We start from the raw sequence: 55,521 nt of genomic DNA, 5'->3' as shown, positions 1-55,521 counted from the left end.
GTTCGACGTCGACCCCGCGATGGCCCGCCTGCTGTTGCCCACTGGCTGGACAGCGCCGCCGGCGGCCGAGCTGCCCAAGGCCGGCGAGGTGGTCGAGCGCGTGCTCAAGCCGTTTGCGGCCCTGCCGCAGGTGGCCGGCGCGTTGAAGCTGGGCGCACGCGTCGTGGCCGTCAGCCGCGAGGGTTTCGACAAGGTCAAGAGCGCCGGGCGCGACCAGGCTGCCTTCCTGATCCGCTACGAGCAAGGCGGCGAAGTGCACGAGCTGCGCGCCCGCGCCGTCATCGACGCAACCGGCACCTGGAACCAGCCCAATCCGGTCGGCGCCAACGGCCTGCACGCCATCGGCGAGACCGAGGCAGGGGCGCAGATCTTCTACGGCATTCCCGACGTGACGGGCGCGCAGAGGGCGCGCTACGAGGGGCGGCGCACCCTGGTCGTCGGCGCCGGCCACTCGGCCGCGAATGCGCTGCTGGCGCTGGCCGAACTGGCCAGGCAGTCGCCCGGCACGCGCCTGGCCTGGGCCGTGCGCACGCCGACGCTGCAGCGCGTCTTCGGCGGTGGCGACGCGGACGCCTTGCCTGCCCGCGGCGCGCTGGGCACGTCGCTGCGCCGGCTGCACGATGGCGGTGCACTGGAGTTCTTCGCTGGCCTGCGCATCACGCGGATCGAGCGCGTGGGCGGGCAGCTGCGCCTCAGCGGTTTGGACCCGAAACAGCAGCCCGTCGTCGTTGACGGTGTCGACGAAATCATCTGTGCGACCGGCCAGCGCCCCGACCTGTCGCTGGCCAGCGAGCTGCGCGTCAAGCTCGACCCGTGGCTGGAATCCACCGAAGCGCTGGGGCCGCTGATCGACCCGAACCTGCACAGCTGCGGCACGGTGCGCCCGCATGGCCACCGCGAGCTGGCCCACCCGGAGCCGGGCTTCTACACCGTGGGCGTGAAGAGCTATGGCCGCGCACCGACCTTCCTGATGGCGACGGGCTTCGAGCAGGCGCGCTCGGTCGTCGCCGCTATCGCGGGCGACCTGACGGCGGCGGACCGGGTCGAACTGGAGCTGCCGGAGACGGGTGTCTGCTCGGTCAACCTGGCGGTCGAAGGCGAAGCGTCCGGCTGCTGCGGCCCGGCAGCGGTGGTGGCCGTGGCCGCGCCCAAGTCGGGCTGCGGCCCGAGCAGCTGCGCCCCCAAGCCGGCGCCGGAGCGCGCCTCGCGCTGCTGCGGCTGAGCATGGCGGCCAGCCGCCTGCGCGTCGTCGGCTCGCTGGGCACGGCCCAGACGCTGGCCTGGGCCTCGACCTACTACCTGCCGGCCATGCTGGCGCGGCCGATGGCGGCGGAGCTGGGCGTATCGGAGCCTACGGTGTTCGCGGCCTTTTCCGCGGCCCTGGTCGTCTCGGCGATCGTCGGGCCGCACTCGGGCCGCCGCATCGACCATTGGGGCGGCCGGCCGGTGCTGATGGTGACCAGCCTGCTGTTCGCCGTCGGTCTGGCGCTGCTGGCCCTGGCCGATGGGCCGGTCGGGCTTTTCGCCGCCTGGCTGGTGTTGGGCGTGGCGATGGGCGGCGGGCTCTACGAGGCAGCCTTCGCGTCGCTGGTGAGGCTGTACGGCCATGACGCGCGCAGTGCCATCACCGGCATCACGCTGATCGCGGGCTTTGCCAGCACCGTCGGCTGGCCGTTGACGGCGGCGCTGGAGCACACCTTCGGCTGGCGCGGCGCCTGCTGGGCCTGGGCGGGGCTGCATCTCCTGGTGGGCCTGCCACTGAACGCCTGGCTGCCCAAGGCCGCGGCGCTGGCGGTGTCCACCCAGGCGCCAGCGGCTGCGAACGGCGAAGCGCCGCCGATGCGGACCGCCGCGCTGCTGGCCTGGGTGTTCGCGGTGACGTGGTTCATCAGCACGGCGATGGCTGCACATCTGCCACGGCTGCTGGACGCCGCGGGTGCCACGCCAGCGGCGGTCATCTTGATCAGCGCCCTGGTCGGCCCAGCCCAGGTCGCGGGGCGGCTGCTGGAGTTCGGTTTCCTGCGGCGCTTGCACCCCTTGCAGTCGGCGCGCGCCGCGGCGCTGATGCATCCGCTGGGCGCGGCCCTGCTGGCCGTCATCGGCGCGCCTGCCGCCATGGTGTTTGCGCTGCTGCATGGCGCGGGCAACGGCGTGCTGACCATCGCCAAGGGCACGCTGCCGCTGGCCTTGTTCGGGCCGCTGGGCTACGGGCAGCGCCAGGGCTTGCTGGTGCTGCCGGCGCGCCTGGCGCAGGCGCTGGCGCCATGGCTGTTCGGCCTGCTGCTGGCGGACTTCGGAACCGGCGTGCTGTGGTTGTCGACCGGTCTGGGCCTGAGCGCGCTGGCCGCCCTGCTTTTCATCCATGTGCCCGCGCGCACCACCCAGCCATTCATGGAGGACCCGCCTTGAAGATCCGCACCGCCACCCCCGAGGACGGCGCCGCCGTCGCAGCCATCTATGCGCCCATCGTGGCCCACACCAGCATCTCCTTTGAGACGGAGCCGCCGGACGCGCAGGAGATGCGCAGCCGCATCGAGAAGACGCTGGCCAGCCTGCCCTGGCTGGTGGCTGAGGATGCAGACGGCGCCATCTGCGGCTATGCCTATGCCAGCAAGCACCGCGAACGGGCGGCCTACCAGTGGTCGGTGGACACGACGGTCTATGTGCGCGAGGGCATGCGCGGCCAGGGCGTCGGCCGGGCGCTGTACGAGCGGCTGCTGCCGCTGCTGGCCGAGCTCGGCTACTTCCAGGCTTTTGCCGGCATCGCCTTGCCCAATGCGGGCAGCGTCGGCCTGCACGAGGCAGTGGGTTTCGAAGCCCTGGGCGTGTATCGCAACGTCGGCTTCAAGAACGGCGAGTGGCGCGACGTGGGCTGGTGGCAGAAGGCGCTCAGGCCCCTGGACACACCCTCGCCGCCCCAGGCCTTCAGCGCCCCGCGTTGATCTGCTGGATCAGCGCCCGGTGGCTGGGCAGATCGGCGATGGCGCGGTCGGCAAAACGCTGGATCTTGGCGAACAGCTTGTCGGCGTCCGCCATCTGCGGGAAATCGCTGCGGCCGGCGCTGAGGTCGGTGGCGAAGCCCATGCCGTAGAGGATGTACTGGTAGTTGAAGAAGGCGAAGGTTTCGGTGTCGAGCACGAAGTCGAAACGGCCCGGCGGGCGCAGCTGCCACTCCTCCAGCAAGCCGGCCAGTCGATCCGGGATGGTGGCCGGCGCGGCGTTGTCGCGCCAGAAGGGCTCCTGCCGCTGGCTCAGGCAGTAGTGCAGCTTCAGGAAGTTGATGATGTTCTCGAAGCGCGCCGTCATCAGCTCGTTGAAGCGCCGCGCCGGTGCGTGCATGGGGCCGCTGTGCGGCAGCATCTCGGCAATCATGCCGACGGCCGCCTCGATGAGGACGAGGCCGGTGGCCTCCAGCGGCTCCAGGAAGCCGGCCGACAGGCCGACGGCGACGCAGTTCTTCACCCACTGCTGCTCGCGGTAGCCGGGCGTGAAGGGGATGCTGCGCATTGCCAGGTCTTCGTTGCCCGCGCCGCAGTAGCCGCGCAGGATGTCGGCGGCACGGTCGTCGCTGAGATGGTCGCTGGAATAGACGCAGCCGATGCCGCGCGCGCCGTTCAGGCCGATCTCCCACAACCAGCCCGCCTCGTGGGCGGTAGCGATGGTGGAGCTTTCCATGACCGCATTGGCATCCAGCGGCACCTTGCAGGCCAGGGCGCGGTCGACGAAGAGCTGGTGGCGCACGGACTTGAAGTTCGAACCCATCGCCCGGCCGATGAGCTCGGCGCGAAAGCCCGTGCAGTCGATATAAAGCTCGGCCTCGAAACGGCCCAGCTGGGCGGTGTCGAGATGGGCGATGGCGCCCGTCGCATCGAGAACGACGTCAGTCACCGTGCCTTCGACGTGGCGCACGCCGAGCTCACGGGCGCGCGCGGCCAGCAGCTTGGCGAGCTTGAGCGCGTCGAAGTGGTAGGCGTAGTTCAGCGGCGCGGCATAAGGCGCTTCGCCGGCCCGCTTGGGCGCGCGGTGGGCTTCGGCGACGCGCACCTGCAGCGTCATGGCCTCGGCGAAGGGCATGCGCCCGGCCTCGTCCTGCAGCAGCCAGTAGGGCACCAGGTTGAGGTCCTCCGTGTAGAAGGGCGCTTCGAAGGGATGGAAGAACTGCTGATGCTGGCCCGCGGTGGGCGTGCGCGCCCAGTCGACGAAGCGGATGCCCTGCTTGAGCGTGGCCGAGGTCTCGCGGATGAAGCGCGCCTCGTCGATGCCGAGGAATTGGAGCGTGCTGCGGATGGTGGGGAAGGTGCCTTCGCCGACGCCGACGCTGCTGATGTCGGGCGACTCCAGCACGGTCACCTCCAGGTGGCTGCGCTCGGACAGCTTGAGGGCCTTGGCCAGGTAGGCGGCGGTCAGCCAGCCGGCCGTGCCGCCGCCGACGATGAGAATGCGTCGCTTGTTCATGCTCTCGTATAGAGGTTCTTCAGCCACTGCTGGCCGGTCTGGGCGCCATGGCTCCAGTCCTCGTCCTCGTCACTGGGCTGGGCGACGTAGCCGGAGGGGTTGAGCAGCTTCACGCGCCCGACGCGGAATGCCGAGACGCGGTGGGTGACGAAGGTGAGGCCATGTTCCAGCGCCGTCGCGGCGAGCAGGCCGTCGCGGGTATTGGCATAGGGCAGCTGGGCCCGGCGGCGCACGACGGCCGCGTCCACCGGCAGCACGCGGCCTTCGAAGGCGGGAATGACGCGGCTATCGATCCAGTCGCGCACGACGAGGCCGGCGGCGCGGTCCTTGCGGCCCAGGCGGGCGGCGGCGTTCTCGATCTCCAGCAGGTTCAGCGCCGAGATGAAGAGTTTTTGGCGCGGCAGGCCGGCGGCCCAGGCGGCCAGGCCGGCGTCGGACTGGCCGGCCTTGGCCTTGCGCAGTTCGAGAACGATGCTGGTGTCGAGCAGGAACATGGCGCCCTCAGGGGAGGTTTTCGCGGTGATCCCAGGCGCCATCGGCCGCGGCGTCGGCCGCATCGATCGTCACGACCTCGGGCATGGCCAGCAGCTCCAGGATGCTCTCGCCCTCGCCGGTCAGGCGGCGGTACTCGGCAATGCTCATCAGCACATGAGTGGGCTGGCCGCGGTCGGTGATGACGACCGGCTCGACCTGCGCCGCCCGCTTGGCGAGGCTGACGTCACGGTTGAAATCGCGGCTGGTGAGCAGTTTCATGGCCTCGCCAATGTACCTACCTACCTGCAATCGCGCAATTGGGATGTAGGTACATAGGCCCGGATCTGTTCGACCCAATGGACATTGAAAACCCGGCTGGCAAAGTGTTCCACGTGGTGAGAGCGCTTTCACCAAAAGAGGCAGACAACGTTGTACAAAACCGCGCGGCGGTGCGTGGCAACGGCAAAAAATCTACAGGAACAGCCATGGAATTCGACCTTCTTGCCATCATGGGCGACGTGTTCGCCAAGCATGGTCCCGCTGCGGCCGCGGCCGCCAAGACCTACGCGCCGGGCGATTTCAGCGTCCACTTCTTCCTGCAGCTCGGGCTGATCATGCTGGCGTGCCGCGTGGTTGGCTGGGCCGGCCGCAAATTCCTGGGCCAGCCCCAGGTGGTTGGAGAAATGATCGCGGGCGTCATCCTCGGCCCGTCGCTGCTGGGCCTGTTCTTCCCCGACGTGCAGTCCGCCATCTTCCCGAAGGAGATGCGCAGCGTGCTGTACTCCGGTGCCCAGCTGGGTGTGGGGCTGTACATGTTCCTGGTCGGCACGACGCTGCGACTGGACCACTTCGCGACCAAGGCGAAGAGCGCGATGGGCGTGTCCTTCGCCGGCATCGCGGCGCCCTTCTTCATCGCCTTCCTGATCACACCGCTGCTGCTCCAGGTTCCCGGGCTGTTTGCCGAAGGCATCTCCACGGCGAATGCGACCCTGTTCATGGGCGCCTGCATCGCGCTGACGGCCTTCCCGATGCTGGCCCGCATCATCAACGAGCAGGGCCTGGCCAACACCTCGCTGGGCACCCTGACGCTGACGGCCGGCGCCTTCGACGACGCCGCCTCCTGGTGCGTGCTGGCCCTGGTGCTGGCGGCCTTTGGTGCGGGCCCCGGCGTGGCCGTGCTGGCCATCGGCGGCGGCGTGCTGTGGGCGGCCTTCGTCATGCTGTTCGGCAAGAAGCTGCTGGCCCCGCTGGGCCGCATGGTCGAGCGTGATGGCCACATGAGCAACACGGTGCTGGGCATCACGCTGATTTGCTTCTGCACGTCGGCCTTCATCATGGACGCCGTCGGCATCCATGCCATCTTCGGCGGCTTCATCCTGGGCGCCGTCATGCCGCGCGGCCTGTTCGCTGCCGAGCTGAAGAAGAAGGTCGAGCCGCTCACGGTGATCCTGTTGCTGCCGATGTTCTTCACCTACTCAGGCCTGAACACGCGCCTGGACATGATCAATTCGGTGCAGCTGCTGCTGATCGCCGCCGGTGTGCTGGTCGCCTCGGTGCTGGCCAAGTTCGGCGCCTGCTACCTGGCGGCCCGCATGGCCGGTGAAGACAACCGCACCGCTTTGGGCATCGGCGCGCTGATGAACTCGCGCGGCCTGATGGAGCTCATCATCATCAACATCGGCCTGCAGAAGGGCATCATCGGCCCGGCCCTGTTCTCGATGCTGGTGCTGATGGCGGTGGTGACGACCATGATGGCCACGCCGCTGTTCGAGATCTTCTACGGCCGCAAGGCGCGTGCATCGGGCGAGCTGGAAGCCGTGCCCGGCACGCCGGCCAGCAACCCGGCCTGAGGCCTCGTTTCGCTCTCCTCGCCATCGCTGAGAGGTGTCGGTGGCGTTCTCAGGGGCAAGGCTGCAGGCCTGCCCCCTTTTTATGCCCTGAGTTGGCGCGCTCCTTGCTGCGACTCCGAGACCTGCCGAGGACATCCATGAGCGAGCTTGCTCCCGACGTCGTGGCCCGCCCGCCTGTGCCGGCGCCCGTCGTGCATCCCACGAGGGCGCCCACTTACACCCTGAGCCAGGGCGTCCTCGCCTGCGCCGGCGTGTTCACCATCATTGGCGTGCTGGCGATCGGCTCGTTCAACCTGGGCGTGCTGCTGCTGCTGGGCTCCTTCGGCTCGACCGCAGTGATGATGTTCACCTTCCCGGAGCTGCACTTCTCGCAGCCCCGCAGCGTCATCGGTGGGCATTTCATCTGCACAGCGGTGGGCCTGGCGGTGCTGGCGGTGTTCGGCCCGGCGTGGTGGTCGCTCGCCGTGGCCGCGGCGGTCTCGGTGGCATTGATGATGCTCACGCGGACGATGCACCCACCCGCGGGCTCCAATCCCGTGATCGTGTTCCTCGTCGCACCCAAGTGGGGCTTTTTGCTCTTTCCCACGCTGTTTGGTGCGCTGACGATGGTGGTCGTCGCGGTGCTTTATCACCGGGCCACGCGGCGGGCGTATCCGGCGTACTGGTACTAACGCACCAACGGACGCACCTGCTCGACCAGAGCGAGCAGGAACTTGCCGGGCTCCTCGTGGGGCGCCAGATGCGCCGAGTGCTCGAACCAGACGAGCTTCTTCACCGGCGCCTTCAGCTGGGTCAACCAGGGTTCGATGACCGAGGACGGCGTGGTCAGGTCGTGGCGGCCGAGGAACATGAAGACCGGGAAGCGCGTCTCGCGGATGCGCGTGTGGTCGACGCGCTGCATGTCGGGCAGCAAGGTCGGCACCGACAACTGGCCGCCCTGGTCGATGGCCAGGCGGTCCTCGAACTCGTAATAGGGCGACAGCCGCGCGGCGCGGAAGTAGAAATCGGCGTTGTCGCGGTAGGCGGCCAGGCCGCCATAGGCCATCACCCATTTGCGTGCGACATTGACCTTGGCGAAGGGGATCTCGCCCTCGCCGGGATAGGGCGCGATGGCTTCCAGCTCGGTCAACGCGACCGTGTCATGGCGCTTGCGCGCCTCGGCCAGCAGCGCCTCATATTGCGCCTTTTCGTTGGCCTGCAGATTCATCAACGGCCCGACACCTACATAGGAGCTGACCCAGCTCGGCTTGGCCATGGCCGCGTCCAGGCCGATGACATTGCCCCAGGAATGGCCCAGTAGGACGACGCGCTCGACCTGGAGGCGCTGGCGCACCATGGCGATCAGCTCGATGAGGTCGTCCGCCATCTGCCGGCGCGTCAGCGAGGCCTTGTTGGCGGCCTCGCCCCCATGGCGCAGCGTCTTGCCGGTGCCGCGCTGGTCCCATTGCACGACGGTGAAGAAGTCCTCCCAGCCGCGCTGGTAGGGCCAGCTGCGCCCCATCTCGGCGGCACCCGGGCCGCCATGCACATAGATGAGCACGGGGTTGGCCTTGTCGGCGCCGCGGATGGTGACCCATTGCTTGAGCCCACCCAGCTCGACGGCCTCGCTGATCTCGACCGCATTCGGCGCCACGAGGCGCTGCTGGTCGGCAATCATGGGCCGCACGGTGGCGTAGGCAGGCTCGGCAGGGGGCGGCGCAACGGGCGCGTCCGCGGCATGGGCCAGGCCGGCGAAAAACAGCAGCGTGGCGGGCAGGAATTTCTCGATCATGGCGGCCGGGCGTTGAACGGGCGGCGCACCATAGCACCAGGGCCGCCCGGCCTGCACGACCGCCACGCCATGAGAGACCTTCCCTGGTTCCTGCTACCCGCCCTGCTGCTGTCCGCCTGCGCTGCGCCACCCGGCATCACGCTGCCGCGCCAGCAGGCCTGGGTCGACGGCAAGCGCGTCGAGTATGTGACGACGGACATCTCCGACGGGACGATGGCCGCGCAGGCGGGCATCCACCACGTGCCGCGCCTGGCCGGCGCCGTGGGCATGGGCAGCACCTCGCTGACCGAGCGCGTCTACAAGTTTGCCGACGGCGCGCAGATCAGCGTCTTCGCCTCCGGGCCGGCACCGGTGGGATCTGCTCGGCCGGACCCGAACTACAGCCCCCTGTGGCGGCTGGTGCTGGTGCGCTGGAAACCGGCCAGGCCGCCGCGCGAGCTGCGCTCCGAAGAGGCGGTGCTGGACGCTCAGGCCTCGGGCGACGTCGAGCTCGACGTGACGGGCATCGTCGTCAACTGCCCCATCACGCGCGGCGTGGACGGCAGCGCCTTGCGCGGCGTGCGCTGAATGCCGACCAGCAACGCCAGCCCCGGCACGCGGCGCAGCACGAGATAGGCGCCGCCGCTGATGGCAAAGGTCAGCACGATCAGCAGCACCGCCTCCAGCCCCCAGGGCAGGGCCAGAGGTTTGAGCCACTGGCTCAGCACGACGATGACGCTCTGGTGCAGGATGTAGAGGCAGAACACCGCCTTGCTCGCCTCGCGCAGCAGCGGCGACTCCTTCGTGAAGGCGCGCTGGGCCCATCCGCCCGCGGCGACGATGGCAAACCAGGTCAGCGAGCCCCGCAGCGTGCGGGCGGCGGTCAGGACGGCATCGCTCGGCGTCGCCTCGGCGTACTGCTGGCTGAAGACCATCAGCACGGCCCAGCCCGCCAGCGAGACGCCGAGGGCCACCCAGCGCAACCGCAATGCCGCCGCCCAGAAGTCTTGCGCCAACGGCGTGCGGCTGGCCCAGCCGATGGCAAACAGCCAGCCGTATTGCAGGTGGTTGTAGAGGTCATGCACCAGGTCGTGCTCGACCGGGAACCGCGGCTTGATGAAGATGCGCATCAGCGCCAGCGGCACTGCCGGCAGCAGCAGCCAGGCCCAGGTGGGCAGCCGCAGCTCGCCCCGCAGGCGGATGAAACGGGCCAGCAGCGCCCCCAGCACCGCATACAGCCACAGATAGGGCAGGAACCACAGGTGGTTCCAGGTCGGCACGTCCATGCAGTCTTGGCCGCGGCAGTATTTGCCGCCCTTCAGGTAGGCCTGCCAGAAGTCGAGGTAGCCGCCGTCGCCGGGCAACTGTGCCGGCACCTTGGTCAGCACCTCGAAATAGGCCTGCGGCGTGACGATGACGGCCATGCCGAAGAGCAGCGGCAGCAGCAGGCGCAGCGAGCGGTCCTTCAGCGTGCCCAGGGCGCCGCGCTTGGTGAACAGCCCCTGGCAGGCCGCGCCGGCAATCAGGAAGAGCAGGCCCAGTCGCCACGGCGAGCTGAGCTGCATAAAGGGCTCGAGGGCGCCGCTGGCCGCGGGGCTCTTCACATGCCAGTCCCAGGTCACGTAGTACATGCCGACGTGATACGGGATCAGCAGCGCGAAGGCGGCAACGCGCAGGCCGTCAAGGAAGGGGAGGCGGTTCGTGTTCATGGCCGCCAGCTTCGCGGTGGCCCGGCGCGCGAGCCAGCGCGCTGGGGCGAGTGGCGCCGCCCCAGGGGCCAACGGCTCTCAGCCTCTCAGGGCAGGCTGCTGAGCCGGATGCTGGCCGCCGCGTCGGGCGCGCCGCGCAGCTCGGTCAGCAGCACCGCCTTGCTGTTGACACGATGGAAAACATAGCGGCCAACCTGCGCGAAGCGGTCCGCGCCCACGGTGACAGGCGCCAGCGAGGCACGCGCCTGCAACGCCATGTCGGTCGCGTTGAAGGTGCCGACCCGTGTGAAGCAGGCGTAGAGCATGTCCAGGCGAGGATCGCAATTGAACTTGTCCTGCTCCAGCACCACGAGCTGGTTGCTCACGAGGCTGTCGCTGATGGACAGCGCCGCATAGCCGAAGCTGGCCGTTGACGTTGACGCCGACATCGCGAAGGAGCCGGCATAGCGCATGTCCAGGCTTGGATCGCTGGACGCCGTGAAGACCTTGCCGCAGGCGGTGTACAGCCGTGAGCTGGTTGCCGAGGTCCACACCTGGCCGCAGATTTCATAGTCGCCGTGATAGGGCGAATCGACGGCATCACGCGGGCCAGTGGCTTCCAGCGTGACGTTGTAGATGTCGTTGGGCGAGACGTCCCGGGTCGAGAAATAGATGCGGTCACCGGCGGCGTGCAGTACCGGCCGCACCGGGCTGTAGATGTTGGCCGTGGCGGTCTTGTCGATGCCGTTGGCCGTGTCCACCCAGTGCAGGTAGGCCCAGGTCGGCGCCGAGCCGAAGGCGTAGATGCGGCCCTGGCCGTCCAGCACGACGGCGCCGACCGGCATGCTGACCGCAAACCGGCTGACCGCCATCGCCGCGCCCGGCGTGGCCGGCACGAGGTCGACGAATGAAACGGCGCCGTCATGCCCCACTGCCGCGCGCCGGCCGTCGGGCGACAGCGCCACCGAGGTCGGCACCGAGGCCAGCGCGACGCTGCGCGTCTGCCCATCGGCGAGCGAGCGCAGGTTCAGCGCGGCGGTCGGCGCCTTGGACACCGACACGACGGCATCCAGGCTCGCGCTGTAGGCGGCGGCAACGACGTCATGCGGCAAAGTGACGGCGTCGGCCAGGACCTGCTGCGGCAGCCCGGCCTCGGTTTCGGCGAAGTAGCCCACCTTGAGTTTGACCGGCACGACGAAGGGGCTGCCGCGCGCGGGCGTGGCGCATTTCGAATCGATGCAGACCTCGACGGTGATCGTGTCGTCATAGCTGCCCAAACCGAGCACGCCAGGAGACGACAACCCGACCTGCAGGTCCAGCCCCGAGTCGGTGCGCGGTGATTCGCCAATGAAGTTCAGGGCCTTTTTCGTGTAGGTCACGCGGTAGTAGTAGCCCTCGGCGGGCGGACGATCCACCAGCAGCGCGAGCTCGACCTTCTCGACCTGGTTGCGCCGGTAAAGGTCGCGCTCCACGGTCACGCTGGACATCGACATGTGGGCGCCGATGTCGTTGGACGGGGTCACCGGCGTGGTCGTGTCGCCCGGCGTGCTCGACCCCCCGCCACCACCGCCGCCGCAGGCGGCCAACACCAGGCAAGAGGCCATCAACGCCCACCACACACGCCTGCCCATCGCGCCCCCCGGCCTGTGGCCTTTTGATTGGGCGACGATGCTAACCCGGTCAGCGGCTTGCTTCGTTAGCACACGTATCGACCGTCAGCCGGCGATCGCGTCAAGAACCCCGCGATAGCCGCGTGACACCCGCAGCGTTCCGCCGCAACTCAACGTCAGCACGGCCTCGCCACTGGACAGGCGCTCGATGCGCTTCACATGCACCGGATTCACCGCGTGGCTGCGGTGCACGCGTACAAAGCGCGCGGCCCAGCCGGGGCGGCCCAGCGCATCGGCCAGCGTGGCGCGCTCCAGCAGGCTGCGCGGGGGCAGGTGCAGCTCGATGTAGTTGTCGGCTGCCGAGATCCATTGCACTTCGGCCAGCGCAATGCGCTCGCCTTCAACCCACCACTCGCCCACTGGCGCCGCGGGGCGCGCCAGCGACTCGCGCACGCGCGCCAGCGCCGCGGCCAGCCGCTCGGCCGTGTAGGGCTTGAGCAGATAGTCCAGCGCCGCAAGCTCGAAGGCCTGCAGCGCGTGCTCGGCGTGCGCCGTCGAGAAGATGATGCAGCGCACACCGGCCTCGCGCAGCGCGGCGGCCAGTTGCACGCCGTTGCCGCCGGGCATCTCGATGTCGAGCAGGGCCAGGTCGGGCGGCGTGGCGAGCGAACGCACGAGGGCCAGGGCCGACGGCGCGTCGGGCGCCTCCATCAGCTCGGCCACGTCCGTCTCGGCCGCCAGCAGGCGGCGCAGCTTGGCGCGCGCGGCGGGCTCGTCGTCGACGATCAGCGCGCGCATGGCAGCTCCAACGTCAAGCTCATGCCGCCACCGTCGGGCCCGAAATTGACGCTGGCAGCATCGGCATAGCGGGCTTCCAGCCGCTCCCGCAGATTGCGCAGCCCCAGGCCGCCATCAGGGTCAGGCGGCGAATCGGGCACAGGGGTGTCGCCATGGTTGCTGACCTTCAGATGCAGCCGCTCGCCGACGCGCTTCGCGACGACGCTGACCGTGACGCGGCCGCGATGCCGCGCCACGTCATGCTTGACGGCGTTCTCCACCGGCGCCAACAACAGCAGAGCAGGCAGCCGGCAGGCGCTCGCCGCCTCGTCGGTCTCGATATGCACGACCAGCCGCTCCGGCCCGAAGCGGGCCTGCATCAGCGCGAGGAAGGGCTGCACCAGCGCCAGCTCCTCGCCCACCGTGTGCTCGGCGCGCTGTTGGGCTGCCAGCGTCTGGCGCAGCAGGTCGGCGAGCTGGCACAGCAGCTTGTCGGCGCGCGGCACGTCCTCGTACATCACCGAGCTGATGAGGTTGAGCGTATTGAACAGGAAGTGCGGCTGCACCTGGTCGGCCAGGCGGGCCAGCCTCACCTCGGCGAGCTCGCGGCGAGCCCGGTCCAGCTCCTGCGCGCGCAGGGCCGCCGCCTGGGCCATCCAGACCCCGCGCGAGATCAGGCAGAAGCTGAGATAGCTGACGGCGTCCTTGCCACCCTCAAAGACAAGCACCGTGGCCAGATCGTCTGGGTGGTAGTCCACGCCTGCGAGGCCGTAGACCGCAAAACGCAGGCCGAACATGCCGGCGATGTGCAGCAGGCTGAACAGGGGCATCGCGGCCGCATGCGCCGCCAGCTGGCGCTGCCAGGACCGGCCCCGCAGTTGGCCCAGCAAGGCATGCACACCCAGGGCCAGCAGGCCGATGACGCTGACCGAGCTGAACTCCCACAGGAACGGCTCCCAGGGGTGGGTGCCGCCCGAAAGGCGGTAGGTCTGCAGCGCGGAGATGCTCAGCAGCAGGCCGATGATGGCCAGCACGGCGACATAAGGCAGGCGCCAGCGGCGCGGCAGGATGGTCATGCCGCGAGGTTAGCCCGGGCAGGGGCTGCGCCTCGGCGCTTCGCCCCGGCCAGGGCGCCATTCGTCCCAGGACCGTCAGCGGTTGGGCCGTGGTTTGCTGTCGGCCGCGCCGTGCTCGCCACCCTTCACCATGCCGCCGCGGCGATCGGCATCCAGCCCCGGCGTAGCGCGCAGGTCAGTGTCAACCTGACCCTGCTTCAGATCGCGCGCCGCACGATCCACCTGAGGGTCGGGCTTGGCATTGGTCGCCGAGTTCTGCTGGTCACGCTCGTGCGGCAGCGACGGCTTGCCCTCGGGGCGAGCGGCGTCGGGGTTGATGGTCTTGCTCATCGCCTGGCGTGGCTCTTGCCAGCCTGCTCGGCGTCGCGCATCTCGCGGGCCTCGTCGATGCTGCGCGGCGCGGCCTCGCGGGCGGCTGGTTCCACACCGCCGCTTTTCACGAACTTCTCGGCGGACTCGCGGTGGCGGCGCGCGGCGTCGTAATTGCCTTCGCCCTGCAGACCGTCGCCCTGGGTCGGGCTTTTGGAGGTGGATTTCATCGCGGGCTCCGGAAGAAGTTCAGTTGAACAACTTTCGGCGACGAGCGCAGCGGTCGCGGTCATCCAGGCCGCCTTCACCCTGTCGGCGCAGGCCGACAGGGCGGTCGCGGCGGCGCGCCGTCCTACAAAGCGCGCAGTCGGCGTCCGGGCCACTGGCAAGACGGCGCGGCAGAGCATGGGTCGTCATGTCCTCCACCCCTGCTGCCTCACTGCCTCCGCCCGCCGACACCGCAAGCACCGGCGAGGGCAAGGCGCATTGGGAAGGCGAAGGCCCTCAGTGGCGCCTGGTGCTGGCGGGCGACGGCGCCGATGTGGCGCTGCCCAAACCGCCCGCCGAGTTGCCGGTGGCGGCGAGCACACGGCTGGGCTTTGACAGCTCGGCGCTGTCGCACTGGCAACCGCCACTGGCCGGCGCGCTGTGGCAGCTGCTGGCGCCGCTGGCGCGAGGCGGCGTGCAACTGGACCTGGCTGGCCTGCCGCGTGGCCTGCAGCCGCTGCTGTCGCTCAGCCTGCCCAAGACCGAGGCCGCGCAGAAGAAGAAACCAGCCGCCGATGATGAGCCTCAGGCCGAGCCCGAATGGCGCAAGACCCTGGTCTTCGTCGGCGACATGCTGGGCGCCGTCGGCCGGCTGGCGCGGGGCAAGAGCGCTATGCGCATGAGCGACTGGCTGTGGCAGATCGAGCAGACCGGCCCGCGCAGCCTGCCCATCGTGCTGCTGGTCAGTTCGCTGGTGGGGCTGATCGTGGCCTACATGGGCGCCGAGCAGCTGAAGCGCTTCGGCGCGCAGAGCTACATCGCCAATCTCGTCACCGTCGGCGTGGTGCGCGAGATCGCGGCCCTCGTCGTCGGCATCGTGCTGGCCGGCCGCGTGGGTGCGGCCTTCGCGGCCCAGATCGGCAGCATGCGCGCCGGCGAGGAGATCGACGCGCTGACGACGCTGGGCGTGGACCCGGTCGAGCATCTGGTGCTGCCGCGCATGCTGGCCCTGCTCGTCACCGGCCCGCTGTTGACGCTGTGCGCAGGCGCCGCCGGCCTGGCCGTGGGCTGCGGTGTGGCCGTCGTGCTCTACGACGTGCCGGCCGCCGCCTATCTGGCGACGACGCGCGAGGCGCTGGAAGGCTGGGACCTCTTCGTCGGCCTGCTCAAGGGCAGTGTGTATGCGGTGCTGGTGGCACTGGCCGGCTGCCGCCAGGGGCTGAATGCCGGTCGCAGCGCCCAGGCAGTGGGCGAGGCGACGACGGCGGCGGTCGTGCAGGCCATCGTCTGGATGGTGGTGGCTGCCTCGGCGCTGACCGTCATCTTCCAAAGGCTAGACATCTGATGGACAAGGGCGAGGTCCTGATGCGTGTCGAGAACCTCAGCCTGCACGCCGGCGGCAAGGAGTTGCAGCATGGCCTGAACTTCGAGGTCAAGGCGGGTGAGGTGCTCGCCATAGTCGGCGCCAGCGGCTGCGGCAAGAGCACACTGCTGCGCCACATGATCGGGCTGCAGACGCCGCAGACCGGCCGCGTGCTGTGGACGGCCGGCGGCAAGGAACGCGATGTGCACGGCGACGATCCGCCGCGGCGCGAGATCGGCGTGGCCTTCCAGGCCGGCGCGCTGTGGAGCAGCATGACCGTCGGCGAAAACATGATGCTGCCGCTGGAGCTGTACACCGAGCTGGACGAGGCCGAGCGCGAGCGCCAGGCCCGCTTCAAGCTCGCCCTGGCAGGTTTGAACGACCCTGACACCTTCGACGCCGAACCGGCCGCGCTGTCGGGTGGCATGCGAAAGCGCGCGGCCATTGCCCGCGCGCTGATGCTGGACCCGCCGCTGCTGTGCCTGGACGAGCCCTCGGCCGGCCTGGACCCGCTGACCTCGGCGCGGCTGGACGACCTCATCAAGCAGCTGAAAAACGATGTCGGCTCGGCCATCGTGCTCGTCACGCACGAACTGGAGAGCCTGTTTGCCGTGGCCGACCGCGTGCTCTTTCTCGACGTCGAGGCGCACACGGCCACGGCGCTCGGACCGCCGGCAGAGCTGCGAGACCAAGGGCCCGAACCGGTGCGCGAGTTCCTGACCCGTGGCCAGTACGAACCGCAGAAGGAAGCCGCGTGAAGCGCCGCCGCGCCAGCCCCCTGGCCATCGGCGCCTTCGTCGTCGGTGCGCTGGCCCTGTTCGCCGTGGCCCTCGTCGTGCTGCCGGGCCAGCACTGGTTCAAGCAGCCGCAACGCGTCGTGATGTTCTTCTCCGGCTCGGTGTTCGGGCTGCAGAAGGGCGCGCCGGTGGTGTTCCGTGGCGTGCGCATCGGCGACGTGACCGACATCAGCGTGCACTACGACAGGGAAACCGACAGCTTCGCCATCCCCGTCGTTGCCCAGCTGGATGCCGACGCCGTGCGCGGCCTGAACGGCCGCAACGACAGCGACGACATCGGCCACGCCTTGCCTGCCCTCATCAAGCGCGGCCTGAGCGCCCAACTCGGCACGCAAAGCCTGCTGACCGGCCAGCTCTATATCGACCTGGACATCCGCACCAAGCAGCGCGGCACGCTGCGCGGGGGCTTTCGCGGCGACATGACGGAGATCCCGACCGTTGCAACCGCCTTCCAGGCGCTGAAGAACCAGCTCGAGAGCGTGGACCTGCGCAAGGTCCTCGATGACCTGAGCCAGATCGCAAATTCTGCTCGCTCGCTGATCGCAGCGCCCGAGCTGAAGCAGGGCCTGAAGGACTTCGCGGCCACCGCGGGCCACGCGCGCAAGCTGGCCGCGCAGCTGGAACAGCGCGCCGCGCCGCTGACGCGCAGCGCCGAACGCGCCATGGCCAGTGTGGATAGAGCTGGCGACAAGGTGTCCGGCGCGGCTGACAAGGTGGGCGTGGGCGCCGACAAGGCCAGTGCCGTGCTCGACCCGAACGGCCCGGTCATGCGGGACCTGCAACGGGCCCTCGCAGAGCTGAGCCGCGCCAGCGCCTCGCTGCAGGAGGCCGCGAGCAGCGATGGCCCCTTGCTGCAGCAGACCGAGCGCACGATGCGCGACTTGTCGCAAGCGGCGCGGGCCTTGCGCCAGCTCGCCAACACGCTGGACGCGCAACCCGAGGCGCTGCTGCGCGGCCGCAAGCCCGACACCACGCCTGCACCGGAGCCCGCACGATGAAGCCGATCGCCCTGCACCGCCGAGACCTGGTCCTGGGCCTGCTGGCCGCGGCCACCCTGGCCGGATGCGCCACGCGCGACGCGCCGCCGCGCCGCCTCTATGGCCTGACCAGCACGCCGCCCCTGCCGGCCAGTGCCAAACCCGGCCAGGATGGCCGCGCCTGGGTGCTGAGCCCGCAGATCGCGCTGCCCGAACTGCTGGACCGCGACGAGATCCTGGTTGCCGAGGGCAGCGCGGGCCTGAGGCCCTGGCCCGAGGCGCGCTGGGCCGAGCCGCTGCGTGACGCGCTGCCACGCGTGCTGGCCGAGGACCTGGGGCGGCTGCGCCAGCCCTACCCGGTCACGTTGGGCGCCAAGTCGCAGCCCGACAACGGCGCGGAGTCGCTGCGCCTGGTCGTGCAGGTCGATGAATGGCTGGCTCGCCAGGATGGCGGTGGCCTGCAGCTGACGCTGCGCGCGCGCTGGCGCTGGGCCCCGCTGCACGCGCCGATCAATACCGCCCTGCCTGCCGCCGGCGCCGCCGAGCTGACCGTCCCGTGCGCGGCGAACGCCGATGCACTGGCCGACGCTTACCGTCGCAGCATCCTGGAGCTGGCCGCACGCATGGTCGCGGCCTCCTGAACCCGTCACTTCAGGGAGACCCTGAGGCGATCGCGCGGCCGGCGCGGAAACAATAGCGGCCGCAGGGGCGGCTGCCTCGTTTAAAAAAGAACCGCGCCCGGGCCGCCCGAGGGCGCCAAGGGAGTGTGTGATGTTGGAAAGTCTCAGGTCCTGGGTCATGGTGCTGGCATTGCTGATCGGCGGCCCCTACGTGATGTTCAGCGGCGCAAACGACTCGCGCGACATCAAGCGCCTGCAGGCCAATGGCCGCGAGACCACCGCCACCGTGGAAAGCATCGAGTGGCGCAAGAAGCGCAGCGGCTCGGAGAGCGGTTTCCGCGGCCACATCGTCTTCAAGACGGAGGCCGGCAACCTGGTCAACGCCGAGATCGGCCTGCCTCAACAACAGGGCCAGGCCATGAAGGACGGCAAGGCCGACCCCATGGTCAAGGTGCGCTACCTGCCCAATGAACCCAGCGTCGTGCGCTTGGCCGACATGCAGGACAACACCAGCGAAACCCGCTGGATCGGCGCAGTCATGTTCCTCGCCGGCCTGGGCCTGTTGTGGTGGCGCTGGCGCAAGAACTCGGCCGGGCCGGCCACTGCGGCGGCCTGAAGCGGACCTGCCCCTCGCCCATCCTCGCGTCGCTGAACGCGAGCGAGTCTGGTCGGTCCCCCGAGGGGACGGCGATGCTTGCGGCATCGAGCCGCAAGCACATCGCCAGTGCGGGCCGCCTTGGGAGCGGCCCGGCGCTCGGCCCGCAATACCCGGGCTTTGTGGGTTGCAGATGGCGCCCAGCACCATGGGCAACCGATACGGGTTGACTACTGCGCCACCGTCAAGCGGGCCGAGAACGCCTTGTGCACGCCCAACAGGGCGGCGGCGCGCTGGGTCTGTACCTGGATCAGCGCGTCTGCCGCTGCCAGGCGCTCCTGCTCGACGCTGAGCAGCGCGTAGAAGTCGGTCACGCCGGCCTCGTAGCGCTTCAAGGCCAGTTCGCGGGCACGCCGCGTCGCGTCGGCGGCGGTGGCCTGGGCCGCGGCCTGAAGCTCCGTCTCGCGCAGCGTCGACAGGCTGCCCTGGGCGTCCTGCAGGGCCGTCAGCTGGGCCTGCTCGGCACCGGCGACAGCAGCCTCGTAGCCAGCGCGAGCCGCGCCCTCCTCGGCCTTGCGAGCGCCGAAGTCGAGGAAGTTCCAGTTCAGCGCCGCGGCAAGGCTGTGGATCTGCGTGCCGCTCTTGAACAGGTCACCGGCGCTGCCGGCGCTCCAGCCGATCTGGCCGGTCAGGCCCAGGCTGGGCCAGCGCGCGGCCCAGGCGACATGAGCGCGTGATGCGGCAGCCTGGGCGCGCACGGCGGCGGCCTTCACGTCAGGGCGTTGCGCCAACAGGCCGGCGGGGTCAGGCAGCTGCCCCAAGCTGATGAGGCGGGGCTCGGGCATGGCGGGCAAGGGGTCGCTGTCGGCCTTGTCGCAGTCGGCTGGCGGCTGGCCGCGCAGCACGTCGAGCTGCAGCCGCGTGAGGCAGGCCGCGTTGCGCAGCGCCGGGACGCTGGCCGAGGTCTGCGCCACCAAGGCTTCAGCGCGGGCCTGGTCCAGCGCGGTGCCGCGGCCGGCGCCGACGCGGGCCTTCACCAGATCGAGCAGCTGGTTCTGCACGACCAGGGTCTCCTTGGCCAGATTCAGGCGGTGGCCGAGGCCGATGAGCTGGGTCTGCAGGTTCAGCGCCGTACCGGCCAGGCTGAGCTGGGCGGCGTCACGATCGAGCGCTGCGCCTTCGGCGTCATAGCTGGCGGCCCGGGCGTTGGATGCGGCGCGGCCCCACAGGTCCACCTCCCAGCCCGCCGTCGCATTGACGCCGTAACTGGTGAAGTTGTTGAACACGCCCTGCTCGTTGGGCGCGCGCTGGCGGCTGGCGCTGGCGCCCAGGCCCACGGTCGGGAAGCGCTGGGCACCGGCGGCCGTCGCAAAGGCTTCTGCCTGCTTCAGCCGCGCGGCAGCGGCACGCAGGTCCCGGTTGTTGGCCAGCACCTCGTCGACGACGCGCTGCAGCTGGGCGCTGTCGACGAAGGCGGCGGTCATGGTCGCGGCGCCAGGATTGGCCCCGGCCTCGATGGCAGGCAACTGAGCGAAGCTCGCGGGCGCCAGGTTCTGCGGTCCGGAGGAGAGGCCGGGCGCGGCGCATCCGGCCAGCAGGATGGCGGCGGAAGCGGCGGCGAGGGGGGTCAGGCGGGCGAGCATTTCAGTGGCCCTCCTTCTTGGGTGCAGCATCGTCGATGCCGGGATGGAAGGCATGCGCGGAAGCGTCGATCTGGGCTCGCACCGTGGCGGCGCGGGCGCGACGCTTCTGGGTGCTGGCGCGCAGCAGGCTGTAGAAGACCGGTGTCAGGAAGATGCCGAACAGCGTCACGCCCAGCATGCCGGCGAACACCGCGATGCCCATGGCACGGCGCATCTCGCTGCCCGCGCCGCTGCCCAGGATCAGCGGGATGACGCCGGCGCAAAAGGCGATGGACGTCATCAGGATGGGGCGCAGCCGCAGGCGGCAGGCCTCGATGACGGCCTCGCGGATGGTCTTGCCCTGCTCTTCCAGCTCCTTGGCGAACTCGACGATCAGGATGGCGTTCTTGCACGCCAGGCCGACCAGCACGACGAGAGCCACTTGCGTGAAGATGTTCAGGTCCCCCGCCTGCCCGAACGGCGGAAAGTGCGACAGCCAGACGCCGAACAGCGCCGACAGGATGCACATCGGCACGATCAGGATGATGGCCAGCGGCAGGCTCCAGCTCTCGTACTGGGCAGCCAGTACCAGGATGACGAGCAGCACCGAGAACAGCAGCACCGCGGCGAGCGTCGGGATCTGCACGTTGAGCACCGGCACGTTGACGCTGCGGGTCAGGCGGTCCTGGTAGCTGAGCTCGGTGAACTCATAGCCGAAGCCGCGCGGCAGGTTCTTCAGCAGGGTCTCGATCTCGGCTTCGGCCTGGCCGCTGGAGAAGCCCGGCTTGGGCGCCCCGTTGACGTCGGCCGACGGGAAGCCGTTGTAGCGCGTCACGCGCGTCGGGCCGAAGGTCGGCTCGACGCTCATCAGCGAACCCAGAGGCACCATGTCGCCGACACCGTTGCGGGTCTTGAGCTGGACGACGTCCTCGGCCTTGGCGCGGAAGGGCGCGTCGGCCTGCACGATGACCTGGTAGGTCTTGCCGAACTTGGTGAAGTCGTTGACGTACAGCGAGCCGAGGTTGATCTGCAGCGTGTCGTAGATGGACGCGAGCGGCACGCCCATCTGCTTTGCCTTGACGCGGTCGACGTTGGCGAACAGCTGCGGCACGTTGATGTCGTAGTTGGAATACGGCTGGCCGATGGAGGTGTTCTGGTTGCCGTAGATCTGGCCCAGCGTGCCCCAGACGGCGCCATACAGGGCCTGTTCGCCCTGGCTGCTGCGGTCCTGCACCTGCACCTTGAAGCCGCCGGCAATGCCCAGCCCGTCGACCGGCGGCGGTGGCACGACGAACATGCGCGCGCCCTGGATCTGCTGGATGGCGCCGTTGACCTTGCCGAGGATGGCCTCCTTGCTCTTTTCATGCGAGGTGCGCTCGTCAAAGCTCTCCAGGCCGAAGAAGACGATGCCCTCGTTGGGCGCTGCCGAGAACCCGGCGCTGGACAGGCCGGGGAAGGCCACCGAGTCCTTGATGCCGGGCACCTTCAGCGCGATCTCGCTCATGCGGCGGATGACTTCCTCGGTGCGGTCCAGGCTGGCTCCAGCCGGCAGTTGGGCAATGCCGATCAGGTACTGCTTGTCCGGCGCAGGCACGAAGCCGCTGGGGATGCGCGCCAGCAGCAGGGCCGTGGCGCCGAGCAGCAGCGCATAGACGACCAGCGCGAGCGACTTGCGCTTCAGGATGCCGGTGACGCCACGGCCGTAGTCTTCCGAGCGGCGGTGGAAGAAGCGGTTGAACCAGTTGAAGAAGCGGCCGAACACCTTGTCCATGCCGCGCATCAGCGCGTCCTTGGGCGCGTCATGCGGGCGCAGCAGGATGGCGGCCAGCGCCGGCGACAACGTCAGCGAGTTGAAGGCCGAGATCACCGTCGAGATGGCGATGGTGACGGCGAACTGCTTGTAGAACTGGCCCGACAGGCCCGGCACCAGGGTCAGCGGGATGAACACCGCGCACAGCACCAGGGCGATGGCGATGATGGGGCCCGAGACCTCCTGCATGGCCTTGACGGTGGCCGCATGCGGCGTCAGGCCGTCCTGGATGTTGCGCTCGACGTTCTCGACCACGACGATGGCGTCGTCCACGACGATGCCGATGGCCAGCACGAGGCCGAACAGCGTCAGCGTGTTGATGGAGAACCCGAGCAACAGCAGCACGGCGAAGGTGCCGATGATGGACACCGGCACGGCCACCAGCGGGATGATGGAGGCGCGCCAGGTCTGCAGGAAGATGATGACGACCAGCACGACCAGGCCGACGGCCTCGAACAGCGTGTGCACGACCTTTTCGATGCTGGTCTGCACGAAGCGTGTCGGGTCATAGACGATGGCGTAGTCCACACCCTTGGGGAAGCTGGGCTTGAGCCTCTCCATGGTCTTGCGCACGTTGTCCGAGATGGCCAGCGCGTTGGAGCCCGGCGCCTGGAAGATGGCGATGGCCGCGGCTTCCTTGTTGTTCAGCAGGCTGCGCAGCGCATAGGTGTTGGCGCTGATCTCGACGCGGCCGACGTCCTTCACGCGCACCAGGGCACCGGTCTTGGGCTCGCTGCGCACGACGACGTCGCCGAACTCTTCCTCGCTGACGAGGCGGCCCTGCGCGTTGATGGCGAGCTGGAAATCCGTGCCCTTGGGCGACGGCGACGCGCCGACCACGCCGGCCGCCACCTGCGTGTTCTGCTCGCGGATGGCGCCGACGACGTCACTCGCCGTCATGTTGCGCGCGGCGAGCTTTTGCGGGTCCAGCCAGATGCGCATGGCGTAGTCGCCAGCGCCGAAGCTCAGCACCGAGCCCATGCCGGGCACGCGCAGCAGGTCGTCGCGCACGTTCAGCGTGCCATAGTTGCGCAGGTAGAGGGCGTCGCGCGAGTTGTCCGGGCTGACCAGGTGGACCACCATGGTCAGGTTGGACGCGGCCTTCTCGGTCGTCACGCCGATCTGGCGCACGATGTCGGGCAGGCGCGGCAGGGCGCGGTTGATGCGGTTCTGCACCGCGGTCTCGGCGGCTTCCGGGTGGGTGCCGATTTTGAAGGTGACGGTCAGCGTCATGCCGCCGTCGCCGGTGGCCTGGCTGTCGAAGTAGAGAACGTTCTCGAGGCCGTTGATCTGCTCCTCGAGCGGCGTGGCCACCGTCTCGGCGATGACGCGCGGGTTGGCGCCGGGGTACTGGGCACGCACGACAACCTGGGGCGGCGCGACCTCGGGGTACTCGGAGATCGGCAGCAGCGGGATGGCCAGCGCGCCGATCAGGAAGATGAAGAGGGACAGGACGGTCGCGAAACGCGGCCGGTCGATGAAGAAGCGTGAGATGTCCATGGCAGGGGCCGCCTTTGTTTACTTCGAGGCGGCGGAGGCCGGAGCGGAGGCGGGAGCCGGGGCAGCGCCCGGTGCGCCCGGCGGCGCGGCGGGGATGGGCATGCCCTTGTCGTCGACCTTCAGCACCTGCGGCGTGACCGGCGCGCCGGGGAAGGCACGCAGCAGGCCGTCGACGATGACCATCTCGCCGGCCTTGACGCCATCGACGACGCGCATGCCGTCGATCAGCGCGCCCGGCGTGACGGGGCGGGGTTGCACGATGTTGTTGGGGCCGACGATGAGGACGATCTTGCGCGTCTGGTCGGTCGTGATCGCGCGGTCGGGCACGACGACGGCGTTGTAGTTGCCGCTGCCGACCAGCTTGATGCGGGCGAACAGGCCCGGCGTGAACAGGCCCTGCTTGTTGTCGAACACCGCGCGGCCGCGGATGGAGGCGGTGGCCGGGTTGAGGCGGTTGTCGACGAAGTCCATCTTGCCGGCGTGCGGATAGCCCTGCTCGTTGGACAGGCCCATCTGCACCGGGTTGGCGACGTCGCGCGATGAGGTGCGGCTGCCGTCGCGGGCGGCGCGCATGTACTTCAGGTAGGTTGCCTCGCTGGCGTCGAAGTAGGCATAGACCTTGTCGCTGGAGACGACGGTCGTCAGCACCGGGTCGCCCACGCCGACGAGGTTGCCCGGCGTCACGTTGGCGCGCGAGGTGCGGCCGCTGACCGGCGCCGTCACGCTGGCGTACTCGACATTGAGCTTGGACTGCACCAGGGCCGCCTCGGCCGCCTTCTGGTTGGCCTCGGCCGAGCGCAACGCCGAGCGCAGCTGGTCGATCTCCTGCTGGCTGACGGCGTTGATGCTGATCAGCTTCTCGGAGCGGGCCAGATCGGTCTTGGCGAGCTCGGCCTGGGTCCGGGCTGCAGCGATCTGCGCCTCCACCCGCGCCACGTCGGCCTTGAAGGCGCGGGCGTCGATGGTGAACAGCGGGTCGCCCTTCTTGACGAGCTGGCCTTCCTTGAAGCGCACCGCGTCGACGGTGCCAGCGACTCGGGAGCGCACGTCGACGGTATCCGGAGCTTCCAGGCGGGCGGTGAACTCGTCGAACTCCTGCACCTCGCGCTGGGTAGCGGGGGCCACCGACACGGGCGGCGGGCCGCCATGAGCCCCCGGGCCGCCGCCCTCCTGCTTCTGACCACAGGCGGCGAGCAGGGCGATGAGGACGGGAGACAGGGTCAGCGCCAGATTCTTCTTGGACATGGGGGGCTCCGAATGCAAGCGGGCGACTGTAAGCACATCACCGCGGCACCGTTACCCCAAAACCTAAAGCCCATTCAGGCTGCTGACATTACTTGTCAACAGGTCGGAACTGTGAACAGCCGGTTGTTTGCGCGCTGGCTCCGAGGCGGCCAGCCGTAGGCAGGCCCCATAACCGTGCGTGTCAGCGGTTCGCGTGCAAACAGCCGTCAAAAAAGCCGCCGGGCACGGGGCCGGGCGGCTCTGGCAGTAACGCACGGGTTTCATGACCCCGCGCAGATGATTTATTAGTGGACGCCGTGCATCTTCTTCTTCATCCACGGGGTCAACAACATCAGTACGAGACCGGCGCCGATGGGGATGGCCGTGAAGATCAGGAAGAAGGCCGACATCGAGTACTTGGTCGAGATCTCGTCGATGTAGGCGCCGGTGGAGCCGGCCAGCTTGTTGGCAATGGCCGTGTTCAGGAACCAGACACCGAACATCAGGCCCAGCAGGCGCGGCGGCGCCAGCTTGGAGATATAGGACAGGCCGACCGGCGACAGGCAGAGCTCGCCCATGGTGTGCAGCAGATAGGCCAGGCTCAGATAGATCATGCTGACCTGGGCCGTCTTGGCGCCTTGGGCGATGCCGGACGAGCCATAGGACAGCGCGGCGAAACCCAGGCCCAGCAGCACCAGGCCGACGCCGAACTTGACCGGGCCAGGCGGGTTCCAGTGCTTCTCCCACATCTTGGAGAACATCGGCGCCAGGATGACGAGGAAGAAGCTGTTCAGCACGCCGAACCAGCTGGCCGGCACTTCGGACTGCTCCAGCGCGAACTCGCGCGCCAGCATCCAGATCACCAGGCCCCAGATGACGGCGAAGGCCAGGCCCAGCATGGTGTTGGCCAGCAGGTAGCGGCTGCCGGTGCTGCGGTTGAGCTTCCACAGCAGCCAGGTCAGGATCACGGCCGGCAGCACGGTCATCAGCGAGTTGACGACCTTGAAGATGAAGCCGCTGGTGCCCACCAGCGCGCGGTCGGTGTAGTCGGCCGCAAAGATGGTCATGGACCCGCCGGCCTGCTCGAAGGCGAACCAGAAGAAGATCGTGAAGAAGGAGAAGACGAAGATGGCCTTCAGGCGGTCGGCCACGACGTGGGCCGGCGCTTCGTCAGCCGCGGCCGCAGCAGCGGCCTTGGCGCGATCCTCGACCTTCGGGGGCGCGCCGATGTCGCCGAAGATGTGCTGGCTGAAATAGAACTGCAGCGCGCCCAGGATCATGAACAGGCCGGCGAGGCCGAAGCCCAGGTGCCAGGACACCTTCTCGCCAATGTAGCCGCACAGCAGGATGCCGAAGAAGGCGCCGGCGTTCACGCCCATGTAGAACAGCGTATAGCCGCCGTCGCGGGCGTTGTCTTCCTTGGGGCCGTAGAGCTGGCCGACGATGGCCGACACATTGGGCTTGAACAGGCCCGTGCCCAGCACGACGAGGCCGAGGCCGATGTAGAAGCTCGGCACCGTGTTCAGGAACATCGAGATGTGGCCGGCCGCGATGACGAAGCCGCCGAACAAGACGGCGCGGCGCGTGCCGAGGTAGCGGTCCGCCAGGTAGCCGCCCAGCACCGGCAGCAGATAGGCCATGCCCGTGTACCAGCCATACAGCGACGTCGCCTCGGCACGGCTCCACCCCCAGCCGCCCTTGGCGACCTCGGTCACGAGGAAGAGCACCAGCAGGCCGCGCATGCCGTAGTAGGAGAAGCGCTCCCACATCTCGGTAAAGAACAGCACGAAGAGCTGATTGGGCTGGCCGAGGATGGTCGCCGGGGTAGGCGCCGCTCGGCCGGCCGTGGCCGGGTTGGCCACGGGGGTGGTGGTAGTCACGTCAGTCGTTCCAGGTGAAACCGCGAGGAGGCGGGCGGGTAGCCCGTGCGGAAGCCTGGAATTGTCCCGCCAGCAGGGCGTTTTCCGCGGACGGGCGGGCCAGGGATTGCCCTGGGTCGGTTCAAGCCCGCGGTATGCCGAGGAACTCAGGGCGCAGCGGCGTGCGGTGCGCCCGCGGCGGCGGCGAGAACGGGCTCACGCTCCGGCAGGATGTAGACCAGGCTCTTGCCAGCGCCCAGTGTGGGCAGCACGACCTCGTCGAAGAAGGCCGGTTCGACGACGACGCAGCCCAGCGTGATGCGGCGGTCCTCCAGCTTGGCCGAGGCCAGGCGCTCTGGGCGGCGCTGGCTGGCCGGCGCGGGACGCAGCCGGTGGATGGCAAGGTTGGCTTCGTAGTCGAACCAGACAATGCGCTCGCCGTTCAGGTTGACGCCCGGCTGGGCTTCGAAGCGGCCGGCCGGTGTCACGCGTTCGTTGACCTTGAGCGCCGCCGGCTGCTTGCCGCGCGAGCTCTGCGGCTCCTGGTCACCGGGCGTCAGGCCCAGCAATACGGGGGCGCGGCCGACGAGACTACCGTCCGCGGCATAGATCGACAGCGTCGCCTGGCGCTTGTCGACGATCGCAAAAGGGCGGCCGTCCCGGGCGTCACTGGCCACCGGCCTTGAGATGACCTGCGCGCCAGCCGAAGCCGTCGCAAAAAGGCTCCACACCGTGGCGATGCCACATACGACGGCCTTGGCCCGATCTGCCCAACTGCTGCCCACTCGACGCCCCTTGTACCGGGCGGCGCAACCATCGCGCCTGCCTTGGCGGGCAGTCTAGGAAAGCAGTCTTGTAACCAACAGACAAGGACTTCACGGTTTGGCGTTGTTACCTCGTCTTGACCCGGCCTGGGCCAGCACCTGGGGCGGTGCAGCGCCTGGGAAGAAGGCCATCAGGGACTTCTTTTCCGGCAGCACGTAGACAACGGCACGGCTCTGGCCCAGGTTGGGCAGGACGGTGCGCTCGAAGAAATCGACGGGAACGTTGATGCAGCCCCAGCTGATGCGGTTGTCGGCCGCCGTCTTGGTGGCCAGGCGCTCCAGGCGGCGCTCCTTGGGGTTGGAGTTGATCACGCGATGCATGGACACGGCGGCGTCGTAGTCCACCCAGACGACCTCCTTGCCGTCGGCGTTGCGGCCAGGGGCCGACACGAAGCGGCCGGCCGGCGTCGTGCGCTCCTGCGGCTTGATCTGCTCGATGCTCTTGCTGCCGATGCCAGCCACCGTGAGGTCGCCGGAGGCATAGCCGAGCAGCACCGGACTGGTGCCAAGCAGGCGGCCACCAGCGGTGAAGACGTAGACCTGGGCGCGGCGCTTGTCGATGATGGCGAAGGCGCTGCTGCCGTTGTCGGCCTCGCGCACGGCCCAGGCGGCCACGCGGGTCACGTCCAGCGGCGCACGGACCTTGCCGAAGTCAAGCTGGCGGTCGATGACCGCGGGCGGCTGGGTTGGGGCGGGCGCCTTGGCGACAGCCGCCGGGCGATGGGCGGACGCCACGGGCTTGCGCTTGAAGCTGCCGCCAAAGAAGGTGAAGAAAACGGCCAGTGCCAGGGCAGCGATGACGCCACCCTGGCCGAGGCCGATGAGGATGTCACGCCGCCGGGCTGCGGCGGCGAGATCAGCGCGTTCTCCGAAACGCATGGTTTGTGACGGAGGCAGCGCTCAGCCGACGACGATCAGTGACGGTCGGCGCGGGGGGCGGGCGCAGCCGGCTGGTCGTACGACGGGCTCGGCGTGGTCGTCGTGGTCGTGGTCGTCGTGTCAGTCGTCGTGGTGGTCGGCGTCGCGGCGGTGCTGTCGACCGGCGGCGTCACCTTGGCCGGGTCGTCGGCGGGCGGCTGCTGCTCGGCCATGGCGGCCGTGGCGGCGGTGCTGTCCGCAGGCGCCGCTGCATTCGGATCAGCCGGCGCCGCATTCGGGTCGGCAGGGGTCTGTTCGCTGGTGGGCGAAGCCGTGGCAGCGGCCATCGGGTCGGTAGGCTGCTTTTGATCTTCGGTCTGGGCGAAAGCCAAGCCGATGCTGGTCACGAGAACGGCGGCGGTCAGTGCACTGGTGGCGGTCTTGAGGGCGGACATGGGGGGAACTCCTTTTGAAAGCGGGAACCGGCCTGGAGCCGGGTGGCTGGGCCGGGCATTTCCACCGGCTGAGGTCCACTCTAGGCCTGCACCCTCGCGCCCGGCGTCGGCGCCGAGCGTCATCTCATGTAGGAGGCTCCCCCAGTCCGTAGCGGCCGGTTACGCCGTGTAGCTGCCGTGCCTCGCCGCTCGCATTCGCCTGAGCCTTTGCAGCCTCAGAGATTGAAGTCGTAGTCCACCGTCAGCGGCGCGTGGTCGCTGAACATCTGACCGGTGTAGATGGCCTCCCGCCGGGCCAGCGCCGCGATGCCGGGTGTGGCGAGGTGGTAGTCCAACCGCCACCCGACGTTGTTGGCGCGCGCCGCGCCGCGGGCGCTCCACCAGGTGTATTGCTCGGCCTTGTCGTTCAACGTACGGAAAACGTCGACGACACCCCCGTCATCGAAAAGCGTGGTCAACCAGGCGCGCTCCTCGGGCAGGAAGCCGCTGTTCTTCTGGTTGCCGCGCCAGTTCTTCAGGTCAATCTCCTTGTGCGCGATGTTGACGTCGGCGACGAGGATGAACTCGCGCTCGGCCTTCAACGCCTGCAGATGAGGGTAGAGCGCCGCCAGGAAGCGGTACTTGACCGCCTGGCGCTCCTCGCCACTGGTGCCGCTGGGAAAGTAGACGCTGATGAGGCTGAGCTTGCGGCCGGGCTTGTCGAAACGCTTCTCCACCCAGCGGCCCTCGCAGTCGAACTCGGGCATCGCCAAGCCCGTGATCAGGTCGCTGGGCTCTTCCTTGGTGTACAGGCCCACGCCTGAGTAGCCCTTTTTCTCGGCGTAATGGAAATGGCCGTTGAGCAGGTCGCAGCTGCGGAACTTGGCTTCCACGACATCCGCCTGCGCCTTGAGCTCCTGCACGCCGACGGCATCGGCCTGCTGCTTGTCGAGCCAGTCGAAGAAGCCCTTGCTGGCGGCGGAACGCACGCCGTTGAGGTTGGCGGTGATGAAGCGCATCGGATTAGGGAGAGGGTTTGACCTGGAGAAGTATCGCAGTGCAGCAAATGCACAACACAGCGGCACGCTTTCATCACGGAACCGTCATGTGATCTTTACGATCCAGTAGGAATCAGAGGCGCCGCGAGCGCCCATTTCTTTACCCACTTGCCCGCGAACCCGTCAACCCGAGGATTTCTCATGCCCAAATACAGCCTTTCACCGACCCTGCTCGCGCTGGCGCTGAGCACGGCCTTCCCGATGGCGGCCCTGGCGCAAGCCACGCCGACAGCGGAAGCCAAGAAAGACGTCAGCCAGCTCGAAGCCGTCATCGTCACCGGCAGCCGCCGGGCCGAGAACCTGAAGGAAGTGCCGCTGTCGATCTCGGCGATCAAGTCCGAGGATCTGGACACCTACAACGCCAGCGGCCAGGACGTCCGCGCCTTATCTGGCAAGGTACCGAGCCTGAACATCGAGTCCGACTACGGCCGCACCTTCCCGCGCTTTTACGTGCGCGGCCTGGGCAACACCGACTTCGACATGAACGCCTCCCAGCCGGTCGGCCTGGTGTACGACGATGTCGTGCAGGAAAGCATCGCGCTCAAGGGCTTCCCAGTCTTTGACATGGCCCAGGTGGAACTGCTGCGCGGCCCGCAGGGCACGCTGTTCGGCCGCAACTCGCCGGCCGGTGTCATGAAGTTCGATTCGGCCAGGCCCACCAAGCGCCTGGAAGGCTACGCCAACATCGGCTTCGGCCGCTGGAGCGCCGTCAACCTCGAGACGGCCGTCAACGTGCCGGTGAACGAAGACCTGCAGCTGCGCGTGGCGGGCCTGGCCCAGCGCCAGAGTGACCGTGTCCACAACCCGGTGACCAGCGCGACCTCCGACCTTGAAGGCTACAACGACAAGGCGCTGCGCCTGCAGGCCCTCTACAAGAGCGGCAACTTCGAGGGTCTTTTCAAGGTCCAGGCCCGCGACTTCAAGGGCACGGCCACGACTTTCCGCGCCAACATCATGAAGCGCGGCACCAATGACCTCGTCGACGGCTACGACGACAGCTCCTACCCCAGCGACGGCTACAACTCGCAGACGCTGAAGTCCAGCGAGGTCAGCGCTCGCCTGCGCTGGGATTTCGACGGCGTGTCGCTCTACTCCATCACCGCCCACGACCGCGCCAAGTTCTACAGCCGCGGCGACGTGGATGGTGGCTTCGGCTGCCGCTTCTGCGGCATCCCGGACGGCCCGAAGTACTACCCCTCCGGCTCGAACACGCCCTACCCGTCCGTCATCCCGTTTGACGCGCAGACAGCCGACGGCATCCCCTACCTGCGCCAGACGACCCAGGAATTCCGCCTGCAGTCCAACACCAGCGCGCCGTTCCAGTGGATCGCCGGCCTGTACTACTTCAACGAGAAGCTGCAGGTCGACAGCTTCAACTTCGACAGCTTCGCCGCGGGGGACCCGCAGAACGGCTATGCCGTGCAGCACCAGGAAGCCAAGTCCTGGGCGGCCTTCGGCAATGTGAAGTACGCCGTCACGCCGGACTTCAAGCTCACCGCCGGCCTGCGCTACACCGACGACAAGAAGGACTTCGACGCCGTGCGCACCTGGACGCCGGGCAAGGCCAACAACGTCGACATCATCGGCCCGTTCTACACCCACCCCAAGTCCACGAACTGGAGCTGGGACTTCGGCGCCAACTACAACCTCGACAAGTCCACCAGCGTGTTCGCGCGCGTCGCCACCGGCTACCGCGCGCCGTCCATCCAGGGCCGCGTGCTCTTTGGCGACTCGATCTCGGTGGCGAACTCCGAGAAGGTGCTGTCCGTCGAGGCCGGCTTCAAGGCCGACCTGCTCGACAACACCGCCCGCGTCAGCGGCACGGTGTTCAAGTACCGCGTCAAGGACATGCAGCTGACGGCCGGCTCGGGCTCGACCAATCAGAACCGCCTCGTCAACGCCGCCAAGGCCGAGGGCCAGGGCTTCGAGCTGGACGCCCAGGCCATCATCGCGCGCGACTGGCGCACGACGCTGGGCTTCTCGTACAACGACACGAAGATCAAGGACGCCAATCTCTTCGTGCAACCCTGCGGCAATGCCAACTTCCAGTTCCTGGAAGCCAACACCGGCTGCACGGTGCTCGACCCGGCCGGCCCGCTGGCTGGCACGGTCAGCATCAACGGCAACCCGCTGCCGCGCGCACCCAAGGTCACCTGGAACTGGACGCTCAAGTACAGCGTCGAGCTGGGCAACGGCGAGCTGAGCGTGCTGACCGATTGGGCCTACAAGGACAAGTACAACATGTTCCTGTACGAGGCCGTCGAGTACAAGGCCAAGTCGGCGCTGGAAGGCGGCCTGCGCGTGGGCTACGGCTGGAACAACGGCAAGTATGAAGTGGCGGCCTACTCGCGCAACATCACCAACCACCGCCAGGTCGTCGCCGCCATCGACTTCGACAACCTGACCGGCATCGTCAACGAGCCCCGCAGCTACGGCGTTCAGTTCAAGGCTTCTTTCTGACCCCGTAAGACGTCATGCGGGCCCCGCCCGCGACTTGGTGAAAACCATCGACGGCCCGGCCCCTTCTAGGGGTCGGGCCTGTTTTTTTGACCCCTAGAATCTTTGTCACATGTCCGCCGCGCCCACCGACTCTCTCGCCCAGTCCTTTGTCGCCTTCGCCGTCGAGGCTGGCGTGCTGCGCTTTGGCGAGTTCAAGACCAAGGCCGGCCGGCTCAGCCCCTATTTCTTCAACGCCGGCCTTTTCGATGACGGTGCCAAGCTGGGGCGACTGGCTGGCTTCTACGCCGAGCGGCTGATTGCCTCGGGCCTGCAGTTCGACATGATCTTCGGCCCGGCCTACAAAGGCATCACGCTGGCCGCCGCTGTATCCATGGAGCTGGCGCGCCGCGGCCACAACGTGCCGTTCGCCTACAACCGCAAGGAAGCCAAGGACCATGGCGAGGGTGGCACCCTCGTCGGCGCGCCGGTCCAGGGCCGCGTGCTGATCATCGACGACGTCATCTCCGCCGGCACCTCGGTGCGCGAATCCATCCAGATGATCGAGGCCGCCGGTGCCACACCCTGTGGTGTGAGCATCGCGCTGGACCGCCAGGAGAAGGCGGCCGAAGGCGGCGTCGACAGCCCGCAGTCTGCCGTGCAACAGGTTCAGCAGCGCTACGGCCTGCCGGTCGTCGCCGTGGCGGGTCTTGCCGACCTGCTGGCCTTTCTTGAAGGCGCGCCGGAGCTGGCCGCCCACCGCCCGGCCGTGCTGGCCTACCGAGAGCGTTACGGGGTCTGATGCGCGTCCTGCCCGCCCTGCCCGTTCTTGCCGGCCTGTTCGTCGCCAGCACCGCGCTGGCGCAAGACGTCACGCCCGCCAAGGGCATCTACACCTGCACGACGGCCGATGGCCGCAAGCTGACCGGCGACCGCCCGATCCCCGAGTGCACGACGCGCGAACAGCGCGTGCTCAACCCCGACGGCTCGCAGCGCGCGACGCTGCCGCCCTTCCTCAGCCCCGAGGAGCGCACCGCCAAGGAGGCCGCGGACCGCCGCGCCGCGGCGGAACGCATTGCCCAGTTGGACGCCATCCGCCGCGACCGCACGTTGATGCTGCGCTATCCCACCGAGGCCGCCCACCAGCGCGCCCGCAACGCCGCGCTGGACGACTCCAACAAGGCCATGCGCATGTCCGAGCGCCGCATCAAGGACCTGAACATCGAGCGCAAGCCCCTGCTCGACGAGGCCGAGTTCTACAAGGGCCGCCCACTGCCGGCCAAGCTCAAGCAGATGCTGGACGCCAATGACGCGAGCATCGAGGCCCAGCAGGTTCTCATCGAGAACCAGAAGGCCGAACTCGTGCGCATCAACAAGACCTTCGACGCCGAGCTCGCCCGGCTGAAGAAACTCTGGGCCGGCGCCACGCCGGGCTCACTGCCACCGCTTGGCGAGCTGCCGCCGACGGCACCGCCGCCGACGCCCAAGCGCTGAGTTCAGCTTCGGGCAAACCCTGGGCTAACCGAGCTTCTTCTTCAGCAGTTCATTGACCAGGGCGGGGTTGGCCTTGCCCTTGGTCGCCTTCATCGCCTGGCCGACCAGCGCGTTGAAAGCCTTGTCCTTGCCGGCCCGAAACTCGTCGACCGACTTCTGGTTGGCGGCCAGCACCTCGTCGAGGATGGCCTCGATGGCGCCGGTGTCATTCGACGTCCTGAGGTCCTTGGCGTCGATGACTGCATCGACATCCTTGCCCTCGCCGCTCCACAAAGCTTCGAAAACTTGCTTGGCAGAGTTGTTGGAGATCGTGCCGTCGGTAATGCGCACGATCAACTTGGCCAGCAACTCCGGGCCGACTGGCGCGGCATCAATCTCGCGGTCTTCCGAATTCAGCCGGCGCGACACCTCGCCCATAACCCAGTTTGCAACCAGCTTCGGAACCGCACCCGCGGCCTTCGCGGCCTCGTAGTAGCGCGCCGTCGCCAGGCTCTGCGTCATCATCGTCGCGTCATAGGCGGGCAGGCCATCGACGCTCTCGAAGCGCGCCGCCATCACGCGCGGCAGCTCGGGCATCTCACCCTTCACACGCTCCACCCACTCCGGCGCAATGACCAGCGGCGGCAGGTCGGGGTCGGGGAAGTAGCGGTAGTCCGCCGAGTCTTCCTTGCTGCGCATCGCGCGGGTCTCACCCGTGTCCGGGTTGTAAAGGATCGTCGCTTGGCTGATTCGGCGGCCGTCCTCCAGCTCATCGATCTGCCAGTTGACCTCGTAGTTCACCGCGTCGACCAGGAAGCGGAAGCTGTTGAGATTCTTGATCTCGCGGCGGGTGCCATAGGGCTCGCCGGGCTTGCGCACCGACACGTTGACGTCGCAGCGGAACGAGCCTTCCTGCATGTTGCCGTCGCAGATGCCCAGCCACATGACGAGGGCGTGCAGCGTCTTGGCGTACTCGACCGCCTCGGCTCCCGAGCGCATGTCGGGCTCGGAGACGATCTCCAGCAGCGGCGTGCCGGCGCGGTTCAGGTCGATGCCGGACTGGCCGTGATAGTCCTCGTGCAGGCTCTTGCCTGCATCCTCCTCGAGGTGGGCGCGGGTCAGGTTGACCTTGTGCTTGACGTCGCCGACGAAGAACTCGACCGAGCCGCCCTGCACCACCGGGATCTCGAACTGGCTGATCTGGTAGCCCTTGGGCAGGTCCGGGTAGAAGTAGTTCTTGCGCGCGAAGATGGACAGCGGCGCCACCTTGGCGCCAACCGCCAGGCCAAAGCGGATGGCCCGCTCGACCGCCGCGCGGTTCAGCACCGGCAGCGTGCCGGGCAGGGCCAGGTCCACCGGCGAAGCCTGGGTGTTGGGCGCCGCACCGAAGGCGGTCGAGCTGCCGCTGAAGATCTTGCTCTGCGTGGAGAGCTGGACGTGGTTTTCGAGGCCGATGACGACCTCATAACCGCGGATGAGCTTGGAAGTTGGCATATTCAGAATCCTGCGGGCGCGGCCAGATGCCAGTCGGTGGCCTGCTGGAGGGCATGAGCGGCGTGCAGCAATTGCCCTTCCTTGAAGTAGTTACCGATCAACTGCAGGCCGACGGGCATGCCGCCGTCGCCCAAGCCCACCGGCACGCTCATGCCGGGCAGGCCAGCAAGCGAGCCGGGCAGCGTGAAGATGTCGGCGAGGTAGGCCTGGGTCGGGTTGTCCTTGCCCTCGCCATGCTTCCAGGCGACGGTGGGCGCCACCGGGCCGGCGATGACGTCGCACTGGGCGAAGCACTGCTGGAAGTCGTCAGCGATCATGCGGCGCAGCTTCTGAGCCTGCAGGTAATAGGCGTCGTAGTAGCCGTGTGACAGCACGTAGCTGCCAATCATGATGCGGCGCTTGACCTCTGGGCCGAAACCCTCGGCGCGCGTCTTCTTGTACATATCGAGAAGATCGTCGTACTTGGCCGCACGATGGCCGAACTTGACGCCATCAAAGCGGCTCAGGTTGGAACTCGCCTCGGCCGGCGCAATGATGTAGTAGACGGGAATGGCCAGTTCGGTGCGCGGCAGGCTGACGTCCACCAGCGTGGCGCCCAGCTTTTCCAGCTCGGCCAGACCCGCGCGCACGGCGGCGTTCACGTCCGCCGACAGGCCCGCTGGGAAGAACTCCTTGGGCAGGCCAATGCGCAGGCCCTTCAGCGGTTTGCCGGCAGAAGCGCCCTCGCGGGCCGCCAGCATCTGCGCATGAAAGTCCTGCGGCGGTTGCTGCACGCTGGTCGCGTCGCGCTCGTCGAAGCCGCTCATGCTGGACAGCAGCAGCGCGCAGTCCTCGGCCGAGCGGGCCATGGGGCCGGCCTGGTCCAGGCTGGAGGCGAAGGCGATCATGCCGTAGCGGCTGCACACGCCATACGTCGGCTTGATGCCGGTGATGCCCGTGAAGCTGGCCGGCTGGCGGATGGAGCCGCCGGTGTCGGTGCCGGTCGTGCCGGGCACGAGGCGGGCTGCCACGGCGACGGCCGAGCCGCCGGACGAGCCGCCGGGCACGCGACTGACATCCCAGGGGTTGTGCGCCGGACCGTAGGCGCTGTTCTCGTTGGCCGAACCCATCGCGAACTCGTCGCAGTTCAGCTTGCCTAATGAAACCGTGCCGGCCGCGTTCAGCTTGGCGACAACGGTCGCGTCAAACGGGCTGCGGTAGCCGGCCAGGATCTTGGAGCCGGCCGTCGTCGGCATGTCGGCCGTGACGTAGATGTCCTTGTGCGCAATCGGCACGCCGGTCAGCGCAGCGGCATTGCCGGACGCCAGCACCGCGTCAGCGGCAGCCGCACGGGCCAGCGCGCCGTCGGCGTCCACATGCAGGAAGGCGCCCAGGCTGGCGTGGGCGGCAATGCGCTCCAGCAGGCTTTGCGTCGCCTCGCGGCTGGACAGGGCACGGCTTTTCAGGGCGGCGGCCAGCTCGGCCACGCCCATGTCGTGAACGGGCTTCATTCGATGACCTTGGGAACGAGGAAGAGGCCGTCCTCGACGGCCGGGGCGCTGCGCTGGTTCAGCTCGCGCTGGTTGGTCTCGGTGACGGCGTCATCACGCAGGCGCAACTGCACCTGCTGGATGGCCGACAGCGGCGTGTACAGCGGCTCGACGCCGGCGGTATCCACGGCGCTCATCTGGTCCACGATCTTGAAGAAGTCGTTCAGGTTGCCCAGCAGCGCCGCAGATTCAGCCGGTTGCAGTTCCAGCCGGGCCAAATTGGCGATGCGGCTCACGTCATCGGGAGTGAGGCTCATGAGTCGTTTTCAGAAGTAAGGATTGAGCCAGAAACCCAGTATTGGCGGGCTCGAAACGAAGGGGTTCGGTTATTATCGCCGTCCATCTTCATGGCCTTCGGGGCTGCCCTCTCAGCGACAGATTTCGTCGCGGTCCGGGCGGCCTTGCTGCTTTAAGCACCCCCCATTTTCAGAGCCGCGCCCCGCCGGCGAGGCTCCTTCCGCGCCCACCCATGTTCGCCTCCCTGCGCCGCTATTTCTCGACCGACCTCGCCATCGACCTCGGCACCGCCAACACCCTGATCTACGTGCGTGGCAAGGGCATCGTCCTCGACGAGCCCTCGGTCGTTTCCATCCGCCACGAAGGCGGCCCCAACGGCAAGAAAACCATCCAAGCCGTTGGCCGCGAGGCCAAGGCCATGCTGGGCAAGGTGCCCGGCAACATCGAGGCCATCCGGCCGATGAAGGACGGCGTCATCGCCGACTTCACGGTCACTGAGCAGATGCTCAAGCAGTTCATCAAGATGGTCCACGACTCGAAGACCTTCAAGCCGAGCCCGAGGATCATCATCTGCGTGCCCTGCGGTTCCACCCAGGTGGAGCGCCGCGCGATTCGCGAGAGCGCCCTCGGCGCCGGTGCCAGCGAGGTCTACCTGATCGAGGAACCGATGGCTGCGGCGATCGGCGCCGGGCTGCCGGTGGCCGAGGCCTCGGGCTCGATGGTCGTCGACATCGGCGGCGGCACCACCGAAGTCGGTGTCATCTCGCTGGGCGGCATGGTCTACAAGGGCTCGGTCCGCGTCGGCGGCGACAAGTTCGACGAGGCCATCATCAACTACATCCGCCGCAATTACGGCATGTTGATCGGCGAGCCCACGGCCGAGGCGATCAAGAAGAACATCGGCAGCGCCTTCCCCGGCTCCGAGGTCAAGGAGATGGAAGTCAAGGGCCGCAACCTCTCCGAGGGCGTGCCGCGCAGCTTCACGATCTCGTCCAACGAGATCCTGGAAGCCCTGACCGATCCGCTCAACCAGATCGTTTCCGCCGTGAAGAACGCGCTGGAGCAGACGCCGCCCGAACTGGGCGCCGACATCGCCGAGCGCGGCATGATGCTGACTGGTGGCGGCGCACTGCTGCGCGACCTGGACCGCCTGCTGGGCGAGGAAACCGGCCTGCCGGTGCTGGTGGCCGAAGACCCGCTGACCTGCGTCGTGCGCGGTTGCGGCATGGCGCTCGAACGCATGGAGCGCCTGGGCTCGATCTTCACGTCGGAGTGAACCGGCCTTCTTCCCACGCTGAAGCAATGCAACCACAGAGGCACAGAGGCACGGAGAACAGACCGGCTCCGCATTTCCTCTGTGCCTTTGTGCCTCGGTCGTTGCGTTTATCGTCGCAACCGCCACTGTCTGCCTGACCTCGCGGCGCCATGCCCCTCGGCACACTAGACCGCACCCCACCGCCGTTCTTCCGCCAGGGTCCGTCGGCGCTGACCAAGCTCGCGCTGTGTTCGGCGCTCGCGCTGCTGCTGATGGTGGCGGACGCGCGTTTCAAGCTCATGCAGCCGGTGCGCGGCGCCTATGCGCTGGTGCTGCACCCGGTGCAGCGCCTGCTGCTGACGCCGGTGGACGCCTGGGAGACGGCTGGCGACTACCTGCGCGGCACCAAGCGCGCCATGGAGGCCGAGGACCAGGCCAGGCGGCAGCTCAGCGCCCAGGCCGAGCGCCTGTCGCGCGCCCAGGCGCTGGAGGCCGAGAACGACCATCTGCGCAAGCTGCTGGGCCTCAAGCCCTCGCTGATTGCGCCCTCGATGCCTGCCGAGGTGCTGTTCGAAGCACCCGACCCCTTTTCGCGCCGTGTCGTCATCGACCGGGGTGCCACGCTGGGCGTGGTGGCTGGTTCGCCGGTCATCAATGAGGCCGGCGTGCTGGGGCAGGTAACGCGCGTCTACCCGCTGTCGGCCGAGGTCACGCTGCTGACCGACAAGGAGGCAGCCATCCCGCTGTTGAACGCCCGCACGCAGATGCGCAATGCCGCCGCCGGCCGCGCTGACGGATCGGGCATGGAATTGCGTTTCCTGGCCGCGAATGCCGATATCAAGGTCGGCGACCTGATGACGACCTCCGGCCTGGACGGCGTCTACCCGCCGGGCCTGCCGGTCGCCAAGGTCAGCGTCGTCGAGCGGCGCGGCGATTCCAGCTTCGCCCAGGTGCTGCTGGCACCCATTGCCCAGCCCGACAGCGCCCGCCACGTCCTCATCTTGCTGCCGCAGGACCGTCATCTGCCTGCCAAGAAGGAAGCGGAAGCGGCCGCCGCCGATGAAGCCGCCTCTGCCGCGGCCACCAAGGCCGCCGTGCGCGCCGCCAAGAAGGCCGAGCGTGCTGAAAAAGCTGCCGCCAAGGCCTCGGGAGCCTCCCAATGATCATGCCGCGCGCCGCCGACCAGCTGCTGCTGCCGGCCAACCCCTGGTTCATCGGCTTCACGCTGATCGTCGCGCTGATGATCGACATGGTGCCGGCCGGCCGGCTGGCGGCCTCGCCTGACGTGCTGGCCGTCGTGCTCGTGTTCTGGGGCGTGCACCAGCCCCGGCGCGTCGGCGTGTTGTGGGCCTTCATCTTCGGCCTGGCCATGGACGTGCACGACGGCGCCCTGCTCGGGCAGCATGCGCTGGCCTACAGCGGCCTGAGCTTCGGCGCCATCACGCTGCACCGCCGCCTGACCTGGTTCCCGCTGGGCGCCCAGGCCGTGCAGGTGCTGCCGCTGTTCTTCGGCGCCCATGCGCTGGCGTTGATCGTGCGGATGATCATCGGTGGCATGTGGCCAGGCTGGGGCGTGCTGCTGGCGCCGGTCTTCGAGGCGGCGCTGTGGCCCGTGGCGAGCTTCCTGCTGCTGGCACCGCAGCGCCGTGCGCCCGACCGCGACGCCCACCGGCCACTCTGAGCCGTGGTCGTCCTCAAGAACCTCCACCAGGAGCTGTCGCGCTTCCGGCTGCGCGTGCTGGCCGCGGGCGCCTTCGTGCTGTTCTGCTTCGGCCTGCTGGTCGCGCGCCTGCTGTGGTTGCAGGTGGTGCAGTACGACAGCTTCGCCGAACGCGCCGAGTCCAACCGGATCGCCGTCGTGCCCATCGTGCCCAATCGCGGCCTCATCAAGGACCGCAACGGCGTCGTGCTGGCGAGCAACTACTCGGCCTACACGCTGGAAATCAACCCCGAGAAGGTCGTCGATCTGGACGCCACCATCGAGGCCCTGGGTCAGGTCATCGAGGTTCAGGCCCGCGACAAGCGCCGCTTCAAGCGCTTGCTGGAAGAAACCAAGCACACCGACTCCCTGCCCATCCGCACCAAGCTGACGGACGAAGAGGTCGCCCGCTTCACGGCCCAACGCTTTCGCTTTCCCGGCGTGGAGATCAAGGCGCGGCTGTTCCGCTCCTATCCCCTGGGCGAGGTTGGCGCCCACCTGATCGGCTATATCGGCCGCATCAACCAGGCCGAGAAGAAGGCCATGGACGATTGGGAAGAAGAAGACCTCGCCAACTACCGCGGCACCGAGTACATCGGCAAGCTGGGCCTGGAACAGGCCTATGAGAAGGAGCTGCACGGCGCGACCGGTTTCGAGCAGGTGGAGACGAGCGCAGGCGGCCGCGCCGTGCGGCGCCTTGCCCACAAGCCGCCGACGCCCGGCAACACGCTGAACCTGTCCATCGACATCAAGCTGCAGGCGCTGGTGGAGCGGCTTTTCGGCGAGCGCCGCGGCGCGCTGGTCGCCATCGATCCGCGCAACGGCGAGGTGCTGGCCTTTGTTTCCAAGCCGACCTTCGACCCCAACCTCTTCGTCGACGGCATCGACGCCGACTCCTGGCGGGACCTCAACGAGGACATCGACAAGCCGCTGCTGAACCGGGCCCTGCGCGGCACCTACCCGCCGGGTTCGACGTTCAAGCCGCTGATGGCCATGGCGGCGCTGAACAGTGGCAAGCGCTCGCCCAGCACGGTCATCATCGACAACCTGACCTACAGCTTCGGCGGCCGCACCTTCGGCAGCCCCGAGACCGATCGCGCCGGCCCCAAGGACATGCGCCTGGCCATCGTCAGCTCGTCCAACGTCTACTTCTACAGCCTGGCCAACGAGATGGGCGTGGACCTGATCCACGACCAGCTGGAGCCCTTCGGCCTGGGCCGCAAGACCGAGATCGACGTGCAGGGCGAGGTCACCGGCGTGCTGCCCTCGCAGGACTGGAAGCGCCGCTACTTCGCCAGGAGCCCGGCGAATCAGAAGTGGTTCCCCGGCGAGACCATCTCGCTGGGCATCGGCCAGGGCTACAACAGCTTCACCATGCTGCAGATGGCCACGGCCTACTCGACCATCGCTTCCGGCGGCCAGCGCTACAAGCCGCGCCTGGTGCGCGAGATCGAGGACGTGGTGAAGCACGAGCAGCGCCGCATCGCCAGCGATGCGCTGCCCGCGCTGCCGCTGAAGCCCGCCGACGTCGCCGTCATTCAAAACGCGATGAACGGCGTGACGCTCGAAGGCACGTCGCGCCAGGTTTTCCTGGGCGCGGGCTACCAGAGCGGCGGCAAGACCGGCACGGCTCAGGCCGTCGGCTTGAAGGCCGGCGAGAAGTACAGCAGCATCAAGGCGGACGAGCGCAAGCGCGACCATTCGCTCTACGTCGCCTTCGCGCCGGTGGACAACCCGACGGTGGCCCTGGCCGTCATCGTCGAGAACGCCGGCTGGGGATCTTCTTCCGCTGCGCCGATTGCGCGCCGCGTATTCGACTATCTGCTGCTGGGCCAGTACCCCAGCGAGGAAGACATCGCCAAGACGCAGCTGGGCCAGACCTTCGCCCCCACCGGCACACCGCGCAAGGTGGCGGACGTACCACTGTCAGGCTGGCAGCCGATAGCGCCCTCGGTCTCGGCCTCCGCAGCTTCGGCGCCCCCCGCACCCGCCTCGGGAGCCTCGCGATGACCGTCATCGAACGCCCGCCCCTGTGGCAACGCCTCAAGCCCTGGCTCAGCGGCTTCGACATCCCGCTGCTGCTCGCCGTGCTGTGGATGTGCGGCTGGGGCCTGCTGTGCATGTACTCGGCCGGCTACGACCACGGCACGCGCTTTGCCGACCATGCCCGCAACATGGTGCTGGCACTGGGGCTGATGTTCATCGTCGCCCAGGTGCCGCCGCAAAAGCTGATGGCCCTGGCCATTCCGCTGTACACGATCGGCGTGATGCTGCTGATCGCGACCGCTCTCTTTGGTGTCACGAAGAAGGGGGCCACGCGCTGGCTCAGCATCGGCGTCACGCAGATCCAGCCGTCCGAGCTGCTCAAGCTGGCGACGCCGCTGATGCTGGCCTGGTGGTTCCAGAAGCGCGAGGGCCTGCTGCGCTGGCCGGACTTCATCGCCGCCTTCGCGCTGCTGCTCGTGCCCTTTTTGCTGATCGCCAAGCAGCCCGACCTGGGCACCGGCATCCTGGTGCTGGCGGCCGGCCTTTACGTGATCTTCTTCGCCGGCCTGCCGTGGAAGCTCATCGTGCCGGCCCTGGTGCTGGGCGCCGCCGGCGCGACCGCCCTGGTGCTCAGCGAGGACGCCATCTGCCAGCCCGACCTGAAATGGCCGGTGCTCAAGGAGTACCAGAAACACCGCATCTGCACGCTGCTGGACCCGTCCAAGGACCCGCTGGGCAAGGGCTTTCACATCATCCAGGGCGAGATCGCCATCGGCTCCGGCGGCATGACCGGCAAGGGCTTCATGCAGGGCACGCAGACCCACCTGGAGTTCATCCCCGAGCGCACCACCGACTTCATCTTCGCGGCCTTTGGCGAGGAGTTTGGACTGATGGGGGCGCTGGCCCTGCTGGCCGGCTTCACCGCGCTGATCCTGCGCGGGCTGATGATCGCCTCCGACGCGCCGACCCTGTTCACCCGCCTGATGGCCGGCGCGGTGACGCTGTCCTTCTTCACCTATGTCTTCGTCAACATGGGCATGGTCAGCGGCATCCTGCCGGTCGTGGGCGTGCCCCTGCCCTTCGTCAGCTATGGCGGTACGGCGATGGTGACGCTGGGGTTGTCGCTGGGGCTGCTGCTGTCGATCGCCCGCGTCAAGAAGCTGGTGAAGACGTAGCCGGAAACCTGATCGTGAACCGCGCCCCCGGCCCCTGGCCGTCGGGCGCCTCGCCCCCCACGGCGCGACGCACGCGCGCGTCATCCAGGGTCAGCTCGGCCTCGTGGTGCTGCACGATCTCCTGCACGATGGCCAGCCCCAGGCCCGAGCCTTCCACACCGCTGCCGAGCGAGCGGTAGAAGGGCTGGAACACCTTGTCGCGCTCGGCGGGCGCGATGCCCGGCCCGGTGTCCTCGACCTGCAGCACGACAACTTGGCCAAAGGGGTCCTCCACCACGCGCACCGTCACCAGGCCGCCGGCCGGCGTGTAGAGCAGCGCGTTGTCGACGAGGTTGCGGATCAGCTCCCCGATCAACACCGGCTGGCCATGCACACGCAGCCGGCTTTCATCCGGCACCACGCCGTCGTAGCCCAGGTCAATGCGGCGCTCCAGCGCGCGCGGCACGAAATCGCGCACCGTGTCGATGGCGATCTCGGCCAGGCTGACGGGTTCACGCCGCATGGCCTGTTCGGCGTCTTCAGCGCGGGCCATGGACAGCAGCTGGTTGACCATGTGGGCCGCTCGCTCGCTGGCGCGGGCAATCTGGGCCAGCGAACGTTTCAATTCATCGGGGTTGGAGCGGCCAGCATCGATCTCGCGCTGCATGAACTCGGCCTGGGTACGCAGGCCAGCCAGCGGCGTCTTGAGCTGATGGGCAGCGTCGGCCAGGAAGTGCTTCTGCCGGCTCATCGATGAGTCCAGCCGCGCGAGCAGGTCGTTGATGGCCTGCACCAGCGGCGCGACCTCATCGGGCACGCGCTGCTCGTCAATGGGCGACAGGTCTGAACTCTCGCGCGAGCGGATGCGCCGCTGCAATTCATTCAGCGGCGAGATGCCACGCGCCAGCGCCAGCCAGACCAGCAGCACCGCCAGCGGCAGGATGACGAACTGCGGCAGGATGACGCCCTTGATGATCTCGTTGGTCAGCCGGGCGCGCTTGCCCAGCGTCTCGGCGACCTGCACCAGCATGGTCTTGGCCGACCCGGCCTGCCCCTCGGGCGCCACCCAGAGATAGGCCACGCGCACGGCGTCGGTGCCGACCTCGTCGTCGCGGAAATGCAGCTCCCAGGGCACGACGGGGGCATCCTCGGTCGGCACCGCCAACGTCGCATCGCCACTGAGCAGTTCGCCACGCAGGCCCAGCACCTGGTAGAAGACCGTGTCCGACGCGTCCGCCCGCAACAACGCCGCGGCCTCGGGCGCCAGCGCATAACGGTCCTTGCCCTTGACAGGCGCCGCCTCGGCCGCCACCTGCAGCCCGAGGCTGCGCGCCATCTCGCCCAGCTCGCGGTCATAGGGCCGGCTGGCAATGCCCTGCGCCACCAGCCAGGTCAGCGCGACGCTGATCGGCCAGATCAGCAGCAGCGGCGCGAGCATCCAGTCGAGGATCTCGCCGAACAGCGAACCCTGCGCAGCAGGGGCGCCCGCCTGAACCAGCGTGCCCTGTTCGGGGCTGGCGCCGTCCTTGTTGGGCATTTAGGAGTTGATCTTCTCTAGGCAGTAGCCGAGGCCGCGCACCGTCGCGATGCGGATCGGCCCCTGCTCGATCTTCTTGCGCAGGCGGTGGATGTAGACCTCGATGGCGTTGTTCGAAACCTCCTCGCCCCACTCGCACAGGCGCTCGACGAGCTGGTCCTTGCTGACCAGCCGCCCGGCGCGCTGCAACAGCACCTCCAGCAGCGACAGCTCGCGTGCCGACAGCTCCAGCATCTGCTCGTTGATATAGGCCACCCGGCCGGTGGCATCAAAGGTCAGCGGCCCATGCTTGATGAGGCTGCTGGCGGTGCCCAGGCCACGGCGGGTCAGCGCGCGCACGCGCGCCTCAAGCTCCTGCAATGAGAAGGGCTTGGCCATGTAGTCATCGGCGCCCAGGTCCAGCCCCTTGACGCGCTGCTCGACGCTGTCCGCCGCCGTCAGGATCAGCACCGGCATGGTGGAACCGCGTGCGCGCAGCTTGCGCAGCACCTCCAGCCCATGCAGGCGCGGCAGACCAAGGTCGAGGATGACGAGGTCGAACTCATGCGTCGCCAACGCCGAATCGGCCTCGGTGCCAGAACTGACCCTGTCGACAGCGTAGCCAGAGGCCCGCAAGGCCCGCAGCAAGCCATCGGCCAGCACTTGGTCGTCTTCGGCAATCAGGATGCGCATAGGTTTTGTCTCCGCCGCCGATGTTAGGCGGTGGCACGCATGGCTCATGCCATGAGCCACCCCACACCTAGGATGCTCCTCAATCCTGATCCGCTAGCTGCCGTGGATCGGGGGACAAACCACTGTACAAACCCACAGCTTGCCCCATAATTCAGCCCATTCCCCACGGAGATTCGCATGGACGCCCCCGTCAAAGCCCTGAACACCGAAAAAGCCAAGGCCCTGCAGGCCGCCCTCGCCCAGATCGAAAAGCAGTTCGGCAAGGGCTCCATCATGCGGCTCGGTGAAGGCGAGGTCATCGAAGACATCCAGGTCGTCTCCACCGGCTCCCTGGGCCTGGACATCGCACTGGGCGTCGGCGGCCTGCCACGCGGCCGCGTCGTCGAGATCTACGGCCCCGAGTCCTCCGGCAAGACGACGCTGACCCTGCAGGTCATCGCCGAGATGCAAAAGCTCGCCGGCACTTGCGCCTTCATCGACGCCGAGCACGCGCTGGATATCCAGTACGCCCAGAAGCTCGGCGTCAACCTGCAGGAACTGCTGATCAGCCAGCCCGACACCGGCGAACAGGCCCTCGAGATCGTCGATGCGCTGGTGCGCTCCGGCTCGGTGGACCTGATCGTCATCGACTCGGTCGCAGCGCTGACGCCCAAGGCCGAACTCGAAGGCGAGATGGGCGACAGCCTCCCCGGCCTGCAGGCCCGCCTGATGAGCCAGGCCCTGCGCAAGCTGACCGCCACGATCAAGAAGACCAATTGCATGGTCATCTTCATCAACCAGATCCGCATGAAGATCGGCGTCATGTTCGGCTCGCCCGAGACGACCACCGGCGGCAATGCGCTGAAGTTCTACGCCTCCGTGCGCCTGGACATCCGCCGCATCGGCTCGATCAAGAAGGGCGAGGAAGTCATCGGCTCCGAGACCAAGGTCAAGGTCGTCAAGAACAAGGTCAGCCCCCCGTTCAAGACTGCCGAGTTCGACATCCTCTATGGCGAGGGCATCAGCCGCGAGGGCGAGATCGTCGACATGGGCGTGGTCGCCAAGGTCGTCGAGAAGTCCGGCTCCTGGTACGCCTACCAGGGCGAGAAGATCGGCCAGGGCAAGGACAACGCTCGCGAGTTCCTGCGCGAGAACGTCGACGTGGCCCGCGAGATCGAGAACAAGATCCGTGAATCCCTGGGGGTCGCTCCGCTGACCACGGCGGCCGAGGAGTAAGCCGCCAGCCCTCCCCATGGCGACCCGGGCGCCGCTGTCGTTGAAAGCCCGCGCCATTGGCCTGCTGGCCCAGCGCGAGCACAGCCGTGCCGAGTTGCGGCGCAAGCTGTTGCGGATCGAGCAGCAACGGCGGCAGCGTGCGCGCCTGGCCGCGGCGCAGGCCGCCGGCGAGGGCGAACCGTCGGCGGCTGTCGAAGAGGAAGATGGCGCTGAGGACGTTGCGGTCGCGGTCGATGCCTTGCTCGACGCCCTCGCGGCCACCGGTTACCTGGACGAAACCCGTTTCGTCGAGTCCCGCCTGCATCTGCGCGCCAACCGCTTTGGCGCCCAGCGCATCCAGCAGGAACTGGCCCAGCACGGGCTCAAGCTGGGTGCCGAACAGCAGGCAGCCCTGCGCGAAACGGAGATGGAACGCGCCCGTGAAGTCTGGCGCAGGCGCTTCGGCGACGATCCTTCGCGCGACGCCGCCGAACGAGCGCGTCAAAGCCGGTTCCTGCTGGCACGCGGTTTTGCCCCCGAAGTGGTGCGCCGCTTGCTGAGGGCCTAAGGGCCGCTTGACCGAGCGCGCAGGGGGAGTTTTCACCCTCCGTGCTACATTGCCGCCTGCCCCAAAAACGAGGGTTCACCCGGTTACAAGCCCCTTTGCCCCTCTGGCAGAGCGGTGCAAAGACCGGGCCGACCCCGTCCCGGCATCGGCCGGGGTGATTCGCCATTCCCCCGTTTCATGCCTGTCGCCCACCCGTCCGTCCCGCGCCGCCCGCTGCATCGCCGCGCCCTCGATGTGCAGGTGTTCGCGCGTGATGACGGCTTGTTCGACGTCGAAGCCAGCCTGACAGACACCAAGACGCATGACGTGCCACTGGCGGGCGTGCCGCGCAAGGCCGGCCAGCCTATCCACGAGATGCACCTGCATCTGACCGTGGACGCGACGCTCACCATCACCGCAGCCCGTTCCGAGACGCTGTGGATGCCGTATCCCGGCGCCTGCGACCACCATGGCAATGCCTATGCCCGCCTCATCGGCCTGAACCTGATGAAGGGCTTCCGGCAGGCCGTCGGCGAACGCCTCGGCGGCACGCGCGGCTGCACCCACGTCACCGAGCTGTGCCAGATCTTGCCGACGGCCGTCATCCAGGCCATGGCTGGCTCCGTCATCGATACACGTGAGAGCCCCCACGCGCCTTCGGCGCTGCCCCTCGAGGGGGCTGAGACGCCTAGGGGCGGCCCGTCGCCGTCTCGCGAAGGCGACGCCGCCGGCAATCCGCCCTTCCAGCTCGACCGTTGCCACGCACTGCGCCGCGACAGCGTGACCGTCGCCAAGTTCTATCCCCGCTGGCATCAACAAACCGCTGCCCAGCCGGCCACTTCCGAATCCTGACTTCCCCGACCCGAGAGACCCAGCCATGAAAATCCACGAATACCAGGGCAAAGAGATCCTGCGCCAGTTCGGCGTGCCGGTGCCGCGCGGCATCCCGGCCTTCACCGTGCAGGAAGCCGTCGAGGCCGCCCAGAAGCTGGGTGGCCCGGTCTGGGTGGTCAAGGCCCAGATCCACGCCGGCGGCCGCGGCAAGGGTGGCGGCGTCAAGGTCGCCAAGACGCAGGACGATGTCAAGGCGCTGGCCGAGAAGATCCTCGGCATGCAGCTGATCACGCACCAGACCGGCCCTGATGGCCAGAAGGTCCGTCGCCTGTATATCGAAGATGGCGCTGACATCAAGAAGGAGCTCTACGTCTCGCTGGTCACCGACCGCGGCACGCAGAAGGTCGCCTTCATCGCGTCGAGCGAAGGCGGCATGGACATCGAAGAGGTGGCCCACTCCACGCCCGAGAAGATCATCACCGAGATGATCGACCCGCTGACGGGCCTGACCGAAGCGCAGTCGCGCAAGATCGCTGCGGCCATCGGCCTGACTGGCGCCTCCATCGACCAGGCCGTCGACATCTTCGCCAAGCTCTACAAGTGCTACATGGACACGGACGCGTCGCTGGTTGAAATCAACCCGCTGAACTGCGACTCCAAGGGCAACCTGATCGCCCTGGACGCGAAGTTCAACTTCGACGCCAACGCGCTGTTCCGCCACCCCGAGATCGTGGCCTACCGCGACCTGGACGAAGAAGATCCCGCTGAAGTTGAAGCCAGCAAGTTCGACCTCGCCTACATCAGCCTGGACGGCAACATCGGCTGCCTGGTGAACGGCGCCGGTCTGGCCATGGCCACGATGGACACCATCAAGCTGTTTGGCGGCGAGCCGGCCAACTTCCTGGACGTCGGCGGCGGCGCCACGGCCGAGAAGGTGACCGAGGCCTTCAAGATCATGCTCAAGAACAAGAGCGTGAAGGGCATCCTGGTCAACATCTTCGGCGGCATCATGAAGTGCGACACCATCGCCGAGGGCGTCATCACCGCCTGCAAGGCCGTGAACCTGTCCGTGCCGCTGGTTGTGCGCATGAAGGGCACCAACGAAGAACTGGGCAAGAAGATGCTGGCCGAATCCGGCCTGCCCATCATCGCGGCCGACACGATGGCCGAAGCGGCCACCAAAATCGTCGCCGCAGTCGCCTAAGCCCGCCCAGAGGAATCAGACATGTCCATCTACATCAACAAAGACACCAAGGTCATCACCCAGGGCATCACCGGCAAGACCGGCCAGTTCCATACCCTGGGCTGCCAGGCCTATGCCAACGGCAAGAACGCCTTCGTCGCGGGCGTGAACCCGAAGAAGGCCGGCGAGAAGTTCAGCGAGATCCCCATCTACGCGACCGTCAAGGAAGCCGCTGGCCAGACTGGCGCGACCGTCTCCGTCATCTACGTGCCGCCCGCCGGTGCCGCCGCCGCGATCTGGGAAGCCGTCGAAGCCGACCTGGACCTGGCGATCTGCATCACCGAAGGCATCCCCGTCCGGGACATGCTGGAAGTGCGCAACAAGATGAAGGCCAAGGAAGCCGCTGGCGGCAAGCGCACGCTGCTGCTGGGCCCCAACTGCCCCGGCCTGATCACGCCGGAAGAAATCAAGATCGGCATCATGCCCGGCCACATCCACCGCAAGGGCCGCATCGGCGTCGTATCACGCTCCGGCACGCTGACCTATGAAGCCGTGGCGCAGCTGACCGAGATCGGCCTGGGCCAGTCGTCGGCCGTCGGCATCGGTGGCGACCCGATCAACGGCCTGAAGCACATCGACGTGATGAAGGCCTTCAACGACGACCCGGACACCGACGCCGTCATCATGATCGGCGAGATCGGCGGCCCGGACGAGGCGGAAGCCGCGCGCTGGTGCAAGGCCAACATGAAGAAGCCCATCGTCGGCTTCATCGCCGGCGTCACGGCGCCCCCCGGCAAGCGCATGGGCCACGCCGGCGCGCTGATCTCCGGCGGCGCCGACACGGCCGATGCCAAGCTCGCCATCATGGAAGAGTGTGGCTTCACGGTCACGCGCAACCCATCCGAGATGGCCAAGCTGCTCAAGGCCCTGCTCTGAGCCTGCTCTCCGTGAGCAATTCGAGGGCCGTTCACTGAACGGCCCTTTTCCTTTGCTGCCTGCGTAGTTGCACGCAGACGCAGCCCGCCCGGGCGGACCGACACTCGGGCGACCAACACCGAGCCTGCCATGGACCTGCTGAACGCCGCCTTCTTCATCGCGCTGCTGAAGATCATCTGGGTCAATATCCTGCTGTCCGGCGACAACGCCGTCGTCATTGCGCTGGCCTCGCGCAATCTGCCGCACAGCCAGCAGAAGAAGGCCATCGTCTTCGGCAGCGGCGCTGCCATCCTGCTGCGTGTCGTGCTGACGCTGTTCGCCGTGCAGTTGCTGCAGCTGCCCTGGCTGAAGCTGATCGGCGCCGTGCTGCTGCTGTGGATCGGCATCCAGCTGCTGGCCGACAGCGAAGACGACGCCGACGTGCACGCCAGCGGCAATCTGTGGACGGCCGTGCGCACCATCCTGATCGCCGACCTCGTCATGAGCCTGGACAACGTCATCGCCGTCGCGGCCGCCGCCAACAGCGCGCCCGAGGGCGCCCGCCTGATGCTGCTCATCATCGGCCTGGGCCTGTCCATCCCACTCATCATCTTCGGCAGCACGCTGCTGTTGAAGCTGATGGAGCGCTTCCCGGTCATCATCACGCTGGGGGCCGCCCTGCTGGGCTTCGTCGCCGGCGAGATGGCGACGACCGATGCGGCCGTGCACGAGTGGTTCGAGGCGCATATGCATGGCCTGGACTACGCCGTCAGCATCAGCTGCGCGGTCCTGGTCGTCGTCGTTGGCATGGCGCTGGCCCGCCGCAGCAAGCGCGAGGCCGCCTAAGATCGACCGCATGGCAAGCGGCGGCAAATCCGGCAAGGCAGGCAGCTTTTGGCAGCGCCTCATCGGTCGGGTGCCCGATCCTGCTGGCTCACCGTACGGCGATCCGTCGGCCCTGCCGACCGTGCAGCAGACTCAAGGCCCCGGCGCGTCCACGCCGCAGGTCAGGGCCGCACAGCCGCCCCCCGACCTGCGCGATTTCGAACTCGGTGCCGAGATCGGCCGCGGCGCGATGGCCGTGGTCTACAAGGCCACGCAACGCTCAACGGGCCGCCAGGTCGCCATCAAGCGCCTCGCGCTGAGCCGCGAATTCTCGGCCGAAGACCTGGCGGACGTGCGCGAGCGCTTCATGCGCGAGGCGCGTGCAGCCGGCCAGCTGGAACATCCAGACATCCTGCAGGTCGTCGATGCCGGCCAGGACGGTGCTGACGCCTGGATCGCCCTCGAATACGTGCTCGGCCGCGACCTGAGCAGCTTCACCAAGGCCGGCCAGCTGCTGCCCGCTCGCGAAGTCGTGCAGATCGGCGCGCGGCTGGCGCGGGCCCTGGCCTATGCCCACAGCCAAGGCGTGGTGCACCGCGACATCAAGCCTGCCAATGTCATGCTGGACCGCATCAACGGCAGCCTGAAGCTGATGGACTTCGGCATTGCCCGCGTTGGCGACGGCAGCCGCACCCGCACCGGCCTCGTGCTGGGCACGCCGTCCTTCATGTCTCCAGAGCAACTTGCCGGCCTGACGGTGGACGGCCGCAGCGACCTCTATTCCCTGGGCGTGCTGCTCTACCAATTGCTCAGCGGCGCACTGCCCCACCAGAGCGAGTCCATGGCGCGGCTGATGCAACAAATTGCGACCGAGCCTGCACCCGATATCCGCATCCACCGCCCCAGCCTGCCCGAGGCCCTCGCCCTGGTGCTGGCCCTGGCGCTGGAGAAGCGCCCCGAGCTGCGCTACGCCGACGGCGAGCAGATGGCTCGTGATCTCGAAGCCGTGCTCGTGCTCGGCCTGCAGGCCGAACCCGCTGCGCCCGAAACGGCTGCAGTGGCTTCCCCCCAGGATGCGGCCTTCGCACAAACACTGCGCTTGGCGCCTGAGGAAGCAGGGCAGAATCCTTGCTCCTCTGCCGAGCCCCACGAGCCACCGCAAGCCTCATGACCCTGGAGTTCTTCAGCGCCACCGACGTGGGACGTGCGCGCGACAACAATGAGGATTCGGTCGCCCTGGACGAGGCCGCAGGCCTGACCGTGCTGGCCGACGGCATGGGCGGCTACAACGCCGGCGAAGTGGCCAGCCAGATGCTGACCAGCTTCGTCAGTTCCGAGCTGGGCCGCTGGCTCAAGGACGCCGGCCGCGAGGCCCGGGCCGGCGAGGTCAAGCGCGCCATGGACATCTGCGTGGACAACGCCAACCGCGCCATCTTCAACGCCGCCAACACCAACCCGCGCTATGCCGGCATGGGCACGACGCTGGTGCTGGGCGTCTTCCGCCCCGAAGGCCTGCTGCTCGGCCATGTCGGCGACTCGCGCGCCTACCGGCTGCGCGCCGGCCGTCTGACGCAGATCACGCGCGACCACTCGCTGCTGCAGGAGCAGATCGACGCCGGTCTGCTGACCGTCGAAGAAGCCGCGTTTTCCAGCAACAAGAACCTCGTCACGCGCGCTGTCGGCGTCGAGGACACGGTGCTGATGGAGCTCCATCTGCACGAGGTCCAGCCGGGCGACACCTACCTGTTGTGCTCCGACGGCCTGTCCGACATGCTCGACGATGACAGCCTCGCCAACCTGCTCAACGGCAATCCGGCCTTGCCCGAAGCTGCACGCGCACTGATCAACGCAGCCAATGACAGCGGCGGTCGCGATAACATCGCGCTCATCCTGGCCCGCGCAGAAGGACGCCAACGTACCGAAGGACGGGGCTGGTGGCCCTTCGGTCGACGCGGCGGCAACTGACTTGCTACCCCATGCAAAGTCAGGGCACGTACAACAGAACTTGAGGTCATAAATGGGCAAACTGGTGGTTTCGCTCGACGGCGTCGTGATCAAGGAGGTGCAGATCACCAAGGACAAGACCACCCTCGGTCGACGTCCCTACAACGACATCGTCATCGACAATCTCGCGGTCAGCGGCGAACACGCCGTGCTGCAGATGGTCGGCGCCGACGTCTTCATTGAAGACCTCAATTCCACCAACGGCACGTACATCAACGGCAAGGCGATCAAGAAGCAGCTGCTGGCCGACAACGACACGGTCGAAATCGGCAAGTACAAGATCAAGTTCCTGCTGAACGACGGCGGCGACTACGAGAAGACCATGATCCTCAAGCCCGGTTCCGGCGCGCCGCCGAGCCTGGGCCTGGGCTCCAACTTCGGCTCGCTGGGTGCGGCCGCCATCGGCCCGGCCTCCATCAAGGTGCTGACCGGCGCCGCCGCCGGCCGCGAGGTCGCGCTGACCAAGGTCGTCACCACGCTGGGCAAGCCCGGCGTGCAGGTCGCCTCCATCACCAAGCGCCCCACCGGTTATGTCTTCGCCCACGTCGAAGGTAACCAGCGCCCCAGCGTCAACGGCATCCCGCTGACGGGCGAATCGATTGCACTCCGCACCGGCGACCTGATCGAGCTGGCCGGCACGCAGATGCAGTTCATCCAGGGTTGATCGCCCGAAGTCCAGACCGGCCGCGGCCTTCGCGGCTGCTGTGACTTCCTCACGATAGCGACACCCCCAACTCGGTAATCCGACCGTCCGACCCACGGGGCGGGTGCGTACATTCTTGGCTCGGCCTCGCCTGATGCGAGCCACCCATTCCGAGCCACGCACCGCATGAACATCCGCGTCCTGGGCTGCTCCGGCGCCATTGCCGCCGGCTACAAGACCACTGCCTTCCTGCTGGACGACGATGTCCTCATCGACGCCGGCACCGGCGTGGGTGACCTGCCGCTGGATGCGCTGGCCGCCGTCGACCACATCCTGCTCAGCCACTCCCATCTGGATCATGTGCTCGGCATCCCGTTGCTGGCTGATGCGGTGCTGCGCCTGCGCGCCGCGGCGGGCCGCCCGCCCATCCAGGTCCACGGCCTGCCCGAGACGCTGGCCGCCCTGCGCCAGCACATCTTCAATGGCGTGATCTGGCCCGATTTCACCGTCCTGCCCAGCCGCGAGGCGCCGGTGCTGAGCCTGCACCCCTTCCAGATCGGCGACCGCGTCGACCTGGGAGGCCGCCTCATCGAAGTGCTGCCGGCAGCCCACACCGTGCCGGCCGTCGGTTTCGCCGTCGATGCCGGCACCGCGAGCGGCCACGCGCACTGGGTTTTCACCGGCGATACCGGCCCCAACCCGGCCCTGTGGCGGCGCCTGGCCGACCTGCGCCTGTCCCATCTCGTCATCGAGACGGCCTTCAGCGACGACGAGGCCGAGGTGGCCCACGTCAGCCAGCATCTTCATCCGGCGGAGCTGGGCCGCGAATTGACCCATCTGGCCGGCAGCGTCGACGTGCGCATCACCCACATCAAGCCCGGCGAGGTCGAAGCCGTCATGCAAGGCGTGCAGGCCTTGAACAGTCCCCATCGGATCAGCGCGCTGCAGGCCGGCCAGGAAATGGAACTTTGAGCCCGCCTTGCGATCGAGTCTGGCGCCCTGCGGCGCCATTTTTTCGCCTGACGTTTCTCGGCCCGCCACGCTGCAATGACAGAACGCGTCAGCTCGAAGTGACGTTTTTTGTCAGATCTGGCGACTCAACCACCTCAGCCGTGCGCTTTCGCACAGTTTGAGGGCCTGAAAAAGCTGGCACGGCCCCTGCATTCAGGGGGTGTGCCCTCCTCCCACCACTCACACTCGCTGGAGTACTGACATGAACCTGAAAGCACGCGCCCAACAAGGCTTCACCCTGATCGAACTGATGATCGTCGTGGCCATCATCGGCATCCTGGCTGCTGTGGCGATTCCGCAGTACAAGGACTACACGTCCAAGTCCAAAGCAGCGTCTGCCTTGACCAGCCTGGACAGCTACAAGACTGGCGTGGCCCTTTGCGCACAGGAAGCCGGTGGCGTGTTGACCACCTGCGATCTTGGCGCAAACGGCGTTCCTCCGACCATGGCCACTGCGCTGGTTTCCTCCGTCGCTGTCGCGGATGGCGTCATCACCGCCAACGTTCCCGCCAGCGCGATGGGCAACAGTTCGGCAGGCACCATCGTGCTCACGCCGACGGTGAACGAGGCGAACATTTCCTGGGCGATTACGTCCACGAACATGCCCGCCGCCGTGACCGCAGCCCTGATTAAGAACAACAGCTGATTTCCGAACCGCTGATATTGACAGGGGCTGCGGCCCCTGTTTTCGCTTTTACGCCGGATTCGCGATGCGCTTTTGAACAGTTGGCCCGCCACTTCCATTCGACTTTTCGAATGAGTGCGCCACAAGAGACTATTAAGCGTATCTGGCCCTTGAGCACAAACCAGCAGCGCGCATCTCGTGCGTCGCCCAGCCTGCTCTCGCAACCAGGATGCATTCGCACCTATCCTTGCCTTAAGAACTGGTAATGCTCACGCAGAGTCGTCTGTATTTGCTGTCTGCGGTGTTTTCCATTTTCGCCTGGACGCTTCTGGCGCATCCGTATCAAGGCCTGTGGCACGACGGCGTCTTGTATTTTGGGCAGGCGCTTTTGCACTCCCGCGCACCTCAGCTTGGCCACGACGTCTTTTTCGCTGCTGGCTCGCAGGACCAATACTCCATCTACGCCCATGTGATGGCGCCGCTCTATGTGCACCTGGGGCAGGCGGCCTCCCACATCAGCGTGCTGCTCAC

At 67.8% G+C, this 55,521-nt stretch carries 54 protein-coding genes (2 of these 54 running past the window's edge); 31 read left to right on the top strand and 23 right to left on the bottom strand.

What is annotated here, in order from left to right; translation table 11 throughout:
* The 3 genes in view from arsN2 to ASC91_RS01935 are tightly spaced (at most 2 nt apart) and all read left to right on the top strand, a layout consistent with a single transcriptional unit that may run on beyond the window.
* On the top strand, positions 1-1,222 hold the 3' portion of the coding sequence (arsN2, locus tag ASC91_RS01945) for an arsenic resistance N-acetyltransferase ArsN2 (RefSeq protein WP_082532342.1). Its footprint begins 638 nt before the window's first position; the window shows 1,222 of its 1,860 coding nt (coding positions 639-1,860); the start codon falls outside the window, past its left edge; it ends in the stop codon at positions 1,220-1,222.
* 2 nt (positions 1,223-1,224) lie between these two features.
* Positions 1,225-2,409 carry an MFS transporter gene (locus ASC91_RS01940; RefSeq protein WP_056191547.1) on the top strand — a complete coding sequence of 395 codons (1,185 nt, stop codon included), beginning with the start codon at positions 1,225-1,227 and terminating at the stop codon, positions 2,407-2,409.
* A complete protein-coding gene (locus tag ASC91_RS01935; RefSeq protein ID WP_056191545.1) occupies positions 2,406-2,942 on the top strand; it encodes an arsinothricin resistance N-acetyltransferase ArsN1 family B in 537 nt (178 codons plus the stop codon). Before ASC91_RS01940 ends, ASC91_RS01935 begins: the two co-directional genes overlap by 4 nt.
* Here ASC91_RS01935 and ASC91_RS01930 read toward each other — a convergent pair.
* The 3 genes from ASC91_RS01930 to ASC91_RS01920 are packed head-to-tail and all read right to left on the bottom strand — an operon-like array spanning position 2,926 to position 5,208.
* Positions 2,926-4,455 carry a tryptophan halogenase family protein gene (locus tag ASC91_RS01930; RefSeq protein ID WP_056191542.1) on the bottom strand — a complete coding sequence of 510 codons (1,530 nt, stop codon included), beginning with the start codon at positions 4,453-4,455 and terminating at the stop codon, positions 2,926-2,928. The two genes, ASC91_RS01935 and ASC91_RS01930, sit on opposite strands and share 17 nt — an antisense overlap.
* On the bottom strand, positions 4,452-4,949 hold the full coding sequence (locus tag ASC91_RS01925) for a PIN domain-containing protein (RefSeq protein WP_056191541.1): 498 nt from the start codon (positions 4,947-4,949) through the stop codon (positions 4,452-4,454). The genes ASC91_RS01930 and ASC91_RS01925 overlap by 4 nt, the downstream gene beginning before the upstream one ends.
* A gap of 7 nt (positions 4,950-4,956) precedes the next feature.
* Complete coding sequence (locus tag ASC91_RS01920) at positions 4,957-5,208, bottom strand: type II toxin-antitoxin system Phd/YefM family antitoxin (RefSeq protein WP_056191539.1); 252 nt, start codon at positions 5,206-5,208, stop codon at positions 4,957-4,959.
* Positions 5,209-5,414: 206 nt separating this feature from the next.
* Between ASC91_RS01920 and ASC91_RS01915 the strand changes: the two genes are divergently transcribed.
* Both ASC91_RS01915 and ASC91_RS01910 read left to right on the top strand, forming a co-directional pair.
* On the top strand, positions 5,415-6,779 hold the full coding sequence (locus ASC91_RS01915) for a cation:proton antiporter (protein ID WP_082532341.1): 1,365 nt from the start codon (positions 5,415-5,417) through the stop codon (positions 6,777-6,779).
* 137 nt (positions 6,780-6,916) lie between these two features.
* Positions 6,917-7,450 carry an HPP family protein gene (locus tag ASC91_RS01910; RefSeq protein ID WP_082532340.1) on the top strand — a complete coding sequence of 178 codons (534 nt, stop codon included), beginning with the start codon at positions 6,917-6,919 and terminating at the stop codon, positions 7,448-7,450.
* Here the strand turns inward: ASC91_RS01910 and ASC91_RS01905 are convergent.
* The gene (locus tag ASC91_RS01905) at positions 7,447-8,550 is read right to left on the bottom strand and encodes an alpha/beta fold hydrolase (protein ID WP_056191537.1); all 1,104 of its coding nucleotides are present in this window, start codon (positions 8,548-8,550) and stop codon (positions 7,447-7,449) included. The two genes, ASC91_RS01910 and ASC91_RS01905, sit on opposite strands and share 4 nt — an antisense overlap.
* 69 nt (positions 8,551-8,619) lie before the next feature.
* Here ASC91_RS01905 and ASC91_RS01900 point away from each other — a divergent pair, with 69 nt between their 5' ends.
* Positions 8,620-9,117 carry a hypothetical protein gene (locus tag ASC91_RS01900; protein WP_056191535.1) on the top strand — a complete coding sequence of 166 codons (498 nt, stop codon included), beginning with the start codon at positions 8,620-8,622 and terminating at the stop codon, positions 9,115-9,117.
* Here the strand turns inward: ASC91_RS01900 and ASC91_RS01895 are convergent.
* From ASC91_RS01895 to ASC91_RS01870, 6 genes are all read right to left on the bottom strand, one after another.
* Entirely contained in the window at positions 9,018-10,238 is a 1,221-nt protein-coding gene (locus ASC91_RS01895; RefSeq protein WP_056191533.1) for an acyltransferase family protein, read from the bottom strand. The two genes, ASC91_RS01900 and ASC91_RS01895, sit on opposite strands and share 100 nt — an antisense overlap.
* A gap of 86 nt (positions 10,239-10,324) precedes the next feature.
* Entirely contained in the window at positions 10,325-11,821 is a 1,497-nt protein-coding gene (locus ASC91_RS01890; RefSeq protein ID WP_157281023.1) for a hypothetical protein, read from the bottom strand.
* 111 nt (positions 11,822-11,932) lie between these two features.
* Positions 11,933-12,625 carry a LytTR family DNA-binding domain-containing protein gene (locus ASC91_RS01885; RefSeq protein ID WP_056191528.1) on the bottom strand — a complete coding sequence of 231 codons (693 nt, stop codon included), beginning with the start codon at positions 12,623-12,625 and terminating at the stop codon, positions 11,933-11,935.
* Positions 12,613-13,680: a sensor histidine kinase gene (locus ASC91_RS01880; protein ID WP_056191526.1), complete on the bottom strand. Its 1,068-nt coding sequence runs from the start codon at positions 13,678-13,680 to the stop codon at positions 12,613-12,615. Before ASC91_RS01880 ends, ASC91_RS01885 begins: the two co-directional genes overlap by 13 nt.
* A gap of 75 nt (positions 13,681-13,755) precedes the next feature.
* The gene (locus tag ASC91_RS01875; protein WP_056191525.1) at positions 13,756-14,010 is read right to left on the bottom strand and encodes a hypothetical protein; all 255 of its coding nucleotides are present in this window, start codon (positions 14,008-14,010) and stop codon (positions 13,756-13,758) included.
* Entirely contained in the window at positions 14,007-14,219 is a 213-nt protein-coding gene (locus ASC91_RS01870) for a hypothetical protein (protein WP_056191523.1), read from the bottom strand. Before ASC91_RS01870 ends, ASC91_RS01875 begins: the two co-directional genes overlap by 4 nt.
* Before the next feature lie 185 nt (positions 14,220-14,404).
* Here ASC91_RS01870 and ASC91_RS01865 point away from each other — a divergent pair, with 185 nt between their 5' ends.
* The 5 genes from ASC91_RS01865 (at position 14,405) to ASC91_RS01845 (ending at position 18,569) form a co-directional block, all read left to right on the top strand.
* Positions 14,405-15,541: an ABC transporter permease gene (locus ASC91_RS01865; protein WP_056191520.1), complete on the top strand. Its 1,137-nt coding sequence runs from the start codon at positions 14,405-14,407 to the stop codon at positions 15,539-15,541.
* Entirely contained in the window at positions 15,541-16,317 is a 777-nt protein-coding gene (locus ASC91_RS01860) for an ABC transporter ATP-binding protein (protein ID WP_056191518.1), read from the top strand. Before ASC91_RS01865 ends, ASC91_RS01860 begins: the two co-directional genes overlap by 1 nt.
* Positions 16,314-17,354: an MlaD family protein gene (locus ASC91_RS01855; protein ID WP_056191516.1), complete on the top strand. Its 1,041-nt coding sequence runs from the start codon at positions 16,314-16,316 to the stop codon at positions 17,352-17,354. Before ASC91_RS01860 ends, ASC91_RS01855 begins: the two co-directional genes overlap by 4 nt.
* Positions 17,351-17,974 (top strand): membrane integrity-associated transporter subunit PqiC, encoded by a 624-nt coding sequence (locus ASC91_RS01850; protein ID WP_056191514.1) that lies wholly within the window; start codon positions 17,351-17,353, stop codon positions 17,972-17,974. Before ASC91_RS01855 ends, ASC91_RS01850 begins: the two co-directional genes overlap by 4 nt.
* A gap of 130 nt (positions 17,975-18,104) precedes the next feature.
* Positions 18,105-18,569: a DUF3592 domain-containing protein gene (locus ASC91_RS01845; RefSeq protein ID WP_157281021.1), complete on the top strand. Its 465-nt coding sequence runs from the start codon at positions 18,105-18,107 to the stop codon at positions 18,567-18,569.
* 209 nt (positions 18,570-18,778) lie between these two features.
* On the opposite strand, the gene ASC91_RS01840 is transcribed toward ASC91_RS01845, so the two are convergent.
* The 8 genes from ASC91_RS01840 to ASC91_RS01805 all read right to left on the bottom strand — a co-directional run bounded on the left by ASC91_RS01840 (position 18,779) and on the right by ASC91_RS01805 (position 29,698).
* On the bottom strand, positions 18,779-20,191 hold the full coding sequence (locus ASC91_RS01840; protein WP_056191510.1) for an efflux transporter outer membrane subunit: 1,413 nt from the start codon (positions 20,189-20,191) through the stop codon (positions 18,779-18,781).
* 1 nt (position 20,192) lies between these two features.
* Positions 20,193-23,480: an efflux RND transporter permease subunit gene (locus ASC91_RS01835; protein WP_056191508.1), complete on the bottom strand. Its 3,288-nt coding sequence runs from the start codon at positions 23,478-23,480 to the stop codon at positions 20,193-20,195.
* 18 nt (positions 23,481-23,498) lie between these two features.
* The gene (locus tag ASC91_RS01830; protein WP_056191506.1) at positions 23,499-24,725 is read right to left on the bottom strand and encodes an efflux RND transporter periplasmic adaptor subunit; all 1,227 of its coding nucleotides are present in this window, start codon (positions 24,723-24,725) and stop codon (positions 23,499-23,501) included.
* A 284-nt stretch (positions 24,726-25,009) separates the two neighbouring features.
* Positions 25,010-26,584 carry a peptide MFS transporter gene (locus tag ASC91_RS01825; RefSeq protein ID WP_200955201.1) on the bottom strand — a complete coding sequence of 525 codons (1,575 nt, stop codon included), beginning with the start codon at positions 26,582-26,584 and terminating at the stop codon, positions 25,010-25,012.
* Between the two features lie 146 nt (positions 26,585-26,730).
* Complete coding sequence (locus ASC91_RS01820) at positions 26,731-27,294, bottom strand: L,D-transpeptidase (RefSeq protein WP_235531775.1); 564 nt, start codon at positions 27,292-27,294, stop codon at positions 26,731-26,733.
* A gap of 144 nt (positions 27,295-27,438) precedes the next feature.
* Positions 27,439-28,266: a hypothetical protein gene (locus ASC91_RS01815; RefSeq protein ID WP_056191499.1), complete on the bottom strand. Its 828-nt coding sequence runs from the start codon at positions 28,264-28,266 to the stop codon at positions 27,439-27,441.
* A gap of 35 nt (positions 28,267-28,301) precedes the next feature.
* A complete protein-coding gene (locus tag ASC91_RS01810; protein WP_056191498.1) occupies positions 28,302-28,700 on the bottom strand; it encodes a hypothetical protein in 399 nt (132 codons plus the stop codon).
* A gap of 215 nt (positions 28,701-28,915) precedes the next feature.
* The gene (locus ASC91_RS01805) at positions 28,916-29,698 is read right to left on the bottom strand and encodes an exodeoxyribonuclease III (protein WP_056191496.1); all 783 of its coding nucleotides are present in this window, start codon (positions 29,696-29,698) and stop codon (positions 28,916-28,918) included.
* Between the two features lie 180 nt (positions 29,699-29,878).
* On the opposite strand from ASC91_RS01805, the gene ASC91_RS01800 reads away from it, so the two are divergent.
* From ASC91_RS01800 to ASC91_RS01790, 3 genes are all read left to right on the top strand, one after another.
* Positions 29,879-32,197, top strand: coding sequence for a TonB-dependent receptor (locus ASC91_RS01800; RefSeq protein ID WP_056191495.1), 2,319 nt, complete (start codon positions 29,879-29,881; stop codon positions 32,195-32,197).
* Between the two features lie 109 nt (positions 32,198-32,306).
* Positions 32,307-32,975, top strand: a complete 669-nt coding sequence (gene pyrE, locus ASC91_RS01795; protein WP_056191492.1) for an orotate phosphoribosyltransferase — start codon at positions 32,307-32,309, stop codon at positions 32,973-32,975.
* Positions 32,975-33,667: a hypothetical protein gene (locus ASC91_RS01790; protein ID WP_056191490.1), complete on the top strand. Its 693-nt coding sequence runs from the start codon at positions 32,975-32,977 to the stop codon at positions 33,665-33,667. Before pyrE ends, ASC91_RS01790 begins: the two co-directional genes overlap by 1 nt.
* Before the next feature lie 24 nt (positions 33,668-33,691).
* Here the strand turns inward: ASC91_RS01790 and gatB are convergent, their stop codons facing one another.
* Genes gatB through gatC form a run of 3 tightly spaced genes read right to left on the bottom strand, consistent with a single transcriptional unit; the run spans position 33,692 to position 36,926 of the window.
* Positions 33,692-35,140: an Asp-tRNA(Asn)/Glu-tRNA(Gln) amidotransferase subunit GatB gene (gene gatB, locus ASC91_RS01785; RefSeq protein WP_056191488.1), complete on the bottom strand. Its 1,449-nt coding sequence runs from the start codon at positions 35,138-35,140 to the stop codon at positions 33,692-33,694.
* Positions 35,141-35,142: 2 nt separating this feature from the next.
* A complete protein-coding gene (gatA, locus tag ASC91_RS01780) occupies positions 35,143-36,630 on the bottom strand; it encodes an Asp-tRNA(Asn)/Glu-tRNA(Gln) amidotransferase subunit GatA (RefSeq protein ID WP_056191486.1) in 1,488 nt (495 codons plus the stop codon).
* A complete protein-coding gene (gene gatC / locus ASC91_RS01775) occupies positions 36,627-36,926 on the bottom strand; it encodes an Asp-tRNA(Asn)/Glu-tRNA(Gln) amidotransferase subunit GatC (RefSeq protein WP_056191485.1) in 300 nt (99 codons plus the stop codon). Before gatC ends, gatA begins: the two co-directional genes overlap by 4 nt.
* 212 nt (positions 36,927-37,138) lie before the next feature.
* Between gatC and ASC91_RS01770 the strand changes: the two genes are divergently transcribed.
* The 5 genes from ASC91_RS01770 to rodA all read left to right on the top strand — a co-directional run bounded on the left by ASC91_RS01770 (position 37,139) and on the right by rodA (position 43,021).
* A complete protein-coding gene (locus tag ASC91_RS01770) occupies positions 37,139-38,182 on the top strand; it encodes a rod shape-determining protein (protein WP_056191483.1) in 1,044 nt (347 codons plus the stop codon).
* 149 nt (positions 38,183-38,331) lie between these two features.
* Positions 38,332-39,324, top strand: a complete 993-nt coding sequence (gene mreC / locus ASC91_RS01765) for a rod shape-determining protein MreC (RefSeq protein WP_082532337.1) — start codon at positions 38,332-38,334, stop codon at positions 39,322-39,324.
* The gene (mreD, locus tag ASC91_RS01760) at positions 39,321-39,842 is read left to right on the top strand and encodes a rod shape-determining protein MreD (RefSeq protein ID WP_056191481.1); all 522 of its coding nucleotides are present in this window, start codon (positions 39,321-39,323) and stop codon (positions 39,840-39,842) included. Before mreC ends, mreD begins: the two co-directional genes overlap by 4 nt.
* Positions 39,843-39,845: 3 nt before the next feature.
* Positions 39,846-41,870: a penicillin-binding protein 2 gene (gene mrdA, locus ASC91_RS01755; RefSeq protein ID WP_056191479.1), complete on the top strand. Its 2,025-nt coding sequence runs from the start codon at positions 39,846-39,848 to the stop codon at positions 41,868-41,870.
* Positions 41,867-43,021, top strand: a complete 1,155-nt coding sequence (gene rodA / locus ASC91_RS01750; RefSeq protein WP_056191477.1) for a rod shape-determining protein RodA — start codon at positions 41,867-41,869, stop codon at positions 43,019-43,021. Before mrdA ends, rodA begins: the two co-directional genes overlap by 4 nt.
* Here the strand turns inward: rodA and ASC91_RS01745 are convergent.
* Together ASC91_RS01745 and ASC91_RS01740 are read right to left on the bottom strand one after the other, a co-directional pair.
* A complete protein-coding gene (locus ASC91_RS01745; RefSeq protein WP_082532336.1) occupies positions 42,999-44,537 on the bottom strand; it encodes a sensor histidine kinase in 1,539 nt (512 codons plus the stop codon). The two genes, rodA and ASC91_RS01745, sit on opposite strands and share 23 nt — an antisense overlap.
* A complete protein-coding gene (locus tag ASC91_RS01740) occupies positions 44,538-45,209 on the bottom strand; it encodes a response regulator transcription factor (protein WP_056191475.1) in 672 nt (223 codons plus the stop codon).
* A gap of 177 nt (positions 45,210-45,386) precedes the next feature.
* Here ASC91_RS01740 and recA point away from each other — a divergent pair, with 177 nt between their 5' ends.
* From recA to ASC91_RS01680, 12 genes are all read left to right on the top strand, one after another.
* Positions 45,387-46,424, top strand: a complete 1,038-nt coding sequence (gene recA / locus ASC91_RS01735; RefSeq protein ID WP_056191472.1) for a recombinase RecA — start codon at positions 45,387-45,389, stop codon at positions 46,422-46,424.
* Positions 46,425-46,440: 16 nt separating this feature from the next.
* Complete coding sequence (locus ASC91_RS01730) at positions 46,441-46,971, top strand: regulatory protein RecX (protein ID WP_056191470.1); 531 nt, start codon at positions 46,441-46,443, stop codon at positions 46,969-46,971.
* Between the two features lie 177 nt (positions 46,972-47,148).
* Positions 47,149-47,802, top strand: a complete 654-nt coding sequence (locus tag ASC91_RS01725; protein WP_056191468.1) for a DUF2889 domain-containing protein — start codon at positions 47,149-47,151, stop codon at positions 47,800-47,802.
* 25 nt (positions 47,803-47,827) lie between these two features.
* Complete coding sequence (sucC, locus tag ASC91_RS01720; protein WP_056191466.1) at positions 47,828-48,988, top strand: ADP-forming succinate--CoA ligase subunit beta; 1,161 nt, start codon at positions 47,828-47,830, stop codon at positions 48,986-48,988.
* A gap of 21 nt (positions 48,989-49,009) precedes the next feature.
* Positions 49,010-49,903, top strand: coding sequence for a succinate--CoA ligase subunit alpha (gene sucD / locus ASC91_RS01715; protein ID WP_056191464.1), 894 nt, complete (start codon positions 49,010-49,012; stop codon positions 49,901-49,903).
* Between the two features lie 129 nt (positions 49,904-50,032).
* The gene (locus ASC91_RS01710; RefSeq protein WP_056191462.1) at positions 50,033-50,728 is read left to right on the top strand and encodes a TerC family protein; all 696 of its coding nucleotides are present in this window, start codon (positions 50,033-50,035) and stop codon (positions 50,726-50,728) included.
* A gap of 10 nt (positions 50,729-50,738) precedes the next feature.
* Positions 50,739-51,878 (top strand): serine/threonine-protein kinase, encoded by a 1,140-nt coding sequence (locus tag ASC91_RS01705; RefSeq protein ID WP_082532335.1) that lies wholly within the window; start codon positions 50,739-50,741, stop codon positions 51,876-51,878.
* Entirely contained in the window at positions 51,875-52,672 is a 798-nt protein-coding gene (locus ASC91_RS01700; protein ID WP_056191460.1) for a Stp1/IreP family PP2C-type Ser/Thr phosphatase, read from the top strand. The genes ASC91_RS01705 and ASC91_RS01700 overlap by 4 nt, the downstream gene beginning before the upstream one ends.
* 52 nt (positions 52,673-52,724) lie before the next feature.
* Complete coding sequence (locus ASC91_RS01695; RefSeq protein ID WP_056191458.1) at positions 52,725-53,375, top strand: FHA domain-containing protein; 651 nt, start codon at positions 52,725-52,727, stop codon at positions 53,373-53,375.
* Between the two features lie 165 nt (positions 53,376-53,540).
* Positions 53,541-54,326, top strand: coding sequence for an MBL fold metallo-hydrolase (locus ASC91_RS01690; protein WP_056191456.1), 786 nt, complete (start codon positions 53,541-53,543; stop codon positions 54,324-54,326).
* Between the two features lie 241 nt (positions 54,327-54,567).
* Positions 54,568-55,011 (top strand): pilin, encoded by a 444-nt coding sequence (locus tag ASC91_RS30130; protein WP_056191454.1) that lies wholly within the window; start codon positions 54,568-54,570, stop codon positions 55,009-55,011.
* 244 nt (positions 55,012-55,255) lie between these two features.
* Positions 55,256-55,521 carry the beginning of a hypothetical protein gene (locus tag ASC91_RS01680; protein ID WP_056191452.1) on the top strand. It continues 1,618 nt past the right edge of the window, so 266 of the gene's 1,884 nt are visible here — the first part of the coding sequence; its start codon is at positions 55,256-55,258; its stop codon lies beyond the right edge, outside the window.

Source organism: Pelomonas sp. Root1237 (assembly GCF_001425055.1).
Lineage (GTDB): Bacteria > Pseudomonadota > Gammaproteobacteria > Burkholderiales > Burkholderiaceae_C > Pelomonas.
This window is presented reverse-complemented; position numbering and strand designations above follow the sequence as displayed.

Coding starts and splice junctions, on each gene's coding strand:
- ASC91_RS01700 (WP_056191460.1), top strand. CDS start 51,875: ATGACCCTGGAGTTCTTCAGCGCCACCGACGTGGGACGTGCGCGCGAC.
- ASC91_RS01810 (WP_056191498.1), bottom strand. CDS start 28,700: ATGTCCGCCCTCAAGACCGCCACCAGTGCACTGACCGCCGCCGTTCTC.
- ASC91_RS01865 (WP_056191520.1), top strand. CDS start 14,405: ATGTCCTCCACCCCTGCTGCCTCACTGCCTCCGCCCGCCGACACCGCA.
- ASC91_RS01890 (WP_157281023.1), bottom strand. CDS start 11,821: ATGGCCTCTTGCCTGGTGTTGGCCGCCTGCGGCGGCGGTGGTGGCGGG.
- rodA (WP_056191477.1), top strand. CDS start 41,867: ATGACCGTCATCGAACGCCCGCCCCTGTGGCAACGCCTCAAGCCCTGG.
- ASC91_RS01695 (WP_056191458.1), top strand. CDS start 52,725: ATGGGCAAACTGGTGGTTTCGCTCGACGGCGTCGTGATCAAGGAGGTG.
- recA (WP_056191472.1), top strand. CDS start 45,387: ATGGACGCCCCCGTCAAAGCCCTGAACACCGAAAAAGCCAAGGCCCTG.
- ASC91_RS01800 (WP_056191495.1), top strand. CDS start 29,879: ATGCCCAAATACAGCCTTTCACCGACCCTGCTCGCGCTGGCGCTGAGC.
- ASC91_RS01880 (WP_056191526.1), bottom strand. CDS start 13,680: ATGACCATCCTGCCGCGCCGCTGGCGCCTGCCTTATGTCGCCGTGCTG.
- ASC91_RS30130 (WP_056191454.1), top strand. CDS start 54,568: ATGAACCTGAAAGCACGCGCCCAACAAGGCTTCACCCTGATCGAACTG.
- ASC91_RS01905 (WP_056191537.1), bottom strand. CDS start 8,550: ATGATCGAGAAATTCCTGCCCGCCACGCTGCTGTTTTTCGCCGGCCTG.
- ASC91_RS01870 (WP_056191523.1), bottom strand. CDS start 14,219: ATGAAATCCACCTCCAAAAGCCCGACCCAGGGCGACGGTCTGCAGGGC.
- ASC91_RS01940 (WP_056191547.1), top strand. CDS start 1,225: ATGGCGGCCAGCCGCCTGCGCGTCGTCGGCTCGCTGGGCACGGCCCAG.
- ASC91_RS01730 (WP_056191470.1), top strand. CDS start 46,441: ATGGCGACCCGGGCGCCGCTGTCGTTGAAAGCCCGCGCCATTGGCCTG.
- ASC91_RS01850 (WP_056191514.1), top strand. CDS start 17,351: ATGAAGCCGATCGCCCTGCACCGCCGAGACCTGGTCCTGGGCCTGCTG.
- ASC91_RS01920 (WP_056191539.1), bottom strand. CDS start 5,208: ATGAAACTGCTCACCAGCCGCGATTTCAACCGTGACGTCAGCCTCGCC.
- ASC91_RS01745 (WP_082532336.1), bottom strand. CDS start 44,537: ATGCCCAACAAGGACGGCGCCAGCCCCGAACAGGGCACGCTGGTTCAG.
- mreC (WP_082532337.1), top strand. CDS start 38,332: ATGCCCCTCGGCACACTAGACCGCACCCCACCGCCGTTCTTCCGCCAG.
- ASC91_RS01910 (WP_082532340.1), top strand. CDS start 6,917: ATGAGCGAGCTTGCTCCCGACGTCGTGGCCCGCCCGCCTGTGCCGGCG.
- ASC91_RS01710 (WP_056191462.1), top strand. CDS start 50,033: ATGGACCTGCTGAACGCCGCCTTCTTCATCGCGCTGCTGAAGATCATC.
- ASC91_RS01895 (WP_056191533.1), bottom strand. CDS start 10,238: ATGAACACGAACCGCCTCCCCTTCCTTGACGGCCTGCGCGTTGCCGCC.
- gatC (WP_056191485.1), bottom strand. CDS start 36,926: ATGAGCCTCACTCCCGATGACGTGAGCCGCATCGCCAATTTGGCCCGG.
- pyrE (WP_056191492.1), top strand. CDS start 32,307: ATGTCCGCCGCGCCCACCGACTCTCTCGCCCAGTCCTTTGTCGCCTTC.
- ASC91_RS01705 (WP_082532335.1), top strand. CDS start 50,739: ATGGCAAGCGGCGGCAAATCCGGCAAGGCAGGCAGCTTTTGGCAGCGC.
- gatB (WP_056191488.1), bottom strand. CDS start 35,140: ATGCCAACTTCCAAGCTCATCCGCGGTTATGAGGTCGTCATCGGCCTC.
- ASC91_RS01790 (WP_056191490.1), top strand. CDS start 32,975: ATGCGCGTCCTGCCCGCCCTGCCCGTTCTTGCCGGCCTGTTCGTCGCC.
- ASC91_RS01740 (WP_056191475.1), bottom strand. CDS start 45,209: ATGCGCATCCTGATTGCCGAAGACGACCAAGTGCTGGCCGATGGCTTG.
- ASC91_RS01915 (WP_082532341.1), top strand. CDS start 5,415: ATGGAATTCGACCTTCTTGCCATCATGGGCGACGTGTTCGCCAAGCAT.
- ASC91_RS01845 (WP_157281021.1), top strand. CDS start 18,105: ATGTTGGAAAGTCTCAGGTCCTGGGTCATGGTGCTGGCATTGCTGATC.
- gatA (WP_056191486.1), bottom strand. CDS start 36,630: ATGAAGCCCGTTCACGACATGGGCGTGGCCGAGCTGGCCGCCGCCCTG.
- ASC91_RS01805 (WP_056191496.1), bottom strand. CDS start 29,698: ATGCGCTTCATCACCGCCAACCTCAACGGCGTGCGTTCCGCCGCCAGC.
- ASC91_RS01930 (WP_056191542.1), bottom strand. CDS start 4,455: ATGAACAAGCGACGCATTCTCATCGTCGGCGGCGGCACGGCCGGCTGG.
- ASC91_RS01770 (WP_056191483.1), top strand. CDS start 37,139: ATGTTCGCCTCCCTGCGCCGCTATTTCTCGACCGACCTCGCCATCGAC.
- ASC91_RS01875 (WP_056191525.1), bottom strand. CDS start 14,010: ATGAGCAAGACCATCAACCCCGACGCCGCTCGCCCCGAGGGCAAGCCG.
- ASC91_RS01885 (WP_056191528.1), bottom strand. CDS start 12,625: ATGCGCGCGCTGATCGTCGACGACGAGCCCGCCGCGCGCGCCAAGCTG.
- ASC91_RS01840 (WP_056191510.1), bottom strand. CDS start 20,191: ATGCTCGCCCGCCTGACCCCCCTCGCCGCCGCTTCCGCCGCCATCCTG.
- mreD (WP_056191481.1), top strand. CDS start 39,321: ATGATCATGCCGCGCGCCGCCGACCAGCTGCTGCTGCCGGCCAACCCC.
- ASC91_RS01860 (WP_056191518.1), top strand. CDS start 15,541: ATGGACAAGGGCGAGGTCCTGATGCGTGTCGAGAACCTCAGCCTGCAC.
- ASC91_RS01725 (WP_056191468.1), top strand. CDS start 47,149: ATGCCTGTCGCCCACCCGTCCGTCCCGCGCCGCCCGCTGCATCGCCGC.
- sucC (WP_056191466.1), top strand. CDS start 47,828: ATGAAAATCCACGAATACCAGGGCAAAGAGATCCTGCGCCAGTTCGGC.
- ASC91_RS01900 (WP_056191535.1), top strand. CDS start 8,620: ATGAGAGACCTTCCCTGGTTCCTGCTACCCGCCCTGCTGCTGTCCGCC.
- sucD (WP_056191464.1), top strand. CDS start 49,010: ATGTCCATCTACATCAACAAAGACACCAAGGTCATCACCCAGGGCATC.
- ASC91_RS01835 (WP_056191508.1), bottom strand. CDS start 23,480: ATGGACATCTCACGCTTCTTCATCGACCGGCCGCGTTTCGCGACCGTC.
- ASC91_RS01815 (WP_056191499.1), bottom strand. CDS start 28,266: ATGCGTTTCGGAGAACGCGCTGATCTCGCCGCCGCAGCCCGGCGGCGT.
- ASC91_RS01690 (WP_056191456.1), top strand. CDS start 53,541: ATGAACATCCGCGTCCTGGGCTGCTCCGGCGCCATTGCCGCCGGCTAC.
- ASC91_RS01830 (WP_056191506.1), bottom strand. CDS start 24,725: ATGTCCAAGAAGAATCTGGCGCTGACCCTGTCTCCCGTCCTCATCGCC.
- ASC91_RS01925 (WP_056191541.1), bottom strand. CDS start 4,949: ATGTTCCTGCTCGACACCAGCATCGTTCTCGAACTGCGCAAGGCCAAG.